The following is a 55,712-nucleotide window of genomic DNA, read 5'->3' on the forward strand; positions in this document are numbered from 1 at the left end:
GACGTACCGCGCGTCACAGCTCACCCGCTCACCGATCTCGCGCGCGGCGCGCCGTACGAGCGCCGCGAACTCGGCCGGTGAGCGCGTGCCGCGCAGTCGCCGGAAGGCGAGGTTCGGCCGGGGTGGCCGTTCGGGCTGTGACGCGGTCTCGGTTGACGACGCCATGGCCGGGTCCTCTCGTGCGAACCGTCGAACCATGCCGGGCCCGGGGCGATCCGTGACGAGTTGTCCGAGTGGCGCCCTGGGTCCGGCGGGCATGAACGTACCTGCTGTGAAGGACCCGCCACGCTGTGTTTGGCTACAAATCGGATATCTCATCCATGATCTGCCATGAAGTGCCATCCTTTGCGGCGCACTTGTGCCGTAGCCGTTGACGCGCCCGGGCGTTGGATTCCATGGACCGCAACAGGCTGTGTGGTGGAGGCCGGCATGGAGACCAGGGAGTCCAGCCAGAGCAACGAACCTTGTGGGTCGCCCTCGTCGGCCGGCGGAGACGACGTGGACGCGGCGTCCTGCGACCTCGTGACGGTACCGGCCCGGCAGGGCCTCGAGGCGGTCGACATCCTGCGGCGCGGCGTCGGCGAGGCGATGGGCCCCGTGCTGCACGACGGCAGTTGCGCCACCCTGGGCTTCCTCGTTCCGGCGGGTACGGCGGCCGGCTGGGACGTGCCGGGCAGCACCTGCACAGAGACCGACGGGCGCGGACTCAGGCTGAACCCCGAGCCCCCGGTGGAGGGCTCCGACTGGCTGCTGCCGCCCGGCGAGGCCGATCTCGCCACCGACCCGGTGGTGCTGCGCCGGGCCCTCGGGGAGGCGGCCCGGATGATCGAGGCGGCCGACGGCTGCCAGTGAGGCGGTCGCCCACGGCACCTGCGAAAATGGACCGGTGGGCAGGTCCAGGAACACACGGCGCAGATCGGCGGCGGCCGAGGCCGTGGTGGAGGCGGTCGACGGCGGGCTCGCACAGCTCGTACCCGACCCCGACCGGGGCCGCGCCTGGACGCTGCTGATCGACGGCGCCCCCCAGTCGCACGTCGACCTGGACGACCCCGCGTACCTCTCCTTCGAGTACCAGCGCCGGCTCGGCCATGTCATCGACCTCGTCGCACCGCCCGGCAGGCCCGTGCACGTCGTGCACCTCGGCGGCGGCGCGTTCACCCTCGCCCGGTACGCCGCCGCCACCCGGCCCCGCTCCACCCAGCAGGTCGTCGAGCGGGACGCAAGCCTGGTCCAACTGGTCCGCCGGGAGCTTCCGTTGGACCCGAACGCCCGGATCCGGGTCAGGTCGGCGGACGCCCGCGCGGGCCTCGCCAAGGTGCCGGACGGCTGGGCGGACCTGGTCATCGCGGACGTCTTCAGCGGCGCCCGCACCCCGGCCCATCTCACCTCCACCGAGTTCCTGGACGAGGTCCGCCGGGCCCTGAGGCCGTCCGGGGTCTACGCCGCCAACCTCGCCGACGGCCCGCCGCTCGCCCATCTGCGCGGCCAGATCGCCACCGCGGCCGCCCGGTTCGCCGAACTCGCGCTGATCGCCGACCCGGCCGTGCTGCGCGGCAAGCGCTTCGGCAACGCCGTCCTGGTCGCCTCCGACGCCCCGCTCCCGGTCGCCGAACTCACCCGCCGTGCCGCCTCCGACCCGCACCCCGGCCGCGTCGAACACGGCAGGCCGCTCACGGACTTCACGGGCGGCGCGGCCGCCGTCACCGACGCGGCGGCGGTGGCTTCGCCGGCCCCGCCGCCGTCGGTGTTCCGCTGACCCGGCTCCACCCGGGCGCCGGGCTCAGTAGTTCCCGATGTCCACGTGCGGCGGCCCGTCGTGCCAGGTGCACATCACCGACACCCGGTCGGTGCCGCTGCTGAACTCCACCCGGATCCAGGTCGCGGTCTTCCACACCTGCATCGACCAGCCGGTCCCCGGGGTCGCCGAGACCAGCGTGGCACTGGACGGGCCCAGGTCGAACACGGCCCGGCCGCCGTCGGTGTCGTACGACTTCACCTGGCCGGACGCGGACGAGGGCGGGGAGGCGGTGGTGGAGGCGCTCGGGGACCGCGTGGGTGTCGGGGCCGGTGCCGTCGGGCTGGTCGACGGCCGCTTCGACGGGGACGGGCGATCCGTCGGCGAGGACAGGGCCTTCGAGCCCTGGGCCGTCGCGTCGGCGGCCGTGACCGGCAGGGCGCGCGGCGGGTCGTACGCCGTCCCGGCCATGACCGTGTGCACGCCCCACCACGACAGCGTGACCGCCGCTCCCGTGGCCAGCAGCCATGCCAGTACGTGTACGAGTCCTCTGCGCATCGCGGGCCATACTGCCCCAGGGGAACCGCCCTGTGCACATAACCCGAGTTATCCACAGGCCCGGACCACCGTCGCCCCCATGGCGTACGGTGCGGCGCATGGCAAGTGTGCTCGTGGTCGAGGACGACCAGTTCGTACGCTCGGCGCTCATCCGGCATCTGACCGACGCCGCACACACCGTGCGCAGCGTCGGTACGGCACTGGAGGCGCTGCGCGAGGTCGCCCATTTCCGCTTCGACGTGGTCATCCTGGACCTCGGGCTGCCGGACCTGGACGGCTCCGAGGCGCTGAAGATGCTGCGCGGCATCACCGACGTCCCCGTGATCATCGCCACCGCCCGGGACGACGAGACGGAGATCGTCCGGCTGCTCAACGCCGGCGCGGACGACTACCTGACCAAGCCCTTCTCCGTCGAGCACCTCTCCGCGCGGATGGCGGCGGTGCTGCGCCGGGCCCGCTCCGGCGGCACGGAGGCCGCACCCTCCTCCGTGCTGCGCGTCGGCGGGCTGACCGTCGACCCGCTGCGCCGCCAGGCCGAGCTGGACGGGGTCCGCCTCGACCTCACCCGCCGCGAGTTCGACCTGCTCGCCTTCCTCGCCGGCCGCCCCGGGGTGGTCGTCCCGCGCAGGGAACTCCTCGCCGAGGTCTGGCAGCAGTCCTACGGCGACGACCAGACCATCGACGTCCATCTGTCCTGGTTGCGCCGGAAACTGGGGGAGACGGCCGCCCGGCCCCGCTATCTGCACACGCTCCGGGGCGTCGGTGTGAAGCTCGAACCCCCCACGGAACCCGCCGCGGACGGGGGGCCGGTGCGATGAGATGGGCCCTGGTCAAGGTCTGCCTGGCGGTCACCACGATGGTCGTGGTCGCCTTCGCGGTCCCGCTCGGACTGGTCGTCGAGGAGATGGCCCGCGACCGGGCGTTCTCGAACGCCGAGCGGGAGGCCGCCGCGGTCGCGCCCGCGCTGTCCATCACCACCGACCGGGACAAACTGGAGCGCGTGGTGGCCTCGGCGGGCGCCGACTCCGGGATGGCCGTGCATCTGCCCGCCGAGGGCGGCAGGCCCGCGCTGGACCTCGGCCCGCGCCGCGCCGCCGCCCGCGACATCCAGGCGGTACGGAAACTGGGCCGGGCCTCCACGACCTCGGTGGCCGGCGGCTCCACACTGCTCCAGCCGGTCGCGCTCGGCTCCGGAGACATCGCGGTCGTCGAGGTGTACGTCCCCGAGTCAGAGGTGACCAACGGCGTCGGCACGGCCTGGGCGGTGCTCGCGGCCGTCGGCCTCGCGCTGATCGTCGGATCGGTCGCGGTCGCCGACCGGCTCGGGGTGCGCATGGTGCGGCCCGCCCAGCGGCTGGTCGAGGGGGCGCACGATCTGGGCGAGGGCAAGCTGGGGGCGAGAGTGCCGGAGGACGGGCCCACCGAACTGCGGCTCGCGGCCGTGGCGTTCAACTCCATGGCCGACCAGGTCGTCCAGCTCCTCGCCAACGAGAGAGAGCTGGCGGCGGACCTCTCGCACCGCCTGCGCACGCCGCTGACCGTGCTGCGGCTCAACGCCGCCTCCCTGGGCGGCGGACCGGCCGCCGAGCAGACCCGGGCCGCGGTCGCCCAGTTGGAGCGCGAGGTCGACACCATCATCCGTACGGCCCGGGAGGCCAAGCCGCAGACGGCGGCCCTCGGCCCGGGCGCCGGGTGCGACGCGGCCGAAGTGGTGTGCGAGCGCATGGAGTTCTGGTCCGCGCTCGCCGAGGACGAGGGCCGCAAGTGGCGGGTGGCCGGCGTCGAGCGGCCGGTGCGCATACCCGTGGCCCGCGCCGATCTGGCTGCCGCGCTCGACGCCCTGCTCGGCAATGTCTTCCGGCACACCGCCGAGGGCACCGCCTTCGCGGTCGACGTGCACAACGGCGAGGACGCGGTGATCGTGCTGGTCTCCGATGCGGGCCCCGGCATAGCCGACCCCGAGGCGGCGATGGCCCGTGGGCGTGGCTCCGGGAACGCCGGCTCGACCGGGCTCGGGCTCGACATCGTGCGCCGGCTCGCCGAGGCCACCGGCGGGGACGTCCGGATCGGCTCCTCGGTGCTGGGCGGCACGGAAGTGCGGATCTGGTTCCAGCTGGACGGGCGGCGGCCGGTGCGGGGGCGGGTACGCAGGCGGCGCCGATCGGGCAAACCGGTCCTCACTGGTCTCGACCATTAACCACCCCCGATCCCTTCCTTAAGCGAACCCTAAGGTCTGCAACGGCCGCCCCGATCAGGCTATTTGTCCGATTCCGGATCGCTAGCGTCTGCCGCACCTCACCCCCCGTGAACAGCGAAGGCAGGCACGCGCATGACCACGCACCGGCGCAGGATCAGTGGCAGGAACAAGGCGATAGGCGGTCTCGTGGCCGCGGCCGTGGTCGGCGGCGGCGCGGTCCTGCTCACCGGCACCGCCAACGCGGCCGGTGTGAACGCCGCGTACACCAGGACCAGCGACTGGTCGACCGGCTACACCGCGCAGTACGTCGTCACCAACAACAGCGGCCAGGCCGAGAAGACCTGGACCCTTCAGTTCGACCTCCCGGCGGGCGCCAGGCTCGGCTCCCTGTGGAACGGCGAGTCGAGCGTCAGCGGTTCGCACGTCACCGTGAAGCCCGCGAAGTGGGACACCGAGGGCCTCGCCCCCGGCAAGTCGGTGACCGTCGGCTTCGTGGTCGACGGCAAGGGCGATCCGACCGGCTGTCGCATCGACAACGCCCAGTGTTCCGCCGACGACGGCGCCACGCCCGAGCCGAGCGGCCGGCCCACCCAGTCCCCCACCCAGTCCCCGTCGCCGACCTTCACACCCACCCCGACCAAGAGCGCCACCCCCACCCCGACCCCCTCCCGGACGACCGGCACCGGCAGCGGCACCACCGCCTCCGGCGGCTTCGCCCCGTACGTCGACACCTCCCTCTACCCGGCCTTCGACCTGGTCGGCGCGGCCGACGCGACCGGCGTGAAGAACTACAACCTCGCGTTCGTCACCGACGGCGGTGGCTGCACCCCCAAGTGGGGCGGTGTGACCGATCTGACCAGCGACGCCGTCGCCGCCCAGATCGGCTCCCTGCGCGCCAAGGGCGGTGACGTCCGGGTCTCCTTCGGCGGCGCCTCCGGCTCCGAACTGGCCACCACCTGCTCCTCGGCGGACGCGCTGGCGGCCGCGTACGGCAAGGCGGTCGACGCGTTCAAGCTGACCAAGGTCGACTTCGACGTCGAGGGCGGCGCGCTGCCGAACACGGCGGCGAACACCCTCCGGGCGAAGGCGATAGCGAAGCTTCAGGCGCTCCACCCGGACCTGGACGTCTCCTTCACCCTCCCGGTGATGCCCGAGGGCCTCACCCAGGACGGCGTGAACCTCCTGTCCGACGCCAAGTCCAACGGCGTGAAGATCTCCACCGTCAACATCATGGCGATGGACTACGGCCCGTCGTACAACGGCGACATGGGCGACTACGCGCAGCAGGCCGCGACGGCCACCCAGGCCCAGGTCAAGAGCGTCCTCGCCCTCTCCGACTCAGCCGCCTGGAAGGCGGTCGCCGTCACCCCCATGATCGGCGTCAACGACGTCTCCTCCGAGATCTTCAAGGTGGACGACGCCACCCAGCTGGTGAACTTCGCCCAGTCCAAGGGCCTCGGCGGCCTGTCGATGTGGTCCGCGGCCCGTGACAAGCAGTGCGCAGGCGGCGCGAAGAACTCCGCCGACCCCACGTGCAGCTCCATCGTCCAGGACACGTTCGCCTTCTCGAAGGCGTTCGGGGCCTTCAACTGAACCGACTCGTGCGTGAGCAGCCGTGGGCCTTTTCCTACTTCTTTGATAATCTCAGTCGCATGAGTGAGACGTCGTACGGAGTCGGAGAAGGGCCCGCGACGCGCGTCAGCCTTTCCCTGCCCGAGGGCACGGCGGAGGCCATCCGCCGACGGGTCGGCAAGCGTGAGTTCTCGGCCTTCATCACCGAGGCGGTCGAGCGCGAACTGCGTGGTCAGATTCTGGACGAATACCTGGCCGACTACGAGCGCCGCGAAGGGCCGGTCTCCGAGCAGTCCAGGGAGCGGGCCCGGCAGGTCTTCGACGAGGTGTTCGCCGAGGAGGGCCAGTGGCCCGCCGCAAGCTGAGCCACGAGGGCACCCTCGTCCTCGACTGCGAAGGCCTGTCCAAGTTCGTGGCTGACCATGAGCCCGTCGTCGCCCTCGTCGCCGAGGCGCGGAGGCGGGGCATGGAAGTGGTCGTCAGCGCCCTCACCCTCATCGAGTCCGCGCACAGTCGCGTGAACAAGGCGCGGCTCGCCTGGGCGCTGTCCGGTATGCGGATCGTGCCGGTCGGCGACGAGGAGGCGAAGGCGGCCTCGGCCCTGCTGATCGGCGCCGGTCTGCACGGCCACAAGTACGCCATCGATGCCGTCGTCGCCGAGATGGCGCTGCGGCAACGCCGACCAGCGGTGATGCTCACCTCGGACGTGGACGACATGACCAAGCTGTGCGGCGGCAGGGTACGGCTGGTCGCTGTGTAGCCGGGCTTGTGCCGACTGCTGGGCACCGGGTGACCGGTAGCGTCTGAGCATCCGTGCACAAGGGAGGCGCAGTGATCGAACTGTCTGACATGCTCCGTGAGTTGAGGAGGCAGCTCACGTCGGCCGTGGCGGACGGGGACGGGCAGCTGGTGCGGTTCGAGCTGGGGCCCGTGGAGGTCGAGGCGACGGTCGCGGTCACGCGTGAGGCAGGCGCGGACGCCAAGGTGAAGCTGTGGGTCGTCGACGTGGGCGCGAACGGCAAGTACGCACAGGCGCAGACACAGCGGATCAAGGTCACTCTGACTCCGAAGGCCTTCCCGGCGGACGGCGGCCCGGTTCGGCCTGTACTGATCGCAGGCGGCGAGGTTGAGGGCGAGCGCTGACCAGGGCCTTCGGCCGGAGCTTGTCGCTGAGATCATCGTCAGTCTGCCGGATGGCGGGGGCCGGCGGGGGACCGGGTATCTCGTCTCACCGGACCTGATCCTGACCGCCGCGCACGTGGTCGACGGCGGCGTGGAGATCCGGGCACGGTTCCAGGCCGACCGTCCCGAGGAGTGGAGCGCCGAGGCGGCGGTGACCTGGCGGCATCAGGGCATCGACATCGCGATTCTCGCCGTAGAAGCCGTAGAAGCCGTAGAAGCCGTAGAAGCCGTAGAAGCCGTAGAAGCCGTTGCCCCCGGCGTAGGCGTCCCGCCGGTCTCCTTCGGCCGGATCGGTGAGCTGGACGCGGTGCTGACGTGTACCACCCTCGGCTTTCCCCGCTTCAACCCACCGTGCGCGGCGCTGCGCCCACCACGCGGCCGGGGTGACGGGCGTGTCGGACCGCTCGCTGGCGGGCGTCGACATATCGACGGCGATCATTCAGGCACTGGCGTGGTCGGGAGCAACGGAGCCTGCCGTTGCGGCGATCGAAGAACTCTCCGGGAAGCTGGCGGACTTCCCCCTGGGGACGCGCTTCCTCAGCCGTGCCTCCGCGGTGGCCGCCGAGGGACTGTGGGCCCACGACCCGGAGGCGGCGGAGCGGCTCGTCGACCGGTTCCTCGCCGGCACGCCTCGTCCTTCCGTGCCGAGAGCAGCGCACTCCATCGACCCCGACGCGGTCTTCCGCGTACGGGACGTGGTATTCGCCCACATGGGGCTCAGCGAGTGAACAGACGGCACGGGGTGCGGCCCGCCCCCACGGCGGGTCGCACCCCCCGTCTTCAGGCGGCGGAGTCCACCGCCGGCAACACCCCCGTCCGCGCCACCTCCCCGTACCACCGCGCGCTCGACTTCGGCGTCCGTTCCAGCGTCGTGTAGTCCACGTACACGGCGCCGAACCGCTTCCCGTAGCCGTACGACCACTCGAAGTTGTCCATCAGGGACCACAGGTAGTAGCCGCGCACGTCGGCGCCCTCGGCGATGGCCCGGCGGACCGCCGCGAGGTGGCCGTGCAGGTAGGCGATGCGCTCGGGGTCGTGGACGCGGCCGTCGGGGTCGGGCTTGTCGTCGTAGGCGGCGCCGTTCTCCGTCACGTACAGCGGCAGACCCGGCGCCTCGCGCGTGTAGCGGACGAGCAGGTCGTACAGGCCGGTCGGATCGATCGTCCAGCCCATCTCCGTGCGCTCGCCCGGCGTCTGGTGGAAGAGCACGTCGTCGGCGCCCGGCCAGGGGGAGTGCTCACTGGCGCCGTGGCCGTCCGCCCGGGGGCCCTTGACCTCGCCGGACGCGGCCGAGACCAGGGCCGGGGTGTAGTAGTTCAGGCCCAGCGCGTCCAGCGGGGCGTTGATCGCGCGGGTGTCGCCGTCCAGGACGTACGACCAGTCGGTGATCGAGGCCGTGGCCTGGAGCAACGACGCGGGGTACGCGCCGTGCAGCATCGGGCCGTGGAAGATCCCGTTGGCCAGGTCGTCGATCCGGCGGGCCGCGGCCAGGTCGTCCGGGTCCTGCGAAAACGGCCGTACCACCGAGGAGTTGAGGCTGACCGCCACCTCGTTGCGGGCCGGCATCACCGAGCGCAGGGCCGAGGCCGCCAGGCCGTGCGCCAGGTTCAGGTGGTGGGCGGCGCGCAGGGCGGCCGCCGGGTCGGTACGGCCCGGGGCGTGCACGCCCGACCCGTAGCCCAGGAAGGCGCTGCACCAGGGCTCGTTGAGAGTGATCCACTGCTCCACCCGGTCGCCCAGCGCCTCGCCGACCAGCCGCGCGTACTCGGCGAACCGGAGCGCGGTGTCCCGCTGCGGCCAGCCGCCCGCGTCCTCCAGCTCCTGCGGCAGGTCCCAGTGGTAGAGGGTGAGCGCCGGCCTGATGCCGTGGGCGAGGAGCTCGTCCACCAGCCGGCGGTAGAAGTCCAGACCGCGCTGGACCGCGGGGCCCCGGCCGGTGGGCTGCACCCGCGACCAGGAGACCGAGAAGCGGTACGCGGTCAGACCCAGCTCCGCCATCAGCGCCACGTCCTCGCGGAACCGGTGGTAGTGGTCGACGGCGACGTCCCCGGTCTCGCCGCCGGCCGTCCTGCCCGGCGTATGGCTGAAGGTGTCCCAGATCGAGGGGGTGCGGCCGTCCTCCCGCACCGCCCCCTCGATCTGGTACGCCGAGGTCGCGGCGCCCCAGAGGAAGGCGGGAGGAAAGGTCACGGACGTAACGGGTTCAGGCATGGAAGCGCTCCCATTGGGGTCGGAGGGGACCTGGCGCAGTAGCTGGGGGCCAGGGGAAGAGGAGGGGCAGGGGCCGGAGCGGCGGTGGCCCGGCCCCTGTGCGCAGGGGTTCAGCCCTTGATCGCGCCCTGCATGATCCCGCCCACGATCTGCTTGCCGAACAGGACGAACGCGATCAGCAGCGGCAGCGTGCCGAGCAGCGCGCCCGCCATGATCACCGCCTGGTCCGGGACATAGCCGGTGCCGAGCGAGTTCAGGGCCACCTGCACGGTCGGGTTCTGCTGGTTCAGCGCGATGATCGGCCACAGGAAGTCGTTCCAGGCGAACACGAACGTCAGCAGGCCGAGTACGGCCATGGCCGGACGCGCCGCCGGGAAGACCACGTGCCAGACGATCCGGATGCTGCTCGCCCCGTCCACCCGGGCCGCCTCGATCAGCTCGGTCGGCAGCGCCTGCACCAGGTACTGCCGCATGAAGAACGTACCGAAGGCGGTGACGAGACTCGGCAGGATCACCGTCTGCAGCTGGTTGGACCAGCCGAGGTCCGACATCCACAGGTACAGCGGTACGACGGCCAGCTGCGGCGGGATCATCATCGTGCCGACGGTCAGCAGCAACAGCAGGCTGGAGAACCGGAACCGAAGCTTGGCGAAGGCGAAGCCGGCCAGGGTCGAGAACAGCACCGTGCTCACCGTGATCGTGCCCGCCACGATCACCGAGTTGAACATCGCGGTGCCGAGCCCCGCCTGGTCCCAGGCCGTCTGCAGGTTCCTGAACAGGTTGCCGCCGAACCACAGCGGCGGCGGGGTCTCGGCCAGCCGCCGGTCGGTGCGGGAGGCGGCGATCGCCGTCCACACCAGCGGGGCGAGGGAGACCAGCGCGAAGACGGTCAGCACGACGTACGTCACCGGGCCCGCGTGCAACTGCTTGCCGGCCCCCATCCGGCCGCGGCGCCGGACGGCCTTGCGGGGAAGTGTGAGTTCACCGGTCGTCATTGGGACTTCCTCAGCCGTCGGGTGAGCAGCAGATTGACCGCGGCGACGACCAGCAGGACCAGGAACATCGACCAGGCGATCGCGGACGCCTTGCCGAGGTTGCCGATGATCCAGCCCTGGTCGTACATGTACAGACCGAGCGTCTGGTACTGGTGCTCGGAGCCGCCCTTGGAGCCGCTGACCCCGCCGAACAGCAGCGGCTCGCCGAAGAGCTGGGTCGCGCCGATGGTCGAGACGACCACCGTGAAGAGGATCGTCGGCCGCAGCTGCGGGATGGTGACATGCCGGAACTGCTGCCAGCGGTTCGCGCCGTCGATCGCCGCCGACTCGTAGAGGTCGGCTGGGATCGCCTGCATGGCGGCGAGGTAGATCAGCGCGTTGTAGCCGGTCCACCGCCAGATCACGATCGACGACACCGCGAACTGCGAACCCCAGTCGGACTCACGCCAGTTGACCGGGTTCACCCCGAAGAAGTGCAGGATCCAGTTGACCATGCCGCCGTCCCACGAGTACAGCAGCGTGAACACCAGGGTCGCCGCGGCCACCGAGGTGGCGTACGGGGTCAGCATCACCACGCGCCAGACGGTCGAGCCCCGCAGCCGGTAGTTCAGCAGGTGCGCGAGCCCGATCGCGGCCAGCAGCTGCGGCACGGTCGAGATGACACCGATGGTCAGGGTGTTCTTCAGCGCGTTCCAGAAGAAATCCGAGGACCAGAGGTTCTTGTAGTTGTCCAGGCCCGCCCAGCTCTGGTGGCCCAGGGAGGACAGCTGCACATCGTGCAGCGAGTACCAGGCCGTGTAGAGCAGCGGGACCAGCGTGAACGCCCCGAACAGGACGAAGAAGGGGGACACGAACGCGTACGGCGACGCCTTCATGTCCCAGCGGTACAGCCGGCTGCGCCAGGAGTCGGCGCCCGCCGGCGCACCGCTACCGTGAGCGCCCCGCGCCGCGCCCGGCGGGGTGCCGGGCGCGGCGTCGGCGCTCGACGCGGGATGCGCGAGAGCCTGCTTGGAGCTGGTCACTGGCCGAGCACGTCCTTGATCTCCTTGGACGCCGCGTCCCAGCCCTGGGACGGCGACTTGCCCTTCTGCTCGACCTGGAGGATGCCGACGTCGGTGATCGCGGAGTTGATCGGCTGGTCCTTGATGCCGAAGTACTGCGTCGGGATCGTCTTCGCCGAGTCGGAGAAGATCTGGGTGAGCGGCGCGTTGGAGAAGTACGCCGTGGTGTCCGCGGCCGGCTTCAGGCTCGCGTACGCCGACGGGGTCGACGGGAAGCTGGCCTGCTTGGCGAAGACCTTGGCCTGCTGCTCGGGCGCGGTCAGCCACTTGGCCAGCGCGATGGCCTCCTTCTGGTGCTTGCCCGCCGTCGGCACGCCGAGGAAGGAGCCGCCCCAGTTGGCCGCGGTGGGCGCGGCCGCCACGTCCCACTTGCCCTTGCCGGAGTCGCCGGACTTCTGCTCGATGTAGCCGAGCATCCAGGCCGGGCAGGCGACGCTGGCGAAGGTGCCGTTGGCGTAGCCCTGGTCCCAGGTCGGGTCGAACTGCTTCAGCTTCGCCGACATGTCGCTGGTGGCGACGTCCATGGCGACGTTCCAGGCCTTCTTCACACCGTCGGACTTGTCCCAGACGACGTTGCCGGTCGCCTTGTCGTAGTACCGCTCGTCACCGCCGCCGAGGGCCGCGTTGTAGACGGAGGACGCGGAGTCCACGAACTTGGTGCCCTTGGGCGCCTTCTTCATGTACTGCTTGCCGACGTCGACGTACTTGGCCCAGTCGCCCTTCCACATGTCGGCGAGCTTGGTCCGGTCGGTCGGCAGCCCCGCCTTCTGGAACAGGTCCTTGCGGTAGCAGATGGCCATCGGCCCGATGTCGGTCCCGAGCCCGATGAGCTTGCCGTCCTTGGTGGTGGCCTGGGCGTTCTTCCAGTCCAGCCACTGGGACTTGTCGACCTCCTTGCCGAGGTCGACGAACTTGTCCGCCTGTGTCTGCACGGCCTCGGTGATGTTGCCGATCTCGATGGCCTGGACGTCGTCGGTGCCGGAGCCGGCCTGGAGGCGGGTGAGCACCTTCGGCCAGTACACGTCGGTGCGGGTGGTCACGTTCTCCTTGATGTTGATGTCGGGATGCAGCTTCATGTACTCGTCGTAGAGGCCGGCCTGCTTGTAGCCGAAGACGCCGAAGGTGCCGATGGTCAGCGTGATCCTGCCTTTGCCACTGCCGTTTCCGCCGCCGTCCGAGTTGTCCGACGAGCTGTTGTCGTCCTTGGCGCAGCCGGCCAGCAGCCCCGTGGTCAACGCGGCAACGGCCGCGAGGGCCATCAGCCGCTGGGACCGGCGGATGCTCGTGCGCATTGCGTCCTCCTGTTGCCTGACGTGCCGACCCCCCGGCCAACTGCATGAATCGGGCCCGTTCGTACGCGCTGCGGCTCGGGCGGGGAACGTGCGGGATGTGTAGGTGCCAGGTACTGTGGGAGCGCTCCCACGAGTGATGTGTTGAAGAGTCGCCGGTCGGGGGCGGGGTGTCAAGGGAGCGGACGACGGGAACCGCGTTCGGTTATCTGAGTGTTAACTGGCCAGTGCCGGGGTGTAGAACTCGGCCTGTCCGGCGTTTGAGGGCGGGGCCGAAGGCCGATGAGCCCGGGGCCCGGGGGGCGGCAGCCCCTGGGACGGCAGCTGCAGGGAACGGGGCTGTTAGATTCCAGGCCAGCACAGGAGTCGGTCGAGAGAGGCGGAGCCCATGGCAAGCCACGGAGCGCGGGGCCGCAGCGGGGGTCGGCCCACGCTCGAGGAGGTCGCCGCCCGGGCCGGGGTCGGCCGGGGCACGGTCTCGCGGGTGATCAACGGCTCGCCCCGGGTCAGCGACGCCACCCGCGCCGCGGTCGAGGCGGCGGTCGCCGAGCTCGGCTACGTCCCCAACACCGCCGCCCGCGCCCTCGCCGCCAACCGCACCGACGCCATCGCGCTGGTGGTCCCCGAGCCGGAGACCCGCTTCTTCGCGGAGCCCTACTTCTCGGACATGCTGCGCGGAGTCGGCTCCGAACTGTCCGACACCGAGATGCAGTTGCTGCTGATCTTCGCGGGCAGCGACCGCGAGCGCCGGCGCCTCGCGCAGTACCTGGCGGCGCACCGGGTGGACGGCGTCCTGCTGGTCTCGGTCCACGCCGACGACCCCCTGCCCGACCTGCTGTCCCAGCTGGAGATCCCGGCCGTGATCAGCGGCCCCCGCTCGGCCGGCGAGACGCTCACCTCGGTGGACTCGGACAACTACGGCGGCGCCCGCTCGGCCGTGGAGCACCTGCTCTCCCGCGGCCGCACCCGCATCGCCCACATCACCGGCCGCCTCGACGTCTACGGCGCCCAGCGCCGCGTCGACGGCTACCGCGACGCCCTGCGCGACGCGGGCCGGGAGGTGGACGAACTCCTTGTCGAGCCGGGGGACTTCACGGAAGAGGGCGGTCGCCGGGCGATGTCCGTGCTCCTCGGCCGCCGCCCCGACCTGGACGCGGTCTTCGCCGGTTCGGACGTGATGGGGGCCGGCGCCCGGCAGGTGCTGCGCGAGGCGGGCCGCCGTATCCCGGACGACGTGGCCCTCGTGGGCTACGACGACTCGGCCATCGCCCGCCACATGGAACCGCCGCTGACCAGCGTCCGCCAGCCCATCGAGGAGATGGGCCGCGCCATGATCGACCTGCTCCTCACGGAGATCGCCGACCGCCGCCCACCCGCGTCCCGGGGGCTGGAGCGCCGGCACGCGGTGCTGCCGACGGAACTGGTGGCGCGGGCGTCGTCGTGACGACGGTGGGGTGCGATGCGGACGGGACCGCGGTGTCGTACCTCTCGGATACCCTGCTGGACGTCGTGGCGATCTTCGGAGGGGGGACTCCGTGGTGGGATCAGTCAGGGAGACGGACGCGGACGGATACCGGTCGCTGCTGTTCTCCATCGCCTACGGGATGACCGGATCCGTGGGCGACGCCGAGGACATCGTGCAGGACGCCTTCCTCGGCCTGACCCGGGCACGCCAGGCCGGGACCACGGTCGAGAACCTGAAGGCGTACCTGACCACTTCGGTGACGCGGCTGGGCATCAACTACCTGAGCTCGGCGCGCGTACGGCGGGAGACCTATGTGGGCGACTGGCTGCCCGAGCCGGTCGTCATATCCGCCGACCGGCCCGGACCGGCCGAACACGCCGAGCTCTCCGACTCCCTGTCGATGGCGTTCCTCGTCCTGTTGGAGGCCCTCTCCCCGGTGGAGCGGGCGGTGTTCGTGCTGCGCGAGGTCTTCGGGTACGGCTACCCGGAGGTGGCGCGGCTCACCGGCAGGTCCGAGCCGAACTGCCGGCAGATCTTCGCCCGCGCCAGAAAGCGCATCGCCCCCGCCGGGCAGGTGGCCGACATCGCGGCGCCCCCGGCGCGGCGGGCGGAGAGCGAGGAGCTCGCCCGTAAGTTCTTCGCGGCCGCCGAGGGCGGCGACATGGACGCGCTGCTCGACATGCTCGCCCCCGACGTGGTCTTCCAGGGCGACGGCGGCGGCAAGGCGCGGGCGCTCGCGAAGTCGATCACCGAGGCGCGCCCCATCGCGCAGCTGCTGGTCGGCGGCCTGCGCCGGGTCGGGAAGCTCGGTGCCTTCCTCAAGGCGGCCCGGGTCAACGGCCGCCCGGGTGGCGTGATCCACGACGCCGACGGCCGCGTGGCCAGCGTCATCGAGCTCGACATCGCCGACGGCAGGATCCGGGCGATCCGCGCCGTCTCCAACCCCGACAAGCTCGATCATCTGGGACCGGTGTCGGACATCGGGCGGCTGCGGGAGAGGTGACGGTCCGCACACGAAACAGCCGGTGACTCCGACGGAGTCACCGGCTGATCGGTGAGGGTGAGTGACGGGACTCGAACCCGCGACATCCTGGACCACAACCAGGTGCTCTACCAGCTGAGCTACACCCACCACGACCGGCGGTGGAACTTGTCGTTTCCCCGACCGGCCGAGAAGAAGTCTACAGGGTCCGAAGGGGTGCTCGCGCACAGGTTTTCGCGCAGGTCCCCGAGCGGACCCCGAAAGGGCGCGGAGGAGTCGTTACTGCGCGGGCAGCACGTGCTTGGCGGCGATCGCCTTCGCGGTGTCGGAGTCCGGGCCGGGCTGCGGGACGAAGACGGCCTCGCGGTAGTAGCGCAGTTCGGCGATCGACTCGCGGATGTCGGCGAGGGCCCGGTGGTTGCCGTTCTTCTCCGGGCTGTTGAAGTACGCCCTCGGATACCAGCGGCGGGCCAGCTCCTTGATCGACGAGACATCGACGATGCGGTAGTGGAGGTAGTCCTCCAGGGTCGGCATGTCCCGCAGCAGGAAGCCGCGGTCGGTGCCGACGGAGTTGCCGCACAGCGGGGCCTTGCCGGGCTCCTTCACGTACTCCCTCACATAGGCGAGGACCCGCTCCTCGGCGTCCTGGAGTGTCGTGCCGTTCGGGAGCTCGGCGAGCAGCCCGGACGCGGTGTGCATCTGACGCACCACCTCCGGCATCGTCTCCAGCGCCTGGTCCGGCGGGCGGATGACGATGTCCACCCCCTCGCCGAGTACGTTCAGCTCGGAGTCGGTGACGAGGGCGGCCACCTCGATGAGCGCGTCGTCGGACAGCGAGAGGCCGGTCATCTCGCAGTCGATCCACACCATGCGATCGTTCATGCGACCACCCTAAGGCGGACCTGAACATTTGTGGCGCCCTGTGCCGGTGCCGAGCTCGCCGAAGAAGGGGGCGAGCTGTGCTCGCCCCCTCCCGCTCAGCGACCGGATCCCGCTCAGCTACCGGGCCGCGGTCCCGGCAGCAGTCCCACCGCGCCCGCCGCCGTGCGGCGGCTCTGTATCGGTACCCCGCTGTCCCGGTCCGGGTGCAGCACGGGTGCGTGGCCCACCGGTCCGGGGCCCGCGAGGCCCGTGGGCGGGCCCGGCTGGCCGGAGGGCGACAGCGCCGGCTCCGCGTCGGCCGGCTTCTCGCCCTGCGGCCTGCGGGCCCGGTAGGCGGCCCGGTAGGCGGCGGGGGACGAGCCGAGCTGGCGGCGGAAGTGCCCGCGCAGGGCCACCGGTGAGCGGAAGCCGCAGCGGCCCGCGACCTCGTCCACCGAGTAGTCCGACGTCTCCAGCAGCCGCTGTGCCTGCAGCACCCGCTGGGTGATCAGCCACTGCAGCGGCGCGCTGCCGGTCAGCGAGCGGAACCGGCGGTCGAACGTGCGGCGGCTCATGTAGGCGCGTGCCGCCAGGGTCTCCACGTCGAACTGCTCGTGGAGGTGTTCCAGCGCCCAGGCGACGACCTCGGCGAGCGGGTCGGCGCCGATCTCCTCCGGTAAAGACCGGTCGAGATAGCGCTCCTGGCCGCCCGACCGGCGCGGTGGGACCACCAGGCGGCGGGCCAGCGCGCCGGCCGCCTCGTTGCCGTGGTCCGTCCGCACGATGTGGAGACAGAGATCGATTCCGGCCGCCGTACCCGCCGACGTCAGGACGTCACCGTCGTCCACGAACAGCTCGCGCGGATCGACGTGCACCGACGGATAGCGCTTGGCCAGCGTCGGCGCGTACATCCAGTGGGTCGTCGCCGGGCGGCCGTCCAGCAGGCCCGCCGCCGCGAGGACGAAGGCGCCGGTGCACAGCCCGACGATGCGGGCACCCTCCTCGTGCGCCCGGCGCAGCGCGTCGAGCGCCTCCTCCGGTGGTGGCGCGGTGATCGACCGCCAGGCCGGTACGACGACCGTCCCGGCGCGTGAGATCGCCTCCAGTCCATGCGGCGCGGTGAGTTCCAGGCCCCCGGTGGTCCGCAGCGGACCCTCCTCGCCGGCGCACACCAGCAGCCGGTAGCGCGGCACGCCGGCGTCCTGGCGGTCTATCCCGAACACCGACAGCGGGATGGAACTCTCGAAGATGGGGCCGCCGCTGAACAGCAGCACCGCGACGATCTCCTTGCGGCGTCGCCCGGAGAGTTTCCGGGCCGCGGCTTCCGGCGCGGCAGTGGAGTCGTGGCTCATACTGCTAAGCCCCCCTCGGTGGTCGCGGCTCCTCGGTTGTGTCGCTCCTGCACGTTTCCCCTCGGTCCTGCACGAGTCCCCCGCCGTAAAGACAGTCAAGATCGAATCTACTGGTTCCCGCGGTCTGACGGTGACCAGTTCCACACGCCCGAGATTGTCGACATGACAACTTGGCGTGAAGCATTCGATCACGAAGCGTTGCACTCGCGGAGCGCGCAGGGAAGTGCGCCTTGTCGCAGTGGCCAAACCGCGTAGGGTGCGCAGCCGCCCGTGGACCCTTTCCGTGCAGGTCGAACGGGGGTTGGGGGGTGGTCGGGGCCCCTCTTGGTCGACATTCAGAAGTTGGCTGAAAAGAAGCGTTCGAGGGTACGGAAACAGGTCAGTCGACCGGTGTCCGCCGACGGGTGTGACGTCCGCCTCTTTGCACGCCGCAACGCGCTGCACACCGCTCCGACCGGCGCAGCAGGAAGCGGCACGCGGCCGTGACGGCGGCCAGGCCGAGGGCGGCGCCCGTCGCGCCGGCCAGCGAGGTGCCGTACCAGACCAGGACCACGGGGACGAGCACGCAGCTGAAGACGGCCCAGCGGATCACGTCGCTCACGGTGTCCGGCGCGGACGGCGGCGCGGAGGTGGATCGATGACCGGGCATGACGCGTACTCCCTGGGTGGTGGCTCAGCCGGTTCAACGCCCGTTCGACCGGTCGGTCACCGGCCGTACTTCTGTGAATCCCGTGCAAACCGCCTGTACGGGGCAGCAACCATTGCGTTACGGGCGCCGCTCGTGCATGCTCCGGTGAACCCCTACAGACATCGGGGGACCGCTTACGGAGCGTGCGCGGGATCTGGGCTCGGGAGGCGTGCCGCCGTACCCTTGGGGGTATGGGGTTGGGAAGATGTTTCCCGGACACAGCTCCGTGACACAGTTCCGCACACACTGTCGTCCCCCACCCATAAAGGATCACAACGCCGAGACAGCCATGGCCGGTCACGAATTCTTCGAACCCGCGGACCGCAAGCGGCCGGTCGCCGACCCCACGGCGGCCGATCCCCTGGCGGCGGAAGAGCCACGCCCCTCATGCGACCCAGCCTTCCGGCACGGAGTCGTCGTCGGCTTCGACGGCTCCACCTCCAGTGAGCGCGCCCTCGCCTACGCCATCGGCATGGCCCACCGCTCGCACTCGGGCCTGATCATCGTCCATGTCGCCAACCGGCTGCCCACCACCGTGTGGGCCGGCTGTGAGCCGCCCGTCTTCGTGGACGTGCCGGACCACCGCACCGAGGTCCTCGGCCTCGAGCTGGCGTGCGCCGACTATCTGGCCGAGGTGCCGTGGATCCTGGTCGAGCGGGGCGGTGACATCTGCCACGAACTCGAAGAGGTGGGACGGGAGTACGAGGCGGACGCGATCGTCGTCGGCTCCACGCACGGCATCGTCGGCCGCATCTTCGGCTCCGTCGCGGGGCGGCTCGCCAAGCGGGCGCAGCGGCCCGTGATCGTCATCCCCTGAACATCCCAGGCCCCGTCAACTCCCTTTGTGCAGCGCGAAACTACTCGCGCGTAGAGGTGGTTTGTGCCCTTGTGAAGGGCATATATCGGTCACCCGCGCAACAGCACAGCATGAAGGGAGCCCGCCGTGGACAACGGAAGTACTACGGTGGTTGGCCGACTCGCCCTGGGAATCACCCTGTTGGCGTTCGGTCTCGGTACGACAGGCGTGATCCACGGTGTGGCCGCGTCCGATGCCGTGTCAGTGGCCCACTACGTGGGCGGAGTTGCTCTGTTCCTGGTCGGCCTGCTGGCCTTCCGTGGTGGCGACGGCGTTTCCGGCACGGGCTTCGCGGCCCTCGGCGCGCTGTGGTTCACCTGGGCGGTCGGCGGTCATTCCTCCGCCAACGCGGCCGGGCTCTTCCTGCTCCTCTTCGCCCTGGTGGCGCTCACCCTGACCCTCGCGGGCGGGGACAGCCTCGGTCAGGTCATGCACGGGCTGCTGTTCCTGGCGATGCTGGTGCTGGCCGTCGCGGCCTTCGCCGACAGCTCGTCTCTGGCCAAGGTGGGTGGCTGGGTCGCCGCGGTGTCCGGTGCCGTGGCCTGGTACGCCGCGACGGCCGCGCTCGCTCACTGGCCGACGGCTCTTCCGGGGCGTGCTGCTGGCCGGGGGGTGACGGCCGCCGGCTGATCCGAGCAGCACGGAACGGACCCCCACGTGGATGGTGGCACACGTGGGGGTCCGTTCTTTGCGCCTGAACCGGCACCGCTCTCGCGGACGTGGTTGCTCGCCGCGGGGGTTGCTCGATTGTCGCTTCGGTCGGCGCGTGGAATTCGCTACTCCACCGTCACCGATTTGGCGAGGTTCCTCGGCTTGTCGATGTCCCGGCCCAGGGCCTTCGCCGTGTGGTAGGCGAGGAGCTGGAGGGGGATGCCCATCAGGATGGGGTCGAGCTCGTCCTCGTTCTTCGGGACGACGATCGTCTGGTCGGCCTTCTCCTGGTGCTGGTGGGCCACCGCGAGGATCTTGCCGCTGCGGGCCTTGATCTCCTCCAGGGCCGCGCGGTTCTTCTCCAGCAGGTCGTCGTCGGGGACGATCGCGACCGTGGGCAGGGCCGGCTCGATCAGGGCCAGCGGGCCGTGCTTCAGCTCGGAGGCGGGGTAGGCCTCGGCGTGGATGTAGGAGACCTCCTTGAGCTTCAGGGAGGCCTCGCGGGCCACCGGGTAGCCCCGCACGCGGCCGATGAAGAGCATCGAGCGGGCGTCGGCGTACAGCTCGGCCAGCTCCTTGATCCGCTCCTCCTGCTTGAGGATCTCGGTGATCTGCTCGGGCAGCTTGCGCAGGCCCTCGATGATCCGCTTGCCGTCGCGGACCGAGAGGTCACGGGTGCGGCCCAGGTGGAGGGCCAGCAGCGCGAAGGCGACCGTCATGTTGGTGAAGCACTTGGTGGAGACCACGCAGACCTCGGGGCCGGCGTGGACATAGATGCCGGCGTCCGCCTCGCGGGCGATCGCCGAGCCGACCACGTTGACGACGCCGAAGACCCGGGCGCCCTTGCGCTTCAGCTCCTGCACGGCGGCGAGGACGTCGTACGTCTCACCGGACTGGGAGACGGCGACGTACAGGGTGTCGGGGTCGACGACCGCGTTGCGGTAGCGGAACTCGGAGGCCGGCTCGGCGTCGGCGGGGATGCGGGCCAGCTCCTCGATCATCTGGGCGCCGATCATGCCCGCGTGGTACGAGGTGCCGCAGCCGAGGATCTTCACGCGGCGGATCTGCCGGGCCTCGCGGGCGTCCAGGTTGAGGCCGCCGAGGTGCACGGTGGAGAAGCGGTCGTCGATGCGGCCGCGCAGCACGCGGTCCACGGCGTCGGCCTGCTCGAAGATCTCCTTGTGCATGTAGGTGTCGTGGCCGCCCATGTCGTACGACTCGGCCTCCCACTCCACCGTGGTGGGCTCGGCGGTGGTGCGCGTGCCCTCGGTGGTGTAGGTGCGGAAGTCGTCGGCCTTGAGGGTGGCCATCTCGCCGTCGTCCAGGGTCACTATCTGGCGGGTGTGCATGACCAGGGCGGCGATGTCGGAGGCGACGAACATCTCCTTCTCGCCGATGCCGAGGACGACCGGGGAGCCGTTGCGGGCCACCACGATCCGGTCGGGGAAGTCGGCGTGCAGCACGGCGATGCCGTACGTGCCCTCGATCACCCGTACCGCCTGGCGGACCTTGTCCTCCAGCTTCTCGGCGGTGGAGCGGGCAATGAGGTGGGTGAGGACCTCGGTGTCGGTCTCGGAGAGGAACTCGACGCCGTCCGCCTCCAGCTTGCGGCGCAGGTCGGCGGCATTGTCGATGATGCCGTTGTGCACGACGGCGACCTTGTTGTCGGCCGACATGTGCGGGTGGGCGTTGACGTCGGAGGGGGCGCCGTGGGTGGCCCAGCGGGTGTGGGCGATGCCGGTGGTGCCCTTGAAGCGCGCCGGGACCTTGGCCTCCAGGTCGCGCACCCGGCCCTTGGCCTTGACCATCTTCAGACCGGGCGTCTTCGGGGAGCTGACGACGATGCCCGCGGAGTCGTAGCCGCGGTACTCCAGCCGCTGCAGGCCCTCCAGGAGGAGAGGGGCGACGTCACGCTTCCCGATGTATCCGACAATTCCGCACATGTATAGGTATTCCTAGCCGTAGACGATGCGGCGCAGCTGCCTGAGGGTCAGCTCGGGCGGTGCCACCGCTCGGTACTTGAGGTCCGCCGCGATCCGTTCGAAGATCTCCGTGTTCACCAGGCCCTGGGCCTGCAGCTCACGGTGGCGGCGACGGACGTAGTCCTCCGTCGACTCGTCGAAGTAGGCGAGCACGTCCTGGATCACCCGCAGCGCCTCGCCCCTGGCGAGGGGCGTGGAGCGCGTCAGATGATCAACGAGTTCGTCGTGCACCCGGTAGATCCTGGGGTACCGGCGCCGGTTTCGCAAGAATCCTGCCCGATTTCGGGTAACCCCGGGTTCGGGGCCCCGTGGATCTTTGTTCGCGCGGCGTCCATCCTGTGGCCTGCGTCTCGTTGAAGATGTGGACCATTTTCAGACGCCATGGACATTCCTCGTATGGGAGTACCCGAGAAGCTGGCCGCGCGCATGAGCATGGCCGAGCAGCACGAGTACCTGCGCGCCAGATTCTCCCGGCGCAACCTGATCAGGGGCGGCGCCGTCACGCTCGGCGCTGTCGCGGGTGGCGCGTTCGTGCCGGGCGCCACCGCCCAGGCGGCCGTGCCGACGCAGGGCTCCGCCCCGGCCACCGAGACGGTCGACGGCGCCCTCGTCGCCCCCTTCGGCCGCCACCTCGCCTACGGCAGTGACCCGCGCACGGAGATGACGGTCTCCTGGCAGGTCCCGGTCGCCGTGAAGAAGCCGTTCATCCGCATCGGCGCGCACCCGTGGGACCTCTCCCGCAGGATCGAGGCCGAGGTCCGCAGCCTCTACACCCCGGCCGGCGTCGGCGCGAGCGGCGACCACACGCAGTACTACCTGCACGCCCAGCTCACCCACCTGCGCCCGGGCAGGACCTACTACTACGGCGTCGGCCACGAGGGCTTCGACCCGGCCGAGCGGCATCTGCTGGGCACCCTGGGCACCTTCACCACCGCCCCCGCCCACAAGGCGCCGTTCACCTTCACCGCCTTCGGCGACCAGGGTGTCAGCTACCACGCCCTCGCCAACGACAGCCTGATCCTCGGCCAGAACCCGGCCTTCCACCTGCACGCCGGCGACATCGCGTACGGCGACCCAGCCGGCCAGGGCAAGGCCACCGACACGGGCTTCGACGCGCGCACCTGGGACCAGTTCCTGTACCAGACCGAGTCGGTCGCCAAGTCCGTGCCGTGGATGGTGTCGTACGGCAACCACGACATGGAGGCCTGGTACTCGCCCAACGGCTACGGCGGCGAGGAGGCCCGCTGGACCCTCCCCGGCAACGGCCCGGACGCGAAGAACCTGCCCGGCGTCTACTCCTTCGTCCACGGCAACACCGCGGTCATCTCGCTGGACCCCAACGACGTCTCCTTCGAGATCCCGGCGAACCTGGGCATATCGGGTGGAACCCAGACCAAGTGGTTCGAGGCCCGGCTGAAGAGCCTGCGGGCCCGGGACGACATCGACTTCATCGTCGTCTTCTTTCACCACTGCGCGTACTGCACCTCCACGGCGCACGCCTCGGAGGGGGGCGTGCGCCAGGAGTGGGTGCCGCTGTTCGAGAAGTACCAGGTCGACCTGGTCATCAACGGCCACAACCACCAGTACGAGCGCACCGACGTGATCAAGGGCGGCCAGGTCACCAAGAAGCTCCCGATCGGCGGGACGGCGTACCCCGAGACCGAGGGTGTGGTCTACGTCACCGCCGGAGCGGCAGGCCGCAGCCTGTACGCGTTCAGCGCCCCCGACTCCTACGAGGGCCACGAGCACGAGGTCGACTCGGTCGCGTCCTTCATCAACACCAAGGACGGCAAGGTCGACGAGACCGTCACCTGGTCCCGGGTGCGCTACCTCAACTATTCCTTCCTGCGCGTGGACGTCACCCCCGCGCCGAAGGGCCGCCAGACCACGCTGAAGGTGTCGGGCATCGCCGAGACCGGCGACCGCATCGACCACTTCACGGTGTCCCGCACGGCCAGGTAACCCCCCGGGCCCCGCCGCGGGCGGTCCTCACCAGCACTCTCGCACGCGCTCTCACAGGCGCTTGAGGACCGCCTGCTTGGCCAGGGCGAACTCCTCGGCGGTCAGCACCCCGTCGCGGTGCAGTTCGCCCAGCTCGCGCAGGCGGCGCAACAGGACGTCGTGGTCGTCCCGAGCGGGCTCCGGCACCCTGGTGAGCCGCGGCCGCTCGTCGTCCCGTACGACCGCCCCCGCCGCCGGATGCGGCAGCCGGGCCTGCACGGCGGCCGCCACCAGCGCCATCAGCGGGTCCTTCTTGAACCCCCACAGCTCGACCGCGTTCGGGTCGTACTTGGGCGGCGCCGTCACCGGGGCGCCGCGCACCAGGAAGCGCAGATGGCCGTTCTCCAGACCCGCCGCGGGCTGCCACTCCACGCCGGTGACGTCAGCGAGGGCGATCGTGCGGGGGCCGCCGGAGGACTTGGCGTCCTCCGTCTTCCAGTTCCACTCCAGCCGCACCCGCTCCCCGTCGAAGCTCGCCGTGCCGTCCCCGGCGGCGGCCGACACCGGCAGCGGCGGCCCCGGCAGCAGGTACTCGGCGACCGGCTCCGGTGAAACCCCGTCCAGCACGAGCGCGTTGCGCACCTCGTCCGCGAAGTACTCGGCGACGCCGTACCGGTCGGACTCCACCGTCAGCTGGTACGGGTCGTTCGGCTCGGCGAGCCGGCCGCCGGTGGCCTGCGTCAGCGGATCGGCGCCGTCGCGCAGCCGCAGCCTCAGCCGCCCCGACCTGCGCCCCTGCTCGAAGGAGACACCGGCCAACGCGCCCAGCGGTACGACGAGTTCTCCCAGGTCCCGGCGGAGCGGGCTCACGCTCTTGTCCCGCCCCGGGGTGAGCCGCAGGGCATCGCCGTCGAAGGCCCAGGTGCCGTCCTTCTGGATGATTTCCGCCATGGAGGGATTGTTTCACCGGATGTGCGGGAGAGTGGTCTCGACCACATCTGAAGGGAGCGCATGTGAGACGGAACCACGGCACGACTCCCAAGACGACCCGAATCCTCGGATCACTGCTGCTTCTGGCCGCGGCCGGGGTCTTCACCCTCGGCGCGGCCCCCGCGGCGCAGGCGGCCGTCCCGACCCCGCTGGACCGGGTGGTCCCCGCGCCCGCCTCGGTCCGGCCCGGCGGGGCCCCGTACCGCATCACCTGGGCGACCGGCGTCCACGTCGACGACTCCGCCGAGGTCCGCCGGATCGGCGCCTACCTCACCGGCATCCTGCGGCCCTCCACCGGCTACCCCCTGCCGATCACCACCGGTCAGGGCGCCGGCGGCACGGGGGGCATCCGACTCCACCTGGCCCAGGGCGACTTCGGCGCCGAGGGCTACCGGCTGCACAGCGACCCGGCCGGTGTCACCATCACCGCGAGCGCGCCCGCCGGCCTCTTCCACGGCGTCCAGACGCTGCGTCAGCTCCTCCCGGCGGCCGTCGAGAAGAACAGCGCCCAGGCCGGACCCTGGCAGATCGCGGGCGGCACCGTCGAGGACCGCCCCCGCTACTCCTACCGGGGCGCCATGCTGGACGTCTCCCGGCACTTCTTCACCGTGGCCCAGGTCAAGCGCTACATCGACCAGCTGGCCCTCTACAAGATCAACGAGCTGCACCTGCACCTCAGTGACGACCAGGGCTGGCGCATCGCGGTCGACTCCTGGCCGCGCCTCGCCACCTACGGCGGCTCCACCGAGGTCGGCGGCGGCGAGGGCGGCTACTACACCAAGGCGGAGTACCGCGAGATCGTCTCCTACGCCGCCTCGCGCTACCTGGAGGTCGTCCCCGAGATCGACATGCCCGGCCACACCAACGCGGCCCTCGCCTCCTACGCCGAGCTTAACTGCAACGGCACGGCACCCCCGCTGTACACCGGCACCCAGGTCGGCTTCAGCTCGCTGTGTGTGCCGAAGGAGGTCACGTACACCTTCGCGGACGACGTGATCAGGGAGCTGGCCGCGCTCACCCCCGGCCGCTACCTCCACATCGGGGGCGACGAGGCCCACTCCACCAGCCACGCCGACTACGTGAAGTTCATGGACCGGGTGCAGCCGATCGTCGCCAAGTACGGCAAGACGGTCATCGGCTGGCACCAGCTCACCGGCGCCCACCCCGCCAAGGGTGCCCTCGCCCAGTACTGGGGCCTGGACAGCACGAGCGCGGCCGAGAAGGCCCAGGTCGTCCAGGCCGCCCAGAACGGCACCGGGCTGATCCTGTCCCCGGCGGACCGGGTCTACCTCGACATGAAGTACACCAGCAGCACCGGCCTGGGCACGAAGTGGGCCGGTTACGTCGAGGTGCAGCGGTCGTACGACTGGAACCCCGGCACCTACCTCCCCGGCGCCCCGGCTTCGGCCATCCAGGGCGTGGAGGCCCCCCTGTGGTCGGAGACCCTCAGGACAACGGCCGACATCGAGTACATGGCGTTCCCCCGCCTCCCGGGCGCGGCCGAACTGGGCTGGTCCCCGGCGGCCACGCACAACTGGAACACCTACAAACTCCGCCTGGCCGCCCAGGCCCCCCGCTGGGACGCCCTGGGCATCACCTACTACCGCTCGCCACAGGTCCCCTGGCCTGAGAACTGACCACACACGGACGGGCACCCCGGGGATCGTACTCCGGGGTGCCCGTCCACTTGTTCTGGTCGGGGGCGTCGGCATTCCGGTGATCAGGTTCTTTGCCGTTGCAATGTGAAGTGTGCGTGGCTGTCGACCCGAATGGCATGTTGGGCCGTTGGGAAATCCGCTGTCAGTAGGCGCTGTTGACGTTGTCGATCGAGCCGTAGCGGTGGTAGGCGTAGTTGCAGGCGGCGGTGATGTTGGCGACCGGGTCGTAGATGTCCGACGAGGTGCCGGGCACGTGGTACGCGTCGAACGTCGGCTGGATCACCTGGAGCAGGCCCTTGGACGGGGTGCCCTTGACGGCGTTGGAGTCCCAGAGGTTGATGGCCTTCGGGTTGCCGGAGGATTCACGCATGACGTTGCGGTAGATGCCGTTGTAGGTCCCCGGAATATTGTTCTTGGCCATGATCGCCAGGGCCTGCTTGATCCAGCCGTCCAGGTTGTTGGTGTAGGTCCCGCTCGTGGGCGACGGCGTGCTGGAGGGTGCCGGCGTGGACGAGGCCGACCCGGCGGGCAGGGTGAGGACCTGCCCCGACCTCACGGTGTAGGGGCTGGTGAGGTGGTTGGCCGACGCGATGGCCTGCCAGCCGCCCGGCACGTGGCGGGACCGGGCGATCGACGCCAGGTGGTCGCCCGCCCGGACGGTGTAGGTGGTCGCGCGGGTGGACGTGGCGGCAGCGGCCTGGGCCGTGCCCGTGGCCGTGCAGACCAGGACGAACGTGCCGACGGTGGCGGCGCCGGCGGCGAGGAACCGGGGGGTCCGGGAGGAGGGCTTACGGGCATGACGGGGCATCGAGCGGTCCTTTTTCGAGAATTGGATCACCCGCAGTTGCCGGTTCCCTTCGGCAAACAGCACTGCATTTCGATTAGCGGTGCGCTGCGGCGGGAACATTGTTAATTCACCGAAAATGAATCGGCAATTGCCCCATGTACTAGCCGGGCTAGTTGTCCTCCCGTTGCCGGGCGGCCCTCAATCCCCTTGGGACTCCGGAAATCAAGTCCTTCAAAGTCCTAAGAAGCCTCGTAAGTGAATTGGGTCACGCGTCCCAGGTGAGATGGCTAAACGGTTTAAATAGTGAAATAGCAAGACTTTGCGCCAAACTGGACCAATTCGGACATCAGGGATTCCTGGGCCGTCAGAAGGCCGCCAAGGGGTTCCTCAGGGTGCCCACCAGCTGGAGCGCGCCCGAGGGATCGGTGAGGTCCACCATCTGGCGGTTGTTGCGGAGTTGGAGGCGGTTCAGGCAGGACAGGGCGAACTCGGGGGCGAACAGGTCGTACTGGCGGAATCTGTCGGCCAGTTCGGGGTTCGACTGCTGGTACTCGCGGGTGATCTCCGCGACCGTGCGCCAGAAGGCGGTCTCCTCCAGGATCCCCTCGGCGGCGAGGTGCGCGGCCAGGAAGCGGAAGAAGCAGTCGAAGACGTCCGTGAAGAGGGACAGGAGTTTCCTGTCGTCCGGGACATCGACGCGGATCCGGCGCACCTCAGGGGGCAGGACCGCGTCCGGGTCCATGACCGCGATCTCCTCGGCGATGTCCTTGTAGACCGCCCGCTGTACCGTCCCGTCCTTCAGGACCAGGATCACGTTCTCGCCGTGGGGCATGAAGACGAGGTCGTAGGCGTAGAAGCTGTGCAGGAGCGGGGTGTAGTAGGCGCGCAGGTAGCGGCGCAGCCACTCCGTCGGCGGCAGGCCCGAGCGGGTGATCAGCGCGCCCGCGAAGGAGGCGCCGGTGTGGTCCACGTGGAGGAGGGAGGCCATGGTGGCGAGGGACTCGCCCTCCCCGAGGGAGGGCACGGGGCTCTCCCGCCACAGCGCGGCCAGCATCTTGCGGTACGGCGAGTAGCGGTCGGCGGCCTGCTCGTACTCCAGGTGGCGGTAACCGACGGCCGCGCGTTCGCGGATGATCGTCAGGCCCGTCGACTTCAGCACGGGGTCGCTCTCGATCAGCTGGGCCAGCCAGTCGTTGATCGCCGGGGTGGCCTCCATGTAGGCGGCCGACAGCCCGCGCATGAAGCCCATGTTGAGGACGGACAGGGCCGTCTTGACGTAGTGCTTGTGGGGGGCGCTCGCGTTGAAGAACGTCCGGATGGATTGCTGGGCCAGGTACTCGTCGTCGCCCTCGCCGAGGCAGACCAGATGCCGGCGGGCCACCTCGGCGGCGAAGGTGACGGAGAGCTTGTTCCACCACTGCCAGGGGTGGACCGGGATGAGGAGGTAGTCGGCGGGGTCCAGGCCCTGGTCGGTGAGGAGCGTACGGAAACGGTCCAGCGCCTCCTCGCCCAGCTCCTCCCGCAGGAAGGACTCGTACTCGATCCCGGTACCCGCCGTGAACGCGGCCCGCGAGCGGTGCGCGGCCAGCCACACCAGCCGGACGGGGCTCGCCGTCTCCGGGGCATACGACAGGTACTCGTGGACGCCGAACCCGAGCCGCCCGTTGTTCGCGACGAAACAGGGGTGGCCCTCGGTCATCCCGGTCTCGATCGCCTGGAAGCCGCTCCCGGCGAGCTCCGCGGAGGTGACGCGGGGCTTGGTCAGCTTGTAGCAGGTGCCGGAGAGGGTGGAGGAGATCTCCTCCAGGTAGACCGGCAGGATCTCCTCGCTCAGGCCCAGGGACTCCCTCAGCTCGATGAAGAACTCCAGGGCGGACAGGGGGAGGTCGGCCCCGTCGCGGTGCCGGGTGACGGAGCCGGCGTCCACCTGCCAGTGGTCCAGGGCGCGGCGGACGGCCGAGAAGCGGTAGGCGGTGAGACCGTCGTCGCTGCAGACGGCGTACCGTCCGTCGCCGAGGGCCTCGGGCGTGATCAGGCGCTCGTGCGCGAACTCCGCGAGCGCCTTGCGTATGAGCAGGCGGTTGGCGGTCGCCCAGCGCTCGGGGGAGAGGTGGGCCACGGCGTCGGCGAGGCTCATACGGCCACCCCCGTCGCCGCGAAAAACTGTTCCCGTGTGCAGAAGCTCAGCAGTGCCTTCTTCTCCGGCTTCTCGATCTCCCGGTCGGGCACGAACCCGACGGCCTCGTTCAGGGCGTGCACGGCCTTGTTGCGCACGTCCGGCTCGACCACGACGCGCTCCACCGACGGGTCCGTGAACAGGTGGGCCATGATCGCGGTGATGACGGACCTGGTGAAGCCGTGGACGGGGGTGTCGGTCGCCGGGGTGAGGAAGTGCATGCCGACGTCACCCGGCAGCGGCTCGTGGAGTCCGACGAGCTCCCGGTGTGCCGGGTCGTACCTCTCTATCAGGAACACCGGTTCCCCGTGGCGCAGTCCGAACAGCGCGTGATGGTGCTCGTCCGCCGCGATCTCCATGTACGCCCGCTCGACGTCCTCCAGCCGGGCGTCCTGCATCATCCAGAAGGCCGCCTTGGGGTGGGTGACCCAGGAGTGCAGCAGCCCGGCGTCCCGCAGCGGATCGACGGCGCGGAAGGTGAAGGTGGGGTTCTGGCTGGTCATACGGCGAACTCCTGGAAGGCGATCGTCTTCTCGACCGGGTAGTACTCGGTGCCGAGCAGCTCGCGGACGATGGACGAGTTGCGGTACGCGCCCATGCCCAGGTCGGGGCTGGTGATGCTGTGGGTGTGGACGCCGGCGTTCTGCAGGAAGACGCCGCGGCCGGTGACGTCGATGGCGTAGTTGCGGGCGACGTCGAAGCGGCCGTGGCCGTCGAAGCGCAGGCGGTCGCGGATCGGGGCGAGGAAGGCCGGGGGCTCGTAGTGGTAGCCGGTGGCCAGCAGCAGGCCCTCGGTGCGGATCTCGAAGTCCTTGTCCTGCTCGTCCTGGTGGAAGCCCAGGGTGTACGCGCCGTCCGAGTGAGCGGCGCTGCGCAGCGTGGAGTTGGTGAGCAGCCGGGTCGGCAGGGGGCCGGTGAGGTTCTTCCGGTAGAGCAGGTCGAAGATCGAGTCGATCAGGTCCGAGTTGATGCCCTTGAACAGGCCCTTCTGCTGCTTCTCCAGCCGGTAGCGGGTCTCCTCGGGCAGCGCCCGGAAGTAGTCGATGTAGTCCGGGGAGGTCATCTCCAGGGTCAGTTTGGTGTATTCGAGGGGGAAGAAACGCGGGGAACGGGTGACCCAGTTGAGCTGGTAGCCGTGGACGTCGATCTCGGCGAGCAGCTCGTGGTAGATCTCGGCCGCGCTCTGGCCGCTGCCGACGATCGTGATGGACTTCTTCGCCTGCAGCTCCGCCTTGCGGTGCATGTACTGGGAGTTGTGCAGCACACCGTCACCGGCCAGCCCCTGACAGGCCTGCGGGACGTAGGGGGTGGTGCCGGTGCCGAGGACCAGGTGCCGGCCGCGGAACGTCTCGCCGTGTTCGGTGCGGACGACGTACAGCTCGTCCTCGTACGTCACCTCGGTGACCGTCGTGCCGAAGCGGACGCTGCCGAGTTTGCCCGCCGCCCAGCGGCAGTAGTCGTCGTACTCGACCCGCAGCGGATAGAAGTTCTCGCGGATGTAGAACGAGTACAGTCTGCCTTTCTCCTTCAGGTAGTTGAGGAAGGAGTACGGCGAGGTCGGGTCGGCGAGGGTGACCAGGTCCGACATGAACGGGGTCTGGAGGTGGGCGCCCTCCAGGAACATCCCGGCGTGCCACTCGAAGTCCGGCTTGGCGTCCAGGAAGACCCCGTCCAGAGCGTCGATGGGCTCGGTGAGGCAGGCGAGGCCGAGGTTGAAGGGGCCGAGCCCGATCCCCACGAAGTCATGAACACGGGTGGCTTCAGGAAGCGCGGTCAAGGGACTCTCCCAGGTACTGCTCGGCGTGGCCGGCGATCAGGTCGAGGACGGCGGCGATGTCGGCCGGCGTGGTCTCGGGGTTGAGCAGGGTGAACTTCAGGTAGTGGCGGCCGCCGACCCTGGTGCCCGCGACCACGGCGTCACCGGAGGCGAACAGGGCCTTGCGGGCGTAGAGGTTGGCGCGGTCGATCTCGGCCGGGTCGGTGACGGCCGCCGGGATGTAGCGGAAGACCAGGGTGGACAGGGCGGGCTCGACGACGACGTCGAAGCGGGGGTCGGCGGCGAGCAGTTCCCAGCCCTCGTGGGCCAGGTCGCAGACCTCGTCGAAGAGCGCGCCGACGCCGTCGGCGCCCATGACCCGCAGCGTCATCCACAGCTTCAGCGCGTCGAAGCGGCGGGTGGTCTGCAGGGACTTGTCGACCTGGTTGGGGATGCGTTCGCTCACCATGCGGCGCGGGTTGAGGTAGTCGGCGTGGTAGGTGGCGTGCCGCAGGGTCGCCGCGTCCCGCACCAGGACCGCGGACGAACTCACCGGCTGGAAGAAGGACTTGTGGTAGTCGACCGTGACGGAGTCCGCGCGCTCGATGCCGGCGAGGCGGTCCCGGTACTTCGGCGAGGCGAGCAGCCCGCAGCCGTAGGCCGCGTCGACGTGCAGCCACACGCCGTACTGGGCGCACAGCCCGGCGATCTCGGGGAGCGGGTCGATCGAGCCGAAGTCGGTGGTGCCGGCGGTGGCGACGACCGCCATCGGGACCAGCCCGTCGCGCCGGCAGCGCTCCAGCTCATGGGCGAGGGCGACGGCCTGCAGCCGCTTGTCGTGGCCGACGGGGACGGGGACGACCGCATCCTGGCCGAGGCCCAAAAGTTTTGCGGACTTCTGCACGCTGAAGTGGCTGGCCTCGGAGGCGAAGATCCGCAGTTTCGCGAGGGGAGCCCCTTCCTCCCACCCTGCCCGCCCTGGCTTCGCCTCCTCCCGGGCCAGCAGCAGCGCCTGGAGGTTGGACTGGGTGCCGCCGGAGGTGAACACGCCGTCGGCGGCGGGTCCGAGACCGATCCGGGCGGCCGTCCAGTCGATGAGCTTGCGCTCGATGAGGGTGCCGCCGGCCGACTGGTCCCAGGTGTCGAGGGAGGAGTTGACGGCCGAGAGCACGGCCTCGCCGAGCACCGCGGGGATGACGACGGGGCAGTTGAGGTGGGCGAGGTAGCGGGGGTGGTGGAAGTAGACCGCGTCGCGGAGGTACACGTCCTCCAGCTCGTCCAGGACGGCGGCGGTGTCGCCGAGCGGGCGGTCCAGGTCGATGGCGTCGATCCGGGGAGAGAGGGCGTCGACGGTGACGCCGGTGAACGGACGGCCGGTGGTGGCGAGTTTGGCCGCCACCCGCTCGACTCCTTCGGTCACGGAGCTGCGGTAGTGCTCCGCGGTGAGGCCATTGAGCAGGTGCGAGCGCATGTGGGGGTCCTCCGAGGGGACGGTCCGTGCGGGGGGTTCGAACGGAAGCCGTTCAACTTAGGTTAGCCTAACCTAAGTTTTCTGGATCAAGGCATGCCTCGACCGTGACAGCAGTCACGCCCAAGGGGCTGCCGGGCCGGGCGAGTTACTCCGCGGCCCGCAGTTGCTCCTCGGTCATCCCCTGCCGCCAGTACCCGACGAAGGTCACCCTCCGCCGGTCCACCCCGCGCTCGCCGACGAAGTGCCGCCGCAACGCCTTGACCTGCCCGGACTCACCCGCGATCCATACGTAGGGCCGCTCGGCCGGTGGCAGTCGGGCGGCTCGTACGGCGTCGACGGCCATGGGGGTCCCGTCGTGCCGTACGAGCCACGTGATCTCCGCGTCCGCCTCCGTGCGCACGTCCTGGATGTCACCGGCGTCCGGCACCTCCAGCCAGGCCCGGACGCGGGTGCCGGCCGGAAGGGACTCCAGGATGGCCGTCGCGGCCGGTACGGCGGTCGCGTCGCCCCACAGGACGACGAGGTCGGTGTCCTCGGGCGGGCGGAAGCGAATGGCACGGTTGTCGGCGACGGCGGGCCCGAGCAGCAGCACCCGGTCGCCCGGGGTGGCGCGGGAGGCCCAGCGGGAGGCGGGGCCGGCCGGGGTGTGCAGGGCGAAGTCGATGTCGATCTCGTCGGGGGAGCGGCGCAGGGAGCGGAGCGTGTACGACCGCATCACGGCCCGTACGTCGTCGGGCAGTTCCCGCCAGGCCTGCCACCATCCGTCCCCCAGATCCAGGGGCACGACGGGCTCGGGCCGGCCCGGGGGCGGCAGGAACAGCGACAGGGACTGGTCGCGCCCGAGGGAGTGGAAGGCGTGCAGATCGGCTCCGCCGAAGGTGACGCGGACGAGCGACGGCCCCAGCCGCCGGGTCCGTACAACGTGCAGGGAGAAGAATCGGAACGGGGCGGCTACGGCCGTCGTCATGGGGGGCTCCTCAGCTAACCTTCTTCGCCTTCTCCAAGGCCTCGGCCAAGTTCGTGAGCAGCGGCACGCACTTGTCGTACGAGAGGATCGGTTCGGGCGACCGGGCGATGACCTGACCCGCCTTCACCGCGGGCAGCTTCTTCCATGTCGGCTTGGTGATGCCGGCCGGCTGGATGGCGGACGAGCGGTCGTCCAGCATGATGATGTCGGCCTGGTACTTGTCGACGTTCTCCCAGCTCAGCGACTCGTACCAGCCACCGCCCTGCTTCTTGGCGCTCTCCGGCGGCTCGACGAAGTTCACGCCGAGGGCCTTGAAGTACTCCAGGTCGACGGAGAGGTTGGTGCCGGAGACGTAGAACAGCTGGTCGCTCGCGCTGCCGGCCATCACCTTGAGGCCGGGCTTGGCCTTGGCCGCGGCCCGCAGCCGGGCGGCCGCGGCCTCGAACCGCTTCTTGGCGTCGGTCACCCTGGCGGCCTTCATGTCCGCGCCGAGCGATTCGGCCAGGTCCCACATGCGCTGCAGCGGCCGGGTGAGCCGGCGGTCGTAGACGGAGATGCCGATGCCGGGCGCCAGCTGGGCGATCTTCTTCTTCGACTCCTCGGGGACGTACCAGAGGGTGCCGGCGCCGTCGAACATCGTCGTGATCAGCACGTCCGGCGCGAGCGAGGCGTACTTCTCGATGTTGAACTGGCCCCAGGCGTTGCCGAGGACCGTCACCTTGCTGACGTCCATGTCGCCGGCCTGTACGTCTGCCGTGCCGTCCTTGGTCGTCGTCGGACCGAAGACGCCCTTGACCTGGATGCCGTAGTCGTGGAGCGCGGCGCCGACGCCGGTGAAGGCGACGATGTGCGCGGGGACCTTGTCGAGCCTCACGGTCGTGCCGCGGTCGTCCTGGAAGGACCAGGGCCCGGACCGGGCGGCCGTCGTGCCCTTGCCGGAGCCACTGTCTTTGGCCTTGCCGTCCCCGCAGGCGGCGAGCGCGGCACCGAGTCCGACGGCGCCGCCGGCGGCGAGGAGGCCGCGGCGGGTGAGGTGGGTGGCAGGGGCAAGGGGCATGGGTATGACTGCTTTCGAACGGGGCGAAGCGCCCGCCGGACAGGTTCGAAGGTAGGTTAGCCTAACCTTTGTTGTTGTCCAGGGAGCGGGGCGGCCGGCGCGGACCGGGTAGGGAAACAAATCCGGTCAAGTTGCGTGGTCCGCCCCTTCAACTCCCCTCGTTTTTCTGGCAGTTCCGATCATGTCCCGCTACGTTCGGTCGTGTGTCGGCTCCTGTGCGGAGCGGTTCGAGACGGCCGGGGGTGGGTGTGACGACGATGTCGGACGTGCAGGTGGAGGCGGTGGTCCGCACGGACGCCGCACTCCTGGAGGCGGACCTGGACCGGTTTCTCGCGAGGCTGGGCCCGGCGCCGTCCGGTGCGGCCGGATCCGTCCACGACGCCGCCCTCGCGCGCGCACTCCACGGGCCGGTCGCCGACGCCGTCGGCTCCAAGGTGGGCCAGGAGGCCCTGCGGCCCGCTCCCGGAGCGCCCGGAGGCCGGCGACCGCTGCGGCCCTCGATGGTCTACTGGGCCTACCGCAACTACCGCGGATTCGGCGGCCCCGCACAGCAGGACGCCGGGGACTACGGGTTCGGCGCGGTCCGCCGGGCCGCCGTCGCCGTCCGCGTGCTGCTGAAGGCCGCCGTCGCGCTCGACGACGTGCAGGACGGCAGCGCCGTCCGCTACGGCGAACCCGCGCTCCACACCACCCACGGTGTGCCGCTCGCCGTCAACACCGGCTCCTGGCTGATCGCGGCCGCGCTGACACACGCGGCCGACCCGGCCGTCGTCGGCAGCCTGCTCGGATCGGTGGCCGACGGCTTCCGGGGACAGGCCGTCGACATCGCCACCCGCTCACCCCGCACCCGGGCCGAGCTGGCCGAGGCGCCGCACGAGCAGCGGGTCGGCTTCTGGGAGTCGATGGCCGCGCTGAAGACGGGCACCCTGTTCCGGATGCCGCTCGACGCGGCGCTGGCGGCCCTGCGCGTCGTCGCGGACGAGCGCGACACCCTGAAGGAGGCCATGCGCCAACTCGGCCTGGCCAGCCAGCTGTTCAACGACGTCACCGACTTCGTGCCGGAGTTCGCCGGCGCCCGCACCCACGAGGACCACGACGGACTGAGCAACCGCGTCTTCCTGGAACTCCTCGGCTCCGCGCCCCCGGCTGGCCGCGCCGGGCTGTCCGGCGAGCGGCTGCGGTCGTACGTCCTCGGCCATCCGGACCTCGACCGGACGCTCCTTGCCCTGTCCGCGGACGCGGTCGCGCGCAAACAGGCCGCCAAGGACGCCGTGCGCCGCGTGTGCCGCTCCCCGCACAGCGCCGCCTACTTCGATCTCACCGTCGAACGCAAGGGCCACCTCATCGACCGCCTCCACGACACCCTCCGGCGCCGGAGCACGGCATGACGGCGACGGCAGCGGCCCGGCTGCGCGCCGCCACCCGGGACCCGCACGACAGCCTGGAGCGCAGCGGCTTCGCCACCGCACTCTTCGCCGGCACCCTGCCGCTCACCCGCTGCACGGCCCGGATCACCGCCGCTCTCTCGGCCGGCCCGACGCAGGCGGAAGCCAGTGCCCCAACAGGCAACGTTCGCCCCGTCGCGACGCCCGGCACGCACTCTCGCCGCACCGGGCACAAGCCCACGTACATCCAGTACGAGGACTTGCACCCGGCACTCCCCCAGCCTTCGGCCGGGGGACCCCCAGAGCACGCACCGGACGCCGCTCCTTGACGGGCAAACGTTGCCTGCCGGGGCACTAGCCCACCAGCCCCAACTCCCGTGCGATGAGCATCCGCTGCACCTCGCTCGTGCCCTCGCCGATCTCCAGGATCTTGGAGTCGCGCCACATGCGCGCCACCGGGTACTCGTTCATGAAGCCGTAGCCGCCGTGGATCTGGGTGGCGTCGCGGGCGTTGTCCACGGCGACGGTGGAGGAGTACAGCTTGGCCAGGGCCGCCTCCTTCTTGAAGGGTTCGCCCGCGACCAGCCGGGAGGCGGCGTCGCGCCAGGCCAGACGGGCCGTGTGGGCCTTCATCTCCATGTCGGCGATCTTGAACTGGATGGCCTGGTTGGCGCCGATGGGCCTGCCGAAGGCGTGGCGCTCCTTGGCGTACTTCACCGACTCGTCCACGCAGCCCTGGGCCAGGCCGGTGGCGAGGGCCGCGATGGCGATCCGGCCCTCGTCCAGGATGCGCAGGAACTGGGCGTAGCCGCGGCCCTCCTCGCCGAGCAGGTTGGCGGCCGGGACGCGCACGTCCTGGAAGGAGAGCTCGCGGGTGTCGGAGGCGTTCCAGCCGACCTTCGAGTAGGGCGCCGCCACCGTGAAGCCCGGGGTGCCGGACGGGACGATGATCGCCGAGATCTGCGGCCTGCCGTCCGGCTTGCGCCCCGTCACCGCCGTGACCGTCACCAACCCCGTGATGTCCGTCCCCGAGTTGGTGATGAAGCACTTCGTACCGTTGATCACCCATTCGTTCGTGTCCGGGTCGAGGCGGGCCGTGGTGCGGGTCGCGCCCGCGTCGCTGCCGCCGTCCGGCTCCGTCAGACCGAAGGCACCGAGCATCTCACCCGCGCACAGGCGGGGCAGCCACGCGCGTTTCTGCTCCTCCGTGCCGAACAGGTGCAGTGGCATCGCGCCCAGCGAGACACCCGCCTCCAGGGTGATCGCCACCGACGAGTCGACCCTGGCCAGTTCCTCCAGGGCGATGCCGAGCGCCAGATAGTCGCCGCCCATGCCGCCGTACTCCTCCGGGAACGGCAGCCCGAACAGGCCCATGCGGCCCATCTCGCGGACGATCTCGTACGGGAACTCGTGCCGCTCGTAGAAGTCGCCGATCTTGGGCGCCACCACGTCGTGCGCGAACTCCTCCACCGTACGGCGGAGTTCCTCCAGCTCGGGGCTGAGACGGTGGTCCATGCTGATCACTGGTCCTTGTGGGAGAGAGCGCGGACGGTACGGGACGGGCTGGGCCGGTCCAGATGGGCGGCCATCCACACGCTGGTGGCGGTCAGACGGCCGAGGTCGACCCCGGTCTCGATGCCGAGGCCCTGCAGCATCCAGACGAGGTCCTCGGTGGCGAGGTTGCCGGTGGCGGACTTCGCGTACGGGCAGCCGCCGAGGCCCCCGGCGGACGCGTCGATGGTCGTCACGCCGTGTTCCAGGGCCGCGTAGGTGTTCGCGAGCGCCTGGCCGTAGGTGTCGTGGAAGTGCACGCCGATCACGTTCGTCGGCACGCCCTTCTCGTTCAGCAGATTGAGCAGTTCGTGCACATGGCCCGGGGTGGCCACGCCGATCGTGTCGCCCAGGCTCAGCTCGTCGCAGCCCATGTCCCTCAGGGCCGTGCAGACGCGGGCCACCTGGTGCAGCGGGACGGCGCCCTCCCAGGGGTCGCCGAAGCACATGGACACATAGCCGCGCACATGCACGCCGCTGTCCTTGGCCTGCCGCACCACCGGCTCGAAGATCGCCAGCGACTCGTCCAGCGTGCGGTTGAGGTTGGCCTTCGCGAAGGACTCGGTGGCGCTGGCGAAGACGGCGACCCGGTCGGCGCCGAGGGACAGCGCCCGCTCCAGGCCGCGCCGGTTCGGAACCAGGACCGGGAGCGCGACCCCTTCCATGTCGCTGACCATCGGGAACAGCTGCTCGGCGTCGGCCAGTTGGGGCACCCACTTGGGGTGCACGAAACTCGTCGCCTCGATCGTGGTCAGACCCGCGTCGGCGAGCCGGCGGATGAACTCCGCCTTGATCTCGGCCGGCACGGTCCGCTTCTCGTTCTGCAGCCCGTCGCGCGCGCCGACCTCGTGGATCCGCACCCGCGCGGGCAGGTCGGAAGCCGGTACGACCATGGGGAGAGAGTTCACGGTCACCGAGCCACCACCCCTTCGTCGTCGTGCGGTGCGATCACGGCGAGCACCTGGTCCATCGCGACCGTCGTGCCCGCAGTCACGTCCAGTTCGGCGACCGTGCCGGCGTGCGGGGCGGAGATGACGTGCTCCATCTTCATCGCCTCCACCACCAGCAGGCTCTGCCCGGCGGCCACCTCGTCGCCGACGGCCACCTTGACCACGGTCACCGTGCCCGGCATCGGCGCGGTGAGGGAGTCGGCGCCGGCGTGCGCGGAGCGGCTGAGGGACGCGGCCACCGGGTCGTGGTCCCGTACCTGCCAGGCGTCGCCGTCGCGGCCGATCCAGTCGCCGGCGCGGTGGAAGGCGTGCCGGACGCCGTCGAGGGTGACGCAGACCGTGGCATCGGTGACGGTCGCCGCGCCGCGCGGGGTGTACGTCACCGGGTCCTGGACCCGGAGGTGGAAGGCTGGCGGTTTCGGGGTGCCGCCCAGCCGCCAGCCGCTCGGCACCGAGAAGGGGTCGACCCAGCCGTCCGTGCGGGGCTCCAACGCCTTCGCGCGTACGGCGGCCGCCGCCTCGTACACCTCCTCCGGCACGTCCGTGGTGACCAGCTCGTCCACCACCCGTTCGACCAGCCCGGTGTCCAGGTCCCCCTGGACGACCGCCGGATGGGCCAGCAGCCGCCGCAGGAAGCCCGCGTTGGTCGGCACGCCCAGCGTGACCGTCTCCCCGAGGGCCGACCGGAGCTTCCTGAGTGCCGTCTCGCGGTCGGGGCCGTATGCGATGACCTTGGACAGCATCGGGTCGTACAGGCTGCCCACCTCGGTGCCCTCGCTGAGCCCGGAGTCGGTGCGGACGCCGTCGCCCTGGGGTTCCCGGAGCCTGAGGACCGTGCCGCCGGAGGGCAGGAAGCCGCGCGCAGGGTCTTCCGCGCAGATGCGGGCCTCGATCGCGTGACCGGTGAGCGTCACATCCTCCTGAGCGAAGCCCAGCTTCTCCCCGGCGGCCACCCTGAGCTGCCACTCCACCAGGTCCAGCCCGGTGATGAGCTCGGTGACCGGGTGTTCCACCTGGAGGCGGGTGTTCATCTCCATGAAGTAGTACTGCGCGGGGTCCCCGCCCGGCACGATGAACTCCACCGTGCCCGCGCCCCGGTACCCGCAACTGCGCGCCGCCTGCACGGCCGCCTCGCCCATCGACGCACGCGTCCGCTCGTCCAGCAGGACCGAGGGCGCCTCCTCGATGATCTTCTGGTGCCGCCGCTGGAGCGAGCACTCGCGCTCGCCGAGGTGGACGACGTTCCCGTGCCCGTCGGCCAGGACCTGGATCTCGATGTGCCGGGGCCGGTCGATCCACCGCTCCACCAGCAGCGTGTCGTCGCCGAAGGAGGCGCGGGCCTCGCGGCGGGCGGCGGCGATCTCCTCCTCCAGCACGGTCATGTCCCGCACCAGCCGCATGCCCTTGCCGCCACCGCCGGCGGAGGGCTTGAGCAGCACGGGCGCGCCCAGTTCACGGGCCGCCCCGGCGAGGTCGGGATCCCGGCCGCCGGGCACGACCGGCACCCGGGCCGCCTGCACCGTCTCCTTGGCGCGGATCTTGTCGCCCATGAGCGCGATGGCGTCCGCGGGCGGCCCGATGAAGACGAGCCCCGCCTCCGCGCAGGCGCGCGCGAAGCCGGCGTTCTCGGCGAGGAAGCCGTACCCGGGGTGGACGGCCTGCGCTCCGGTGCGGGCGGCGGCATCCAGCAGCCGCTCCACCGACAGATAGCTCTCGGCCGCGGGCGCCGGACCGATCCGTACCGCGGTGTCGGCCTCCCGGACGTGCCGCGCGTCGGCGTCGGCGTCGGAGAAGACCGCCACCGAGCGCACACCCAGCGAGCGGAGCGTACGGATGACGCGTACGGCGATCTCGCCCCGGTTGGCGACCAGCACTGTGTCGAACACGGTTGTTCCCCTCCTCACATCCGGAAGACGCCGAACTGGGGCTCTCCCAGAGGCGCGTTGGCGCAGGCGGTCAGGGCGAGGCCCAGCACCTGACGGGTCTCGAGCGGGTCGATCACGCCGTCGTCCCACAGGCGGGCGGTGGCGTAGTAGGCGTTGCCCTGGCGCTCGTACTGCGCGCGGATCGGCGCCTTGAAGGCCTCCTCGTCCTCGGCGGGCCAGGACTCTCCCCGGGCCTCCAGCTGGTCCCGCTTGACGGTCGCCAGCACGGACGCGGCCTGCTCGCCGCCCATGACGGAGATCTTGGCGTTGGGCCACATCCACAGGAAGCGGGGGGAGTAGGCCCGGCCGCACATCGAGTAGTTGCCCGCGCCGTACGACCCGCCGACCACCACCGTCAGCTTCGGCACGCGCGTGCAGGCGACGGCCGTCACCATCTTGGCGCCGTGCTTGGCGATACCGCCCGCCTCGTAGTCCCTGCCGACCATGAACCCGGAGATGTTCTGCAGGAACACCAGCGGGATGCCGCGCTGGTCGCACAGCTCGATGAAGTGGGCGCCCTTCTGGGCGGACTCGGAGAACAGGATGCCGTTGTTGGCGACGATCCCGACCGGGTGGCCGTGGATGCGCGCGAAGCCGGTGACGAGAGTCTGCCCGAACTCGCTCTTGAACTCGGCGAAACGGGAGCCGTCGGTGATCCGGGCGATGATCTCGCGGACGTCGTACGGGGTGCGGGAGTCGACCGGGACGGCCCCGTACAGCCCGTACGGGTCCACCTTGGGTTCCGTGGCGGGCGTCACCTCCCAGGGCAGGGACCGCCGGGCCGGGAGCGTGGCGACGATGTTCCGCACGATTCTGAGGGCGTGCGCGTCGTCCTCGGCGAGGTGGTCGGTGACACCGGACACGCGCGAGTGGACCTCGCCGCCGCCCAGCTCCTCCGCCGTCACGACCTCGCCTGTCGCGGCCTTCACCAGCGGAGGCCCGCCGAGGAAGATCGTCCCCTGGTTGCGGACGATCACGGCCTCGTCGCTCATGGCGGGCACGTACGCCCCGCCGGCGGTGCAGGAGCCGAGCACGGCCGCGATCTGCGGGATCCCGGCGCCGGACATCCGGGCCTGGTTGTAGAAGATCCGCCCGAAGTGCTCGCGGTCCGGGAACACCTCGTCCTGCATGGGCAGGAAGGCGCCTCCGGAGTCGACCAGATAGACGCACGGCAGCCGGTTGTCGAGGGCCACCTCCTGCGCGCGCAGGTGCTTCTTCACGGTCATCGGGTAGTACGTGCCGCCCTTGACGGTGGCGTCGTTGGCCACGATCACGCACTCGCGCCCGCTGACCCGCCCGATCCCGGCGATCACTCCGGCGGCCGGGGCCTGCCCGTCGTACATCCCGTCCGCCGCGAGGGGTGCCAGCTCCAGGAACGGCGACCCCGCATCGAGCAGCGTGTCCACCCTGTCCCTCGGCAGCAGCTTGCCCCGCGCGGTGTGCCGGGCCCGCGCCTTCTCGCCGCCGCCGAGGGCCGCCGCGGCCAGCTTGCCGCGCAGCTCCTCCACGAGCGCGAGATGCGCCCGTTCATTGGCCCGCCAGGCCTCCGACGCGGGATCTGCCGCGCTCCGAAGCTCCGGTGCCTCCTGCATCCTGCGGTCCCCTCACCGGTGATCGAACCTGTTGGTCGAACGTGTTAATGAGCGTTAACCATTTCCTCCAGGTTAACGACCGCTAACCTCGCTGTCTAGAATTGCCTGCATGGTCACCAGAACCGACGCCCCGACCCGCCGCGAGCAGATCCTCAAGGAGGCCGCCCGGCTCTTCGCCGAGCGCGGTTTCCACGGCGTCGGCGTCGACGAGATAGGTGCCGCGGTGGGCATCAGCGGCCCCGGCCTGTACCGGCACTTCCCGGGCAAGGACGCGATGCTCGCCGAGCTGCTGGTCGGCATCAGCGGCCAGCTGCTGACGGGTGCGAAGCGCCGCCTGGCGGAGGCCGACGGGGAGACCGGCGCCTCGGCCGTCCTCGACTCCCTCATCGAGGGCCACATCGACTTCGCCCTGGACGACCGCCCTCTCATCACCCTGCACGACCGCGAGCTGGACCGCCTGCGCGACAGCGACCGCAAGCTGGTGCGCCAGCTCCAGCGGCAGTACGTCGAGCTGTGGGTGGAGGTGGTCCGCGAGGTCTACCCGGGGCTGTCCGAGCCGTCGGCCCGCTCGGCCGTCCACTCGGTCTTCGGCCTGCTGAACTCCACCCCCCACCTGGGTCGCGCGGGAACCCTGCCCGGCCGCGGCGCCACGGCGGCGCTGCTGCACCGGATGGCGCGGGGGGCGTTCGAGGCGGCGGGGCAGGACTGACCGGGCCGACGTGGTCAAGGTCACCCTGGACGGCTGAAGATACTCACCAGTACCTTGGAGTCTGAGCAAGCGCTTAGACAGGTAGCGGAGGTGGGCGGCGTGCGCCGTACGGTGTTCAACGAGGATCACGAGGCGTTCCGGGAGACCCTGCGCGCCTTCATCGAGGCCGAGGTCGTCCCGGTCTACGACGAGTGGTTCGCCGCCGGCCAGGCGCCGCGGGACTTCTACTACAAGCTCGGCGAGCTGGGCATCTTCGGCATCAACGTCCCCGAGGAGTTCGGTGGCGCGGGCCTGGACAGCCACAAGTTCGAGGCCGTCCTCTACGAGGAGACCGCCCGCGCAGGCGTCCAGTTCGGCGGCTCCGGCGTGCACGTGCTGCTCGCCCTGCCCTACATCAAGATGCTCGCCAACGACGAGCAGAAGAAGCGCTACCTGCCGAAGTTCGTCACCGGCGAGGAGATGTGGGCCATCGCGATGACGGAGCCGGGCACCGGTTCCGACCTCGCGGGCATGAAGTCGACCGCCAAGCTGAGCGAGGACGGCACGCACTACGTCCTCAACGGCGCCAAGACCTTCATCACCGGCGGCGTCCACGCCGACCGCGTCATCGTCTGCGCCCGCACCTCCGCGCCGACCGCCGAGGACCGCCGCCACGGCATCTCCCTGTTCGCCGTGGACACCAAGTCCGAGGGCTACTCCGTCGGCCGCAAGCTCGACAAGCTCGGCCTGAAGACCTCCGACACCGCCGAGCTGGCCTTCGTGGACGTCAAGGTTCCGGTCGAGGACCTGCTCGGCGAGGAGAACAAGGGCTTCTACTACCTCGGCCACAACCTCGCCTCCGAGCGCTGGGGCATCGCCTTCGGCGCCTACGCGCAGGCCAAGGCCGCCGTCCGGTTCGCCAAGCAGTACGTGCAGGAGCGCACGGTCTTCGGCAAGCCGGTCGCCCACTTCCAGAACACCAAGTTCGAGCTGGCCGCCTGCCAGGCCGAGGTGGACGCCGCCGAGGCCGTCGCCGACCGCGCGACGGAGGCCCTGGACGCCGGCGAGCTGACCCCGGCCGAGGCCGCCTCCGCCAAGCTGTTCTGCACCGAGGTCGCCCACCGCGTGATCGACCGCTGCCTGCAGCTGCACGGCGGCTACGGCTACATGAACGAGTACCCGATCGCCCGCCTGTACGCGGACAACCGCGTCAACCGCATCTACGGCGGCACCAGCGAGATCATGAAGACGATCATCGCGAAGGACATGGGACTGTAGGACGCCGTAATCGCTGGCCGGTACAACTACTACCCATGAGCCAGGCACTCCAGGATCTCCTCGATCTGCTCGACCTCGAGCAGATCGAGGAGAACATCTTCCGCGGCCAGTCCCGCTCCGCCGTCGTACCCCGCGTCTTCGGCGGGCAGGTCGCGGCGCAGGCGCTGGTCGCCGCGGGGCGTACGGTCCCCGCGGACCGGCCCGCCCACTCGCTGCACGCGTACTTCCTGCGCCCGGGCGATCCCGGGGCGCCGATCGTGTACACCGTCGACCGCATCCGCGACGGCCGGTCCTTCACCACCCGCCGCGTGGTCGCCGTCCAGCACGGCAAGCCGATCTTCCATCTCTCGGCGTCCTTCCAGACGTACGAGGAGGGCCTGGAGCACCAGGCGCCCATGCCCGCCTCGCCCGACCCGGCGACGCTGCCCACCTCGCAGGAGCGGCTGCGCGGCTACGGCCACCTCGCCCCCGAGGTCGTCGAGAGGTTCCTCGAGGCCCGCGAGGCGATCGACCTCAGGTACGTGGAGGAGCCGCCGTACGGGCAGTTCGGCGCGCCCCGTGAGCCGCACAGCCAGGTGTGGTTCCGCACCAACGGCAAGCTCGACGACGACCCGCTGCTGCACGTCGTACTCGCCACCTATGTCTCGGACATGACCCTCCTCGACTCCGTGCTGCTCGCGCACGGCCGCGGCGGCTGGGCGGTCGGGGACGTCGTGGGCGCCTCCCTGGACCACGCGATGTGGTTCCACCGCCCCTTCCGCGCCGACGACTGGCTGCTGTACGACCAGGAGTCGCCGTCCGCGCACGGCGGCCGCGGCCTCGGCCAGGCGCGCATCTACACACAGGACGGGCGGCTCGCCATCACCGTCATCCAGGAGGGTGTCGTCCGCGTGCCGCGCTGAGCCCGGTCGCTCGAGGTGCCGAGTGACGGGTGGGGAACTAATCTCTATGAGTGACAGCCGCGGCACATGGCGTAACCGGTCGACGGTTTCCCCTGCGGCGACACCTGAAGAGCGCGCCGTGCCTTCCTCCTTCCGTGAGCACGGCGCCGCCATCCACTCCGCGCACTCCCCAGGGAGCCGCGGGAGCTGATGGAGACAGAAGGGTACTTTCCCATGCGAGCACAGCGCGTTAGGCGTTATGTCGTGATGTCCGCGGCGAGCTTCCTGCTGGCGGGCGGAGCCGCGATCGGCGCGGCGGGCACCGCCTCGGCGGCCCCGGCACACCACCACGGCCGGCACGGTGGCCATTGCGGCCGCCACCACGACCGCGGCCACCACGGTCGCCACCACGACCGTGGCTGGGGCGGTGACCGGAACAACGGCAACTGGAACAACGACAACGGGAACAACGACAACGGGAACAAGGGGAACAACAACAACGGCAACGGGAACAACGGCAACGGGAACAACGGCAACGGGAACAACAACAACGGGAACAACGGCAGGAGCTGATCCGACGCCGTCGCGCCCGCACTGTGCGGCTCCCTCCGAGGGGCCGCACAGTGCCGTGCCGAGCGTGCGGGACGGTCAGGAGAGCCCGGCCTCCGCCAGCAGATACGCCGTCATGGGGTCGTAGTGGCGCGGGCTCACCACATGGTCGTCGAGCGGTACGACGACCTGGAGGGTGCCCTCCGACTCGGCGAGGAACAGCGCCGGGTCGTTGCAGTCGGCGTATCCCACCGAGTCCAGACCGTGCTGCCCCGCGTAACCCGCCCATCCGTGGTCGGCGACGACCAGGTCCGGCAGCGGGCGGCCCGCGCGCTCAAGTCCCGTCAGAACGGCCCGCATCGGCTCCCCGGAGTGGGTGTGCCACAGCGTCGCCCCGTGCTCCAGCACCGCGACGTCCGCGAACTGCATGACGTACCCCTCGTCCGTCTGCAGCCCGTCCGGGATGACCACGATCTCGCAGCCCGCGGCGCGCAACGCGGCGGCGGTGGCCCGGTGCACGTCCAGCAGCCCGCCCGGATGCCCCGTCGCGAACAGCACCCGCTGCTGCCCCTCGGCCGCCTTGCGCAGCCGCGCCGCCATCCGCTCCAGCGCGTCCACGGTCAGCTCGGGGTCGATGGTGTCCTGGCCGTACCGGTACTCGGGATCGTCGTTGACGCCGACCCTCTCGGCCATCACCGCGAGCACGTCCTGCTCGTCCGTCCAGCGCTCGCCCAGCTCCAGGCCGAGCCAGAAGTTGCGGACACCGTTGGCGAGCTGACGGTAGTGGGAGAGGTTGTTCTCGCGGGGCGTGGCGACGTCCCCCGCGATACGGGTCCTCACCAGGTGGTCGACGAGCTGGGCGCGGCTGGGTGTCCCGGGTATCGGCATGCCTCCATTGTGAGGCAGCGTACGACCGCCGTCCTCGGCATACCGCCCGCTGGGACGTGGCTCACGCGGGTGCCCGGTCAGCTGTGCCGCAGCGCGAACCACAGCTCCATGCGCACGTCCGGGTCGTCCAGGTCGGTGTCCAACAGGGCGGCACAGCGGGCGATGCGCTGCCGCACGGTATTGCGGTGCACCTCCAGCGCCACCGCGGTACGGTCCCAACTTCCGTGCAGGGCGAGCCAGTTGCGCAGGGTCTCGGTGAGCTCGGGGCGGCCGGCGAGCGGTGCGAGCAGCGCGCGGGCGTGTGCCTCGGCGTCCGCCCGCGGCACCAGGTCCCCGAACCCGGGACGGGCGCCGTGCCGGACCAGCGGGGCGCGGACGGCACGGGCCCGGGCGAGCGCCCGCCCCGCCTGCGCGTCGGCGGCCGCCCACTCCCGCGGCTCCACGGCCGCGCTCACCCCGAGCGTCCAGCCGGCCTGCGGCTCCGGTGCCCGGCCGCCCGGCACCAGCACCCGTACGACGTCGTGCCCGAGGTCGACCAGCGGCGAGCCCAGGGCGGCACCGAGCGCGGAGGCGGCGACCGCGTCGGGCAGCTGGGCCTCCGGCCGCGCGTGCACCACCAGCCACGTTCCGGTGCCGAGCAGCGGGGCCACCTGCTCGGGCGGGGAGCCCAGCAACAGCCGTACGAGAGCGGAGGAACGGGCGGCGCCGGCACCGCTGTGGTGTTCGCCGGTCAGCAGGGACAGCAGTACGGCGGCGACGGAGGCGATGGTGTGGTCGCCGGGGTCGCGCCGGGGGGTGGCCACGCCGAGCACGAACCCCTCGCCGGCGCCGAGGGCGTAGACGGCCAGGTGGGTGTCGCCGACGGTGTCGGTGGCGGAGGTGGCCCTGGGCGCCGTACGCCCGGTGGGCCGCACCACGCCCGAGAGCTCCGCGAGCGCCCCCCTCGCCCCCTCGGCCGGCTCCCGGCCCGCCGCGGCGATCTCGCTGCCGTCGGGGCCGTGCAGGACCGTGTGCCCTGCCAGGCGCTGGGCCAGCTGGCGCAGGACCGAGGGGACCGGATCCGGGCGGGAGGCCGCCGCCGCCAGGCTCTGCTGGGCCTCCGTGACGCGGCGGAGCTCGGCCAGGCGGGCCTGGGCCATCAGCTGCCACACCGCGCGGGCCACCCCGGAGAAGGTGGTCTGGGGCGGGACCTCCAGAAGGGGGAGCCCGTAGCGCTCGCAGGCCGCGACCAGCGCGCGCGGGACCGTGTCGTGCACCGGGGCCAGGCCGAAGCCGAGGGCCGCCCCTCCCGCCGCGACGATTCGCGAGACGTAGTCGTCGAAGTAGGTGCCCGAACCCGCCGCCTCCGGGATGTGCACCCCGGCCGTGAGCAGCAGCTCGCCGCCCAGCAGATACGGGTACGGGTCGGCCATCTCCGAGGTGTGCGCCCAGTGGATCACGATCGACGGATCGGACGGCCCCGCGATCTGGCGCAGGGCGAGATCCTCCCGGGCCAGCAGGGCGGAGAGCGGTACCGGTGGGGTCGGTGGGACCGCCGGGGCCGCCGAGGTGCTTGTTTCCGGCATGGTGTGCGTTCCCTCCATCCCATCCGGTTCAGATGGATGAAACGTACACTTCGCAGTCGCTTTCCGGCCACCTAGTGTCAAGTCAGGCCGGCAGCCGCGGGTACGGGCGGATGTCCCCGCGATCCGTTGCCGGCGCGTCCCCACCGCATCTGCACGACACGCCACCGGAATGTGCGCGAAGGAGGGCCCCATGGCCGTCGACTACACAGTGATCGTCGTCTATCTCGCCGGCATGCTGGCGATGGGCTGGTGGGGCATGCGCCGCGCCAGGTCCAAGAGCGAGTTCCTGGTGGCGGGCCGCCGCCTGGGCCCGGCCATGTACTCCGGCACCATGGCGGCGATCGTCCTCGGCGGCGCCTCCACCATCGGCGGCGTGGGCCTCGGCTACCAGTACGGCCTCTCCGGCGCCTGGATGGTCTTCACCATCGGCCTCGGCCTGCTCGCCCTGTCCGTGTTCTTCTCCGCCCGCATCGCCCGCCTGAAGGTCTACACCGTCTCCGAGATGCTGGACCTGCGCTACGGCGGCCGGGCCGGCGTCATCTCCGGCGTGGTCATGTGGGCGTACACCCTCATGCTGGCCGTCACCTCGACCATCGCCTACGCCACGATCTTCGACGTCCTGTTCGACATGAACCGGACCGTCGCGATCATCCTCGGCGGCTCGATCGTCGTCGCCTACTCCACCCTCGGCGGCATGTGGTCCATCACGCTGACCGACATGGTCCAGTTCGTGGTGAAGACCATCGGCGTGCTGCTCCTGCTGCTGCCCATCGCCGTTGTCAAGGCGGGCGGCTTCTCCGAGATGAAGGCAAAGCTGCCGACCTCGTACTTCGACCCGCTGGGCATCGGCGGCCAGACGATCTTCACCTATGTCCTGATCTACACCTTCGGCATGCTGATCGGCCAGGACATCTGGCAGCGCGTGTTCACCGCCCGCAGCGACCGGACCGCCAAGTGGGGCGGCACGGTGGCCGGAACCTACTGTCTGGCCTACGCCCTGGCCGGTGCGGTGATCGGCACGGCCGCCAAGGTCCTGTACCCCAAGCTCGGCAGCCCCGACGACGCCTTCGCCACCATCGTCAAGGACGAACTCCCGGTCGGCGTGCGCGGCCTGGTCCTGGCCGCCGCCCTCGCCGCCGTCATGTCCACCTCCTCCGGCGCCCTGATCGCCTGCGCCACGGTCGCCAACAACGACATCTGGTCGCGCCTGAAGGGTGCCGTGCGACGCGATGGCGAGGAGCACGACGAGGTCGGCGGCAACCGGGCCTTCATCCTGATCATGGGCGTGGCGGTGATCGGCACGGCGATCGCCCTGAACAACGTGGTCGAGGCGCTGACCGTGGCGTACAACCTCCTCGTCGCCGGCCTGCTGGTGCCGATCCTCGGCGGCCTGCTGTGGAAGCGCGGCACGGTCCAGGGCGCGCTGGCCTCCGTGATCGTCGGCGGACTCGCGGTCATCGGCCTGATGGCGGGCTACGGCATCCTCGCCAACGAGCCCGTCTACTACGGCCTGCTCGCCTCCCTCGCGGCCTACGTCGTCACCTCCCTCGCGACCAGGCCCACCGACGAGACCGTCCTCGCCCTCTGGCGCGAGCGCCTCGCCGGGCGCAACCCCGAACTCGCCTCCGAACCGGTCCCGGCTCACCAGTAGAGTCGTATGACAAGCAGTACATGCGGAACAAGCAGTACATGCGCGACGAAGCGCAAGAAAGAAGGCATTTGACCATGAGCAGCAACGAGACGCCCCGCGGCCCCGTCGACTCCTCCCGCATTCCGCGGTACGCCGGTCCCGCGACCTTCGCCCGGCTGCCCCGCCTGGACGAGGTCGGCACCGCCGACGTCGCCGTGGTGGGCGTGCCGTTTGACTCCGGCGTCTCGTACCGGCCGGGCGCCCGCTTCGGCGGCAACGCCATCCGCGAGGCGTCCCGGCTGCTGCGCCCGTACAACCCCGCGCAGGACGCCTCCCCCTTCGCCCTGGCGCAGGTGGCGGACGGCGGCGACATCGCCGTGAACCCGTTCAACATCAACGAGGCCGTCGAGACCGTCGAGGCCGCGGCGGACGAGCTGCTCGGCACGGGCGCCCGCCTGATGACCCTGGGCGGCGACCACACGATCGCCCTGCCGCTCCTGCGCTCGGTGGCGAAGAAGCACGGCCCCGTGGCCCTGCTCCACTTCGACGCCCACCTGGACACCTGGGACACCTACTTCGGCGCCGAGTACACCCACGGCACCCCGTTCCGGCGCGCCGTGGAAGAGGGCATCCTCGACACCTCGGCCCTGTCCCACGTGGGCACCCGCGGCCCGCTGTACGGCAAGCAGGACCTGACGGACGACGAGAAGATGGGCTTCGGCATCGTCACGTCCGCCGACATCTACCGCCGGGGCGCCGACGAGGTCGCCGACCAGCTGCGCCAGCGCATCGGCGACCGCCCGCTGTACATCTCCATCGACATCGACTGCCTGGACCCGGCGCACGCGCCCGGCACGGGCACGCCGGAGGCCGGCGGCATGACCTCGCGGGAGCTGCTGGAGATCCTGCGCGGTCTGGCGTCGTGCAACCTGGTCTCGGCGGACGTCGTCGAGGTCGCCCCCGCGTACGACCACGCGGAGATCACCTCGGTCGCGGCCTCCCACACGGCCTACGAACTGACCACCATCATGAGCCGCCAGATCGCGGCGGCCCGCAACGCCTGATTCTCCCTAGGGGACCGAGAGCAGTGACTCACGACCACGACCTGGTACTCCGGCCGTCCGATCAGCAGACGGCGGCCGCGCTGAATCCCCCTCCCGGCCGCAGCGGCGGAGACCTGGTCGTGGAGACCCTGGCCGGGCTGGGCGCGACGACCGTCTTCGGCCTGCCCGGCCAGCACGCGCTGGGCATGTTCGACGCCCTGCGCAGGTCTTCCCTGCGCTATGTGGGCCTGCGGGTGGAGAACAACGCGGGCTTCGCGGCCGACGCGTACGGCCGGATCACGGGCGAGGCGGCGCCGCTGCTGCTCTCGACGGGCCCGGGCGCGCTGACCTCCCTGGCCGCCCTCCAGGAGGCGGCGGCGGCTTCGGCACCCGTGCTGGCGATCAGCAGCCAGATCCCCACGGCGGGCCTGGGCGGCGGCCGCCACGGCTACCTCCACGAACTCCCCGACCAGGCGGCCTCGTTCCGGGGCGTGGTGAAGTCGGTTCACACGGTTCGTACGCAGTCCCAGATCCCGTCCGCGATCGCGGCGGCCTGGAAGTCGGCGCTGACGGCACCGCACGGCCCGGTGTGGGTGGAGATCCCCCAGGACGTACTGCTGGCTCCGACCGCGCTGCCGGTGGTGACGGCACCGGACGCGACCCCGGAGGAGCTGCTCCCCCGCCCCGAACTCACGGCGGTGGCGGCGCACTTGCTGTCCCATGCGTCCCGCCCGGCGATCATCGCGGGTGGCGGGGTCGTACGGTCGGACGCGTCCGGCAAGCTGCTGCAGCTGGCCGAGAAGCTTCAGGCGCCGGTGGTGACGACGTTCGGCGGCAAGGGCGCGTTCCCGTGGGAGCACCCGCTGTCGCTCCAGTCCTGGCTGGAGGACCGGTACACGACGGACCTCCTGGAGGACGCGGACGTCCTGCTGGTCGTCGGCTCGGGCCTCGGCGAACTCTCCTCGAACTACCACACGTTCAAGCCGCGTGGCCGGGTGATCCAGATCGAGGCGGACCTCGGCAAGCTGGAGTCCAACCACCCGGCCCTCGGCATCCACGCGGACGCGCGACTCGCCCTGCAGGCGCTGCTGGAGACGGTCGAGGAGCGCACGGACGAGTCGGCACCGGGGCGGGTGCGGGAGCTGCTGTCCCGAGTCGGCGAGCGCATCGCGTCCCAGGAACTCACCCTGGAACAAGAGCTGTTGGTGTCCGTCCGCCGCGCCCTGCCCTCGGGCGCCCCCTCCTTCTGGGACATGACGATCCTGGCGTACTGGGCGTGGTCGGCCTTCGACCCCCGGGGCACGAACACCATGCACTCCGCGCAGGGCGCCGGCGGCCTCGGCTACGGCTTCCCGGCGGCGCTGGGCGCGGCCGCCGCCGACCCGAACCGGCCGGTGCTGGCGGTGTCCGGCGACGGCGGCGCGCTGTACTCGATCGCGGAACTGGCCACGGCCCGCCAGTACGACCTGCCGGTCACCTGGCTGATCGTCGACGACGGCGGCTACGGCATCCTCCGCGAGTACATGACGGACGCCTTCGGCCAGGCGACGGCGACGGAACTGACGCGCCCGGACTACGTGGCCCTGGCCGAGTCCTTCGGCGTCCCCGGGGTCCGTACGACCCCGGAGACCCTGGAGGAGGACCTGGCGAAGGCACTGGCGGCACCGGGGCCCTCGGTGGTCGTCCTCCCGGCGGTGCTGCGGATGTTCGCACCGACGCACCTCGGCTAGTGCCCCGGCAGGCAACGTTTGCCCGTCAAGGAGCGGCGTCCGGTGCGTGCTCTGGGGGTCCCCCCGGCCGAAGGCTGGGGGAGTGCCGGGTGCAAGTCCTCGTACTGGATGTACTTGGGCTTGTGCCCGGTGCGGCGAGTGGGGGCACCTCCCACGCCCTTAAGGCAGTGGGGGAGCGTGCCGGGCGTCGCGACGGGGCGAACGTTGCCTGTTGGGGCACTAGCGGTGCCGAGGGTGCCTCAGCACGTGCTCGAGGTGCTGATGTACACCTGCGTCGGGTGCGCCCCGTTGAAGGCCCAGCCCTCGCCCGGCTTCATGCAGATGGTGGGGGCGTTGGAGAACCTCACGTAGGCCACGTCGTCGTGCCGGGTGTTGACCGCGCCCTTCGCGCTGCGGCTCGCGCCGAGCGTCTGCCAGTACCCGGTGTCCTTGAACTTCCCCGTCATCGTGTCGCCGTTGTAGAAGCACACGTACGGATACGGACACGTGGGGCGGGCCGCGGTGTGCGCGCTCGCCGAGGCGGAGGGTGCGGAGAGGACCAGGCCGCTGCCGGCCATGGCGCACGCGGTCAGGACGGCCGCGGTCGCGGTGCGGAATCGCATGGATGACTCCTCGGGTTCGGTTGCCTGAAGGCGGCCCGCCCCACCCCCGTGGGAGCGGGCCGCCGAGTGCCTGGGGCGGTGCGGGGTGGACCGCACCGCCCGTCGTGCACCACCGACAGTGCAGGCCGAGTCCAGGACGGGGCCAGGCCCGCCGGACAGATGCCGTCGGCGCGGGACGTCCCACCCTCCGACCTGCGGAAACGCCCCGTGCCATGAGGCACCGGTGGGACGCGGGAACGCCCGGCGAGGCGGCCGAAACCATGCGCTCGCGCGGTGCACCACGAGAACCGACCGCCCTGTGTGGGGCATCCTCGTCCGGGGAGTTGCAACAGACATGGGGTGGGACATGTCTCGTTGGAAACAGTTGCCGGACTCGCTCGACCCGCGCGTGCGGCAGCTCGTCGTACAGATGCGCCGCATCAAGGACCACAGCGGCCTCGGTCTGCAGGCGTTGGCCGCCCGGACGGGCTACAGCCGCGCCTCCTGGGACCGCTACCTCAACGGCCGTTCGTCACCGCCGCAGGAGGCGGTGGCGGCGCTGGCCCGCGCCTGCGACATCGACCCGGCCCGACTGCTCGCCCTGCACGAGGTGGCGGTGGCGGCGGGGCGGGGTGGTGACGGCGGTGCCGGTGGGGTCGGGGAGGCGGGCGCGGAGCCGGACTCCGGTCCGGTCGAGGAGGGACCGGGCAGACGGGGAAGGCGGCTGCTCGCCGTCGTACTGGCGTCCGCCGTGCTCGTGACCGCGGTGATCGTCCTGCTGGTGGCCGCGCCGTGGGACGGCGGACGGGAACGGACCGACGGCCGCCCGGCCCCGGCGGACGCCACGGCGCCGGCCTCCGGGACGGGGCCGGGCAAGGGGGCGTTCGTGTACCGGGCCGGCAAGGACTACCCCTGCACGGTGCACCGCGCGCAGGACGGGCTGCTGTACGCGGGGTACAGCACCACCCGTGTCGGCCTGATCGGCATGGGATCCGCGCAGTGGTCCGTCGTCGAAGCGCAGTGCCTGCTGCGCCACCACGGCCTTTCGCCCGGGCTCGCCGACGGGGCGTTCGGCTCCCGCACCGAGCGCGCGGTGGAGCGGTTGCAGGACCGGGCCCACCTCCGTGTGGACGGGGTCGTCGGCGAGGACACCTGGGGGGTGCTGCGGAAATGACGCCCGGCGACCGGCCGTTGGAGTGCGAGCGGCTCGCGGAGACCCTGCGCGGGCTGCGGGTCCGGACCGGCCTGAGCCTGGCCGCACTGGCCGCGAAGACGCCGTACAGCAAGTCGTCCTGGGACCGCTATCTGCGCGGCACGACCGTCCCGCCCCGGCAGGCGGTCGCGGAACTGTGCGAGCTGGCGGCCGAGGATCCCGGCCGGGCGCTGGCCCTGTGGGAACTGGCGGACGCGGTGGCCAGCGGGCGTGGTGGGCGCCCGACTGCGGTCGAGCCGTCGTCGCCCCCGGGTGAGCCGCACCCGCCCGAGGACGACGGCAGCCCGCCCGGGTCCAGGCGTCCGCCCCCGCGCGCCCTGCTCGCCGCGGTCGTGGGCACCGGGCTCACGGCCGCCGCGCTCCTGGCGGGGTTGTCGGCCGCGGGAGCCTTCAGCGATTCCAGTCCGAGCGCGTCGCCGTCCCCGTCCGCCCTGGTGAAGGGCTGCCAAGGCACCGGCTGCACGGGCAAGGACCCGGAGATGTACGGCTGCGGAGCCGACCCCGTACCGGTGACCCTGGGCCGGCGGAGCTTCCCCGGCTCGACGGTGGTGAAGATCCGGCACAGTACGGCCTGTGCCGCGGTGTGGGCGCGGATCGACCTGGGGAAGGTGGGGGACCGGGCGGAGATCCTCGTACCGCATCACGCCCCGACACGGATCGAGGTCAAGGACCGGTACGACGCGAGGGATTCCCTGTCCACTCCGATGGTCGCCGTGTCCCGTTCCGACCTGGACCAGGTGCGTGCCTGCCTGGTCCGGGGCGGTATGCGGCAGTGCTTCGGCCCCGAGAAGTAGGGCCTGGTCGGAGTTGGGTGCAGCTCTTCTGCAGGGCGCCCTGCTCGGGATTCGGCCCGAGCCGGGGGCGTCGCGACGCGCCGGTCAGAGTGCCTCCAAAGCACGGAGGGACTCGACGAGAACGTGCGCTTCGGCGCAGAGCGGTTCGAGCTGGTCGATGAGCCCCTGCCGGACCTGGTTCTCAGGGTTCGTGATGCGCTCGCTGATGCGATCGCGGGACTGTTCGAGCTGCTCACGGTACTGCGCCAGGTTATCCATCAGATGATCGATGACATCGGTTCCCTGAACACCTGTTGCCAGCGTGAACTGTTCCTTGATCGCAGCGACTTCGGCGTCCATCGCAGCGATCCACTCGTCCTGGAGAACTTGCAGGGAACTGATACGGCCTTTCCGGCGCTGAACACCGATGTAGACCAGAGCGGCGATCCCGGCGACAAGGCCGGCGGGCGGGAAGAGCGTGCCGGCCGCGGCCAGACCGTACAGCCAGCCCCCGCTGGCTGCGACGGGTGTGACGATGCCGACCAGCGCCGCTGCCCGCTGCACCACGTCGTGGCGGGTGGTTGAACGCCGGCTTTGCTGGGGAAGCGAGAGGCTGTTTACGTCAAGAGTGAAGTCCGGAAGCCGTCCCGCGAGATCTTTGTCGCCGAAGACCTGGTCCACCGCTTGGACCAGGTCCTTCTTGAAGCCCTCGAACTCCTCGGTCCACAGTGTCGCCGGACCGGCAGGCCCTTCGATCCATGTACGGAGCGTCTGGGCCTTCGCCACCTGAATCTGGTTCGCCTTGGTGGGCTTGTTGAGGTCTGTGGCCCTGATGACATCGTCCAGCTCGGCGTGGAGATGGGCGGACAGTCGGGTGAAGGGCCGAACGGTCCGCGCGATGCGGTTGTGGAGTTTGCGCTCAAGTTCCTCGCGCATGCGCGGCAATGCGGTGTCGAGGAGCTCCAGTCGCTGCCGCTCGCTCTTCAGCAACTCCTTGAGCTCGTCGATCTCAAGGCGTTCGTCGCGCAGCCGCACGGCAAGCGCCTGGTG

Annotated in this window: 53 protein-coding genes, 1 tRNA gene and 1 pseudogene (2 of these 55 only partly in view); 27 read left to right on the forward strand and 28 right to left on the reverse strand. The window is 70.8% G+C overall.

Going from position 1 to position 55,712, the window contains the following annotated elements:
* Positions 1-165, reverse strand: the start of a protein-coding gene (locus tag ACFYZB_RS16590; RefSeq protein WP_388758917.1) for a hypothetical protein. It extends 1,299 nt beyond the left edge of the window; 165 of the gene's 1,464 nt are visible here — the first part of the coding sequence; its start codon is at positions 163-165; its stop codon lies beyond the left edge, outside the window.
* A gap of 264 nt (positions 166-429) precedes the next feature.
* Between ACFYZB_RS16590 and ACFYZB_RS16595 the strand changes: the two genes are divergently transcribed.
* Both ACFYZB_RS16595 and ACFYZB_RS16600 read left to right on the forward strand, forming a co-directional pair.
* On the forward strand, positions 430-852 hold the full coding sequence (locus tag ACFYZB_RS16595) for a hypothetical protein (protein WP_388758919.1): 423 nt from the start codon (positions 430-432) through the stop codon (positions 850-852).
* Between the two features lie 34 nt (positions 853-886).
* A complete protein-coding gene (locus tag ACFYZB_RS16600) occupies positions 887-1,756 on the forward strand; it encodes a spermidine synthase (protein ID WP_388758921.1) in 870 nt (289 codons plus the stop codon).
* A 24-nt stretch (positions 1,757-1,780) separates the two neighbouring features.
* On the opposite strand, the gene ACFYZB_RS16605 is transcribed toward ACFYZB_RS16600, so the two are convergent.
* A complete protein-coding gene (locus ACFYZB_RS16605; RefSeq protein ID WP_388758923.1) occupies positions 1,781-2,293 on the reverse strand; it encodes a hypothetical protein in 513 nt (170 codons plus the stop codon).
* Positions 2,294-2,391: 98 nt separating this feature from the next.
* Here ACFYZB_RS16605 and ACFYZB_RS16610 point away from each other — a divergent pair, with 98 nt between their 5' ends.
* The 8 genes and pseudogenes from ACFYZB_RS16610 (at position 2,392) to ACFYZB_RS16645 (ending at position 7,972) form a co-directional block, all read left to right on the forward strand.
* Positions 2,392-3,111 carry a response regulator transcription factor gene (locus ACFYZB_RS16610; protein WP_388758925.1) on the forward strand — a complete coding sequence of 240 codons (720 nt, stop codon included), beginning with the start codon at positions 2,392-2,394 and terminating at the stop codon, positions 3,109-3,111.
* Positions 3,108-4,490, forward strand: coding sequence for a sensor histidine kinase (locus ACFYZB_RS16615; protein ID WP_388758927.1), 1,383 nt, complete (start codon positions 3,108-3,110; stop codon positions 4,488-4,490). The genes ACFYZB_RS16610 and ACFYZB_RS16615 overlap by 4 nt, the downstream gene beginning before the upstream one ends.
* Positions 4,491-4,622: 132 nt before the next feature.
* Positions 4,623-6,083 carry a cellulose binding domain-containing protein gene (locus tag ACFYZB_RS16620; protein ID WP_388758929.1) on the forward strand — a complete coding sequence of 487 codons (1,461 nt, stop codon included), beginning with the start codon at positions 4,623-4,625 and terminating at the stop codon, positions 6,081-6,083.
* Between the two features lie 59 nt (positions 6,084-6,142).
* Positions 6,143-6,427, forward strand: a complete 285-nt coding sequence (locus ACFYZB_RS16625) for a hypothetical protein (RefSeq protein ID WP_351207331.1) — start codon at positions 6,143-6,145, stop codon at positions 6,425-6,427.
* Positions 6,409-6,822: a DNA-binding protein gene (locus ACFYZB_RS16630; protein WP_351207333.1), complete on the forward strand. Its 414-nt coding sequence runs from the start codon at positions 6,409-6,411 to the stop codon at positions 6,820-6,822. Before ACFYZB_RS16625 ends, ACFYZB_RS16630 begins: the two co-directional genes overlap by 19 nt.
* Before the next feature lie 71 nt (positions 6,823-6,893).
* Complete coding sequence (locus ACFYZB_RS16635) at positions 6,894-7,205, forward strand: trypco2 family protein (protein WP_388758932.1); 312 nt, start codon at positions 6,894-6,896, stop codon at positions 7,203-7,205.
* Positions 7,206-7,320: 115 nt separating this feature from the next.
* Positions 7,321-7,524, forward strand: a pseudogene (locus tag ACFYZB_RS16640) (hypothetical protein); the annotation flags it as partial.
* A 112-nt stretch (positions 7,525-7,636) separates the two neighbouring features.
* The gene (locus ACFYZB_RS16645) at positions 7,637-7,972 is read left to right on the forward strand and encodes a hypothetical protein (RefSeq protein WP_388759073.1); all 336 of its coding nucleotides are present in this window, start codon (positions 7,637-7,639) and stop codon (positions 7,970-7,972) included.
* A 52-nt stretch (positions 7,973-8,024) separates the two neighbouring features.
* Here ACFYZB_RS16645 and ACFYZB_RS16650 read toward each other — a convergent pair whose 3' ends face one another.
* The 4 genes from ACFYZB_RS16650 to ACFYZB_RS16665 all read right to left on the reverse strand — a co-directional run bounded on the left by ACFYZB_RS16650 (position 8,025) and on the right by ACFYZB_RS16665 (position 12,803).
* Entirely contained in the window at positions 8,025-9,455 is a 1,431-nt protein-coding gene (locus ACFYZB_RS16650) for a GH1 family beta-glucosidase (RefSeq protein WP_388758934.1), read from the reverse strand.
* A 110-nt stretch (positions 9,456-9,565) separates the two neighbouring features.
* Entirely contained in the window at positions 9,566-10,450 is an 885-nt protein-coding gene (locus ACFYZB_RS16655; RefSeq protein ID WP_351207338.1) for a carbohydrate ABC transporter permease, read from the reverse strand.
* On the reverse strand, positions 10,447-11,472 hold the full coding sequence (locus ACFYZB_RS16660; RefSeq protein ID WP_388758936.1) for a carbohydrate ABC transporter permease: 1,026 nt from the start codon (positions 11,470-11,472) through the stop codon (positions 10,447-10,449). Before ACFYZB_RS16660 ends, ACFYZB_RS16655 begins: the two co-directional genes overlap by 4 nt.
* Entirely contained in the window at positions 11,469-12,803 is a 1,335-nt protein-coding gene (locus tag ACFYZB_RS16665) for an ABC transporter substrate-binding protein (RefSeq protein ID WP_388758938.1), read from the reverse strand. Before ACFYZB_RS16665 ends, ACFYZB_RS16660 begins: the two co-directional genes overlap by 4 nt.
* Positions 12,804-13,188: 385 nt before the next feature.
* Here ACFYZB_RS16665 and ACFYZB_RS16670 point away from each other — a divergent pair, with 385 nt between their 5' ends.
* Together ACFYZB_RS16670 and sigJ are read left to right on the forward strand one after the other, a co-directional pair.
* Entirely contained in the window at positions 13,189-14,244 is a 1,056-nt protein-coding gene (locus tag ACFYZB_RS16670; RefSeq protein ID WP_388758940.1) for a LacI family DNA-binding transcriptional regulator, read from the forward strand.
* Positions 14,245-14,338: 94 nt separating this feature from the next.
* Positions 14,339-15,268 (forward strand): RNA polymerase sigma factor SigJ, encoded by a 930-nt coding sequence (gene sigJ / locus ACFYZB_RS16675; RefSeq protein WP_388758942.1) that lies wholly within the window; start codon positions 14,339-14,341, stop codon positions 15,266-15,268.
* Positions 15,269-15,324: 56 nt separating this feature from the next.
* Here sigJ and ACFYZB_RS16680 read toward each other — a convergent pair.
* From ACFYZB_RS16680 to ACFYZB_RS16695, 4 genes are all read right to left on the reverse strand, one after another.
* Positions 15,325-15,397: transfer RNA gene (locus ACFYZB_RS16680), tRNA-His, on the reverse strand.
* Between the two features lie 129 nt (positions 15,398-15,526).
* Positions 15,527-16,129: an oligoribonuclease gene (gene orn, locus ACFYZB_RS16685; protein ID WP_388758944.1), complete on the reverse strand. Its 603-nt coding sequence runs from the start codon at positions 16,127-16,129 to the stop codon at positions 15,527-15,529.
* A 113-nt stretch (positions 16,130-16,242) separates the two neighbouring features.
* Complete coding sequence (locus ACFYZB_RS16690; RefSeq protein WP_388758946.1) at positions 16,243-17,460, reverse strand: helix-turn-helix domain-containing protein; 1,218 nt, start codon at positions 17,458-17,460, stop codon at positions 16,243-16,245.
* Between the two features lie 379 nt (positions 17,461-17,839).
* Complete coding sequence (locus ACFYZB_RS16695; RefSeq protein WP_388758948.1) at positions 17,840-18,109, reverse strand: hypothetical protein; 270 nt, start codon at positions 18,107-18,109, stop codon at positions 17,840-17,842.
* Positions 18,110-18,437: 328 nt separating this feature from the next.
* On the opposite strand from ACFYZB_RS16695, the gene ACFYZB_RS16700 reads away from it, so the two are divergent.
* The gene (locus ACFYZB_RS16700; protein WP_351207354.1) at positions 18,438-18,965 is read left to right on the forward strand and encodes a universal stress protein; all 528 of its coding nucleotides are present in this window, start codon (positions 18,438-18,440) and stop codon (positions 18,963-18,965) included.
* 126 nt (positions 18,966-19,091) lie between these two features.
* Positions 19,092-19,634 carry a GPR1/FUN34/YaaH family transporter gene (locus tag ACFYZB_RS16705; protein ID WP_225096334.1) on the forward strand — a complete coding sequence of 181 codons (543 nt, stop codon included), beginning with the start codon at positions 19,092-19,094 and terminating at the stop codon, positions 19,632-19,634.
* A 146-nt stretch (positions 19,635-19,780) separates the two neighbouring features.
* On the opposite strand, the gene glmS is transcribed toward ACFYZB_RS16705, so the two are convergent.
* Together glmS and ACFYZB_RS16715 are read right to left on the reverse strand one after the other, a co-directional pair.
* Complete coding sequence (gene glmS / locus ACFYZB_RS16710) at positions 19,781-21,598, reverse strand: glutamine--fructose-6-phosphate transaminase (isomerizing) (protein ID WP_351207358.1); 1,818 nt, start codon at positions 21,596-21,598, stop codon at positions 19,781-19,783.
* 12 nt (positions 21,599-21,610) lie between these two features.
* A complete protein-coding gene (locus tag ACFYZB_RS16715) occupies positions 21,611-21,868 on the reverse strand; it encodes a hypothetical protein (protein WP_351207360.1) in 258 nt (85 codons plus the stop codon).
* Between the two features lie 165 nt (positions 21,869-22,033).
* On the opposite strand from ACFYZB_RS16715, the gene ACFYZB_RS16720 reads away from it, so the two are divergent.
* The gene (locus ACFYZB_RS16720; RefSeq protein ID WP_388758951.1) at positions 22,034-23,599 is read left to right on the forward strand and encodes a fibronectin type III domain-containing protein; all 1,566 of its coding nucleotides are present in this window, start codon (positions 22,034-22,036) and stop codon (positions 23,597-23,599) included.
* Positions 23,600-23,650: 51 nt separating this feature from the next.
* Here the strand turns inward: ACFYZB_RS16720 and ACFYZB_RS16725 are convergent, their stop codons facing one another.
* Positions 23,651-24,529: a DUF4429 domain-containing protein gene (locus tag ACFYZB_RS16725; protein WP_388758953.1), complete on the reverse strand. Its 879-nt coding sequence runs from the start codon at positions 24,527-24,529 to the stop codon at positions 23,651-23,653.
* A gap of 62 nt (positions 24,530-24,591) precedes the next feature.
* On the opposite strand from ACFYZB_RS16725, the gene ACFYZB_RS16730 reads away from it, so the two are divergent.
* Positions 24,592-26,205: a beta-N-acetylhexosaminidase gene (locus ACFYZB_RS16730; RefSeq protein WP_388758955.1), complete on the forward strand. Its 1,614-nt coding sequence runs from the start codon at positions 24,592-24,594 to the stop codon at positions 26,203-26,205.
* Between the two features lie 163 nt (positions 26,206-26,368).
* Here the strand turns inward: ACFYZB_RS16730 and ACFYZB_RS16735 are convergent, their stop codons facing one another.
* The 7 genes from ACFYZB_RS16735 to ACFYZB_RS16765 form a co-directional block, all read right to left on the reverse strand.
* Entirely contained in the window at positions 26,369-27,034 is a 666-nt protein-coding gene (locus ACFYZB_RS16735; RefSeq protein ID WP_388758957.1) for a transglycosylase SLT domain-containing protein, read from the reverse strand.
* Between the two features lie 343 nt (positions 27,035-27,377).
* Positions 27,378-29,150, reverse strand: a complete 1,773-nt coding sequence (locus tag ACFYZB_RS16740; protein WP_388758959.1) for an IucA/IucC family protein — start codon at positions 29,148-29,150, stop codon at positions 27,378-27,380.
* Positions 29,147-29,692, reverse strand: coding sequence for a GNAT family N-acetyltransferase (locus tag ACFYZB_RS16745; RefSeq protein ID WP_388758961.1), 546 nt, complete (start codon positions 29,690-29,692; stop codon positions 29,147-29,149). Before ACFYZB_RS16745 ends, ACFYZB_RS16740 begins: the two co-directional genes overlap by 4 nt.
* Positions 29,689-30,966, reverse strand: coding sequence for a lysine N(6)-hydroxylase/L-ornithine N(5)-oxygenase family protein (locus ACFYZB_RS16750; protein WP_388758963.1), 1,278 nt, complete (start codon positions 30,964-30,966; stop codon positions 29,689-29,691). The genes ACFYZB_RS16745 and ACFYZB_RS16750 overlap by 4 nt, the downstream gene beginning before the upstream one ends.
* Positions 30,950-32,416: a lysine decarboxylase DesA gene (desA, locus tag ACFYZB_RS16755; protein ID WP_388758965.1), complete on the reverse strand. Its 1,467-nt coding sequence runs from the start codon at positions 32,414-32,416 to the stop codon at positions 30,950-30,952. The genes ACFYZB_RS16750 and desA overlap by 17 nt, the downstream gene beginning before the upstream one ends.
* 145 nt (positions 32,417-32,561) lie before the next feature.
* Complete coding sequence (locus tag ACFYZB_RS16760; RefSeq protein ID WP_388758967.1) at positions 32,562-33,383, reverse strand: siderophore-interacting protein; 822 nt, start codon at positions 33,381-33,383, stop codon at positions 32,562-32,564.
* Between the two features lie 10 nt (positions 33,384-33,393).
* Positions 33,394-34,440: an ABC transporter substrate-binding protein gene (locus ACFYZB_RS16765; RefSeq protein ID WP_388758969.1), complete on the reverse strand. Its 1,047-nt coding sequence runs from the start codon at positions 34,438-34,440 to the stop codon at positions 33,394-33,396.
* 257 nt (positions 34,441-34,697) lie between these two features.
* Here ACFYZB_RS16765 and ACFYZB_RS16770 point away from each other — a divergent pair, with 257 nt between their 5' ends.
* Both ACFYZB_RS16770 and ACFYZB_RS16775 read left to right on the forward strand, forming a co-directional pair.
* The gene (locus tag ACFYZB_RS16770) at positions 34,698-35,828 is read left to right on the forward strand and encodes a polyprenyl synthetase family protein (RefSeq protein ID WP_388758971.1); all 1,131 of its coding nucleotides are present in this window, start codon (positions 34,698-34,700) and stop codon (positions 35,826-35,828) included.
* Positions 35,825-36,154, forward strand: coding sequence for a hypothetical protein (locus tag ACFYZB_RS16775; RefSeq protein WP_388758973.1), 330 nt, complete (start codon positions 35,825-35,827; stop codon positions 36,152-36,154). The genes ACFYZB_RS16770 and ACFYZB_RS16775 overlap by 4 nt, the downstream gene beginning before the upstream one ends.
* A gap of 25 nt (positions 36,155-36,179) precedes the next feature.
* On the opposite strand, the gene ACFYZB_RS16780 is transcribed toward ACFYZB_RS16775, so the two are convergent.
* The 4 genes from ACFYZB_RS16780 to ACFYZB_RS16795 are packed head-to-tail and all read right to left on the reverse strand — an operon-like array spanning position 36,180 to position 41,843.
* On the reverse strand, positions 36,180-37,340 hold the full coding sequence (locus ACFYZB_RS16780; protein ID WP_388758975.1) for an acyl-CoA dehydrogenase family protein: 1,161 nt from the start codon (positions 37,338-37,340) through the stop codon (positions 36,180-36,182).
* A 5-nt stretch (positions 37,341-37,345) separates the two neighbouring features.
* Complete coding sequence (locus tag ACFYZB_RS16785) at positions 37,346-38,269, reverse strand: hydroxymethylglutaryl-CoA lyase (RefSeq protein ID WP_388759069.1); 924 nt, start codon at positions 38,267-38,269, stop codon at positions 37,346-37,348.
* Positions 38,270-38,286: 17 nt separating this feature from the next.
* A complete protein-coding gene (locus ACFYZB_RS16790) occupies positions 38,287-40,212 on the reverse strand; it encodes a biotin carboxylase N-terminal domain-containing protein (RefSeq protein ID WP_388758978.1) in 1,926 nt (641 codons plus the stop codon).
* A 14-nt stretch (positions 40,213-40,226) separates the two neighbouring features.
* On the reverse strand, positions 40,227-41,843 hold the full coding sequence (locus ACFYZB_RS16795; RefSeq protein WP_388758980.1) for a carboxyl transferase domain-containing protein: 1,617 nt from the start codon (positions 41,841-41,843) through the stop codon (positions 40,227-40,229).
* Positions 41,844-41,952: 109 nt separating this feature from the next.
* Between ACFYZB_RS16795 and ACFYZB_RS16800 the strand changes: the two genes are divergently transcribed.
* From ACFYZB_RS16800 to ACFYZB_RS16815, 4 genes are all read left to right on the forward strand, one after another.
* The gene (locus tag ACFYZB_RS16800; protein ID WP_388758982.1) at positions 41,953-42,552 is read left to right on the forward strand and encodes a TetR/AcrR family transcriptional regulator; all 600 of its coding nucleotides are present in this window, start codon (positions 41,953-41,955) and stop codon (positions 42,550-42,552) included.
* A 99-nt stretch (positions 42,553-42,651) separates the two neighbouring features.
* Positions 42,652-43,809 (forward strand): acyl-CoA dehydrogenase family protein, encoded by a 1,158-nt coding sequence (locus ACFYZB_RS16805; RefSeq protein WP_351207394.1) that lies wholly within the window; start codon positions 42,652-42,654, stop codon positions 43,807-43,809.
* Positions 43,810-43,844: 35 nt separating this feature from the next.
* Positions 43,845-44,711, forward strand: coding sequence for an acyl-CoA thioesterase II (gene tesB / locus ACFYZB_RS16810; protein WP_351207396.1), 867 nt, complete (start codon positions 43,845-43,847; stop codon positions 44,709-44,711).
* Between the two features lie 246 nt (positions 44,712-44,957).
* Positions 44,958-45,263 (forward strand): hypothetical protein, encoded by a 306-nt coding sequence (locus ACFYZB_RS16815; protein ID WP_388758985.1) that lies wholly within the window; start codon positions 44,958-44,960, stop codon positions 45,261-45,263.
* Positions 45,264-45,338: 75 nt separating this feature from the next.
* Here the strand turns inward: ACFYZB_RS16815 and ACFYZB_RS16820 are convergent, their stop codons facing one another.
* Together ACFYZB_RS16820 and ACFYZB_RS16825 are read right to left on the reverse strand one after the other, a co-directional pair.
* A complete protein-coding gene (locus ACFYZB_RS16820) occupies positions 45,339-46,127 on the reverse strand; it encodes a phosphatase (RefSeq protein WP_351207400.1) in 789 nt (262 codons plus the stop codon).
* Positions 46,128-46,204: 77 nt separating this feature from the next.
* Positions 46,205-47,710, reverse strand: a complete 1,506-nt coding sequence (locus ACFYZB_RS16825; RefSeq protein ID WP_388758988.1) for a PucR family transcriptional regulator ligand-binding domain-containing protein — start codon at positions 47,708-47,710, stop codon at positions 46,205-46,207.
* Between the two features lie 172 nt (positions 47,711-47,882).
* On the opposite strand from ACFYZB_RS16825, the gene ACFYZB_RS16830 reads away from it, so the two are divergent.
* The 3 genes from ACFYZB_RS16830 to ACFYZB_RS16840 all read left to right on the forward strand — a co-directional run bounded on the left by ACFYZB_RS16830 (position 47,883) and on the right by ACFYZB_RS16840 (position 52,095).
* Positions 47,883-49,343 (forward strand): sodium:solute symporter, encoded by a 1,461-nt coding sequence (locus tag ACFYZB_RS16830; RefSeq protein ID WP_388758990.1) that lies wholly within the window; start codon positions 47,883-47,885, stop codon positions 49,341-49,343.
* Between the two features lie 74 nt (positions 49,344-49,417).
* On the forward strand, positions 49,418-50,386 hold the full coding sequence (speB, locus tag ACFYZB_RS16835; RefSeq protein WP_076088729.1) for an agmatinase: 969 nt from the start codon (positions 49,418-49,420) through the stop codon (positions 50,384-50,386).
* A gap of 23 nt (positions 50,387-50,409) precedes the next feature.
* Positions 50,410-52,095 carry a thiamine pyrophosphate-binding protein gene (locus ACFYZB_RS16840; RefSeq protein WP_388758993.1) on the forward strand — a complete coding sequence of 562 codons (1,686 nt, stop codon included), beginning with the start codon at positions 50,410-50,412 and terminating at the stop codon, positions 52,093-52,095.
* Between the two features lie 239 nt (positions 52,096-52,334).
* On the opposite strand, the gene ACFYZB_RS16845 is transcribed toward ACFYZB_RS16840, so the two are convergent.
* On the reverse strand, positions 52,335-52,697 hold the full coding sequence (locus ACFYZB_RS16845; protein ID WP_388758995.1) for a hypothetical protein: 363 nt from the start codon (positions 52,695-52,697) through the stop codon (positions 52,335-52,337).
* 346 nt (positions 52,698-53,043) lie between these two features.
* Here ACFYZB_RS16845 and ACFYZB_RS16850 point away from each other — a divergent pair, with 346 nt between their 5' ends.
* Together ACFYZB_RS16850 and ACFYZB_RS16855 are read left to right on the forward strand one after the other, a co-directional pair.
* A complete protein-coding gene (locus ACFYZB_RS16850; protein WP_388758997.1) occupies positions 53,044-53,850 on the forward strand; it encodes a helix-turn-helix domain-containing protein in 807 nt (268 codons plus the stop codon).
* On the forward strand, positions 53,847-54,683 hold the full coding sequence (locus ACFYZB_RS16855; RefSeq protein ID WP_388758998.1) for a DUF2690 domain-containing protein: 837 nt from the start codon (positions 53,847-53,849) through the stop codon (positions 54,681-54,683). Before ACFYZB_RS16850 ends, ACFYZB_RS16855 begins: the two co-directional genes overlap by 4 nt.
* Before the next feature lie 84 nt (positions 54,684-54,767).
* On the opposite strand, the gene ACFYZB_RS16860 is transcribed toward ACFYZB_RS16855, so the two are convergent.
* Positions 54,768-55,712 carry the 3' portion of a dynamin family protein gene (locus tag ACFYZB_RS16860; RefSeq protein ID WP_388759000.1) on the reverse strand. It continues 936 nt past the right edge of the window, so the window shows 945 of its 1,881 coding nt (coding positions 937-1,881); the start codon falls outside the window, past its right edge; the stop codon is at positions 54,768-54,770.

The sequence above is a fragment of the Streptomyces sp. NPDC001852 genome (assembly GCF_042891825.1).
In the GTDB taxonomy this organism is placed as follows: Bacteria; Actinomycetota; Actinomycetes; order Streptomycetales; family Streptomycetaceae; genus Streptomyces.

Bases quoted from the DNA above. Each gene is read 5' to 3' on its own strand.
- ACFYZB_RS16695 (WP_388758948.1), bottom strand. From the start codon at position 18,109: ATGCCCGGTCATCGATCCACCTCCGCGCCGCCGTCCGCGCCGGACACC.
- ACFYZB_RS16620 (WP_388758929.1), top strand. From the start codon at position 4,623: ATGACCACGCACCGGCGCAGGATCAGTGGCAGGAACAAGGCGATAGGC.
- ACFYZB_RS16625 (WP_351207331.1), top strand. From the start codon at position 6,143: ATGAGTGAGACGTCGTACGGAGTCGGAGAAGGGCCCGCGACGCGCGTC.
- ACFYZB_RS16830 (WP_388758990.1), top strand. From the start codon at position 47,883: ATGGCCGTCGACTACACAGTGATCGTCGTCTATCTCGCCGGCATGCTG.
- ACFYZB_RS16740 (WP_388758959.1), bottom strand. From the start codon at position 29,150: ATGAGCCTCGCCGACGCCGTGGCCCACCTCTCCCCCGAGCGCTGGGCG.
- ACFYZB_RS16770 (WP_388758971.1), top strand. From the start codon at position 34,698: ATGTCGGACGTGCAGGTGGAGGCGGTGGTCCGCACGGACGCCGCACTC.
- ACFYZB_RS16655 (WP_351207338.1), bottom strand. From the start codon at position 10,450: ATGACGACCGGTGAACTCACACTTCCCCGCAAGGCCGTCCGGCGCCGC.
- ACFYZB_RS16815 (WP_388758985.1), top strand. From the start codon at position 44,958: ATGTCCGCGGCGAGCTTCCTGCTGGCGGGCGGAGCCGCGATCGGCGCG.
- ACFYZB_RS16850 (WP_388758997.1), top strand. From the start codon at position 53,044: ATGTCTCGTTGGAAACAGTTGCCGGACTCGCTCGACCCGCGCGTGCGG.
- ACFYZB_RS16780 (WP_388758975.1), bottom strand. From the start codon at position 37,340: ATGGACCACCGTCTCAGCCCCGAGCTGGAGGAACTCCGCCGTACGGTG.
- ACFYZB_RS16845 (WP_388758995.1), bottom strand. From the start codon at position 52,697: ATGCGATTCCGCACCGCGACCGCGGCCGTCCTGACCGCGTGCGCCATG.
- ACFYZB_RS16720 (WP_388758951.1), top strand. From the start codon at position 22,034: ATGGGAGTACCCGAGAAGCTGGCCGCGCGCATGAGCATGGCCGAGCAG.
- ACFYZB_RS16800 (WP_388758982.1), top strand. From the start codon at position 41,953: ATGGTCACCAGAACCGACGCCCCGACCCGCCGCGAGCAGATCCTCAAG.
- ACFYZB_RS16775 (WP_388758973.1), top strand. From the start codon at position 35,825: ATGACGGCGACGGCAGCGGCCCGGCTGCGCGCCGCCACCCGGGACCCG.
- orn (WP_388758944.1), bottom strand. From the start codon at position 16,129: ATGAACGATCGCATGGTGTGGATCGACTGCGAGATGACCGGCCTCTCG.
- ACFYZB_RS16605 (WP_388758923.1), bottom strand. From the start codon at position 2,293: ATGCGCAGAGGACTCGTACACGTACTGGCATGGCTGCTGGCCACGGGA.
- ACFYZB_RS16735 (WP_388758957.1), bottom strand. From the start codon at position 27,034: ATGCCCCGTCATGCCCGTAAGCCCTCCTCCCGGACCCCCCGGTTCCTC.
- ACFYZB_RS16820 (WP_351207400.1), bottom strand. From the start codon at position 46,127: ATGCCGATACCCGGGACACCCAGCCGCGCCCAGCTCGTCGACCACCTG.
- ACFYZB_RS16855 (WP_388758998.1), top strand. From the start codon at position 53,847: ATGACGCCCGGCGACCGGCCGTTGGAGTGCGAGCGGCTCGCGGAGACC.
- ACFYZB_RS16610 (WP_388758925.1), top strand. From the start codon at position 2,392: ATGGCAAGTGTGCTCGTGGTCGAGGACGACCAGTTCGTACGCTCGGCG.
- ACFYZB_RS16795 (WP_388758980.1), bottom strand. From the start codon at position 41,843: ATGCAGGAGGCACCGGAGCTTCGGAGCGCGGCAGATCCCGCGTCGGAG.
- ACFYZB_RS16785 (WP_388759069.1), bottom strand. From the start codon at position 38,269: ATGGTCGTACCGGCTTCCGACCTGCCCGCGCGGGTGCGGATCCACGAG.
- ACFYZB_RS16595 (WP_388758919.1), top strand. From the start codon at position 430: ATGGAGACCAGGGAGTCCAGCCAGAGCAACGAACCTTGTGGGTCGCCC.
- ACFYZB_RS16690 (WP_388758946.1), bottom strand. From the start codon at position 17,460: ATGAGCCACGACTCCACTGCCGCGCCGGAAGCCGCGGCCCGGAAACTC.
- ACFYZB_RS16665 (WP_388758938.1), bottom strand. From the start codon at position 12,803: ATGCGCACGAGCATCCGCCGGTCCCAGCGGCTGATGGCCCTCGCGGCC.
- ACFYZB_RS16650 (WP_388758934.1), bottom strand. From the start codon at position 9,455: ATGCCTGAACCCGTTACGTCCGTGACCTTTCCTCCCGCCTTCCTCTGG.
- glmS (WP_351207358.1), bottom strand. From the start codon at position 21,598: ATGTGCGGAATTGTCGGATACATCGGGAAGCGTGACGTCGCCCCTCTC.
- desA (WP_388758965.1), bottom strand. From the start codon at position 32,416: ATGCGCTCGCACCTGCTCAATGGCCTCACCGCGGAGCACTACCGCAGC.
- ACFYZB_RS16825 (WP_388758988.1), bottom strand. From the start codon at position 47,710: ATGGAGGGAACGCACACCATGCCGGAAACAAGCACCTCGGCGGCCCCG.
- speB (WP_076088729.1), top strand. From the start codon at position 49,418: ATGAGCAGCAACGAGACGCCCCGCGGCCCCGTCGACTCCTCCCGCATT.
- ACFYZB_RS16670 (WP_388758940.1), top strand. From the start codon at position 13,189: ATGGCAAGCCACGGAGCGCGGGGCCGCAGCGGGGGTCGGCCCACGCTC.
- ACFYZB_RS16615 (WP_388758927.1), top strand. From the start codon at position 3,108: ATGAGATGGGCCCTGGTCAAGGTCTGCCTGGCGGTCACCACGATGGTC.
- ACFYZB_RS16760 (WP_388758967.1), bottom strand. From the start codon at position 33,383: ATGACGACGGCCGTAGCCGCCCCGTTCCGATTCTTCTCCCTGCACGTT.
- ACFYZB_RS16745 (WP_388758961.1), bottom strand. From the start codon at position 29,692: ATGACCAGCCAGAACCCCACCTTCACCTTCCGCGCCGTCGATCCGCTG.
- ACFYZB_RS16765 (WP_388758969.1), bottom strand. From the start codon at position 34,440: ATGCCCCTTGCCCCTGCCACCCACCTCACCCGCCGCGGCCTCCTCGCC.
- ACFYZB_RS16700 (WP_351207354.1), top strand. From the start codon at position 18,438: ATGGCCGGTCACGAATTCTTCGAACCCGCGGACCGCAAGCGGCCGGTC.
- tesB (WP_351207396.1), top strand. From the start codon at position 43,845: ATGAGCCAGGCACTCCAGGATCTCCTCGATCTGCTCGACCTCGAGCAG.
- ACFYZB_RS16725 (WP_388758953.1), bottom strand. From the start codon at position 24,529: ATGGCGGAAATCATCCAGAAGGACGGCACCTGGGCCTTCGACGGCGAT.